Annotated in this window: 49 protein-coding genes and 1 pseudogene; 22 read left to right on the top strand and 28 right to left on the bottom strand. The window is 58.3% G+C overall.

Translation table 11 applies throughout. The features are described 5' to 3' along the window. Both NWQ23_RS05935 and NWQ23_RS05930 read right to left on the bottom strand, forming a co-directional pair. Positions 1-595, bottom strand: a pseudogene (locus NWQ23_RS05935) (ammonium transporter); the annotation flags it as partial. Between the two features lie 24 nt (positions 596-619). Further along, complete coding sequence (locus NWQ23_RS05930; RefSeq protein ID WP_306165334.1) at positions 620-958, bottom strand: P-II family nitrogen regulator; 339 nt, start codon at positions 956-958, stop codon at positions 620-622. A gap of 276 nt (positions 959-1,234) precedes the next feature. Here NWQ23_RS05930 and NWQ23_RS05925 point away from each other — a divergent pair, with 276 nt between their 5' ends. Then, entirely contained in the window at positions 1,235-3,397 is a 2,163-nt protein-coding gene (locus NWQ23_RS05925) for a transglycosylase domain-containing protein (protein ID WP_306165333.1), read from the top strand. A gap of 3 nt (positions 3,398-3,400) precedes the next feature. Here the strand turns inward: NWQ23_RS05925 and NWQ23_RS05920 are convergent, their stop codons facing one another. After that, on the bottom strand, positions 3,401-3,769 hold the full coding sequence (locus NWQ23_RS05920) for a hypothetical protein (RefSeq protein ID WP_306165332.1): 369 nt from the start codon (positions 3,767-3,769) through the stop codon (positions 3,401-3,403). A 144-nt stretch (positions 3,770-3,913) separates the two neighbouring features. Between NWQ23_RS05920 and NWQ23_RS05915 the strand changes: the two genes are divergently transcribed. From NWQ23_RS05915 to NWQ23_RS05885, 7 genes are read left to right on the top strand one after another with little or no spacing between them, the layout of a single operon-like run. Then, positions 3,914-5,653, top strand: a complete 1,740-nt coding sequence (locus NWQ23_RS05915; RefSeq protein ID WP_306165331.1) for a type I secretion system permease/ATPase — start codon at positions 3,914-3,916, stop codon at positions 5,651-5,653. Continuing rightward, positions 5,650-6,954: an HlyD family type I secretion periplasmic adaptor subunit gene (locus NWQ23_RS05910; protein WP_306165330.1), complete on the top strand. Its 1,305-nt coding sequence runs from the start codon at positions 5,650-5,652 to the stop codon at positions 6,952-6,954. The genes NWQ23_RS05915 and NWQ23_RS05910 overlap by 4 nt, the downstream gene beginning before the upstream one ends. A gap of 54 nt (positions 6,955-7,008) precedes the next feature. After that, complete coding sequence (locus NWQ23_RS05905) at positions 7,009-7,470, top strand: RidA family protein (RefSeq protein ID WP_306165329.1); 462 nt, start codon at positions 7,009-7,011, stop codon at positions 7,468-7,470. After that, on the top strand, positions 7,467-8,219 hold the full coding sequence (locus NWQ23_RS05900) for a glycerophosphodiester phosphodiesterase family protein (RefSeq protein WP_306165328.1): 753 nt from the start codon (positions 7,467-7,469) through the stop codon (positions 8,217-8,219). Before NWQ23_RS05905 ends, NWQ23_RS05900 begins: the two co-directional genes overlap by 4 nt. A gap of 31 nt (positions 8,220-8,250) precedes the next feature. Further along, positions 8,251-9,435, top strand: a complete 1,185-nt coding sequence (locus NWQ23_RS05895) for a GNAT family N-acetyltransferase (protein ID WP_306165327.1) — start codon at positions 8,251-8,253, stop codon at positions 9,433-9,435. Further along, positions 9,432-9,731 carry a 4a-hydroxytetrahydrobiopterin dehydratase gene (locus NWQ23_RS05890; RefSeq protein ID WP_306165326.1) on the top strand — a complete coding sequence of 100 codons (300 nt, stop codon included), beginning with the start codon at positions 9,432-9,434 and terminating at the stop codon, positions 9,729-9,731. Before NWQ23_RS05895 ends, NWQ23_RS05890 begins: the two co-directional genes overlap by 4 nt. Position 9,732: 1 nt before the next feature. Next, positions 9,733-10,578: a mechanosensitive ion channel family protein gene (locus NWQ23_RS05885; RefSeq protein WP_306165325.1), complete on the top strand. Its 846-nt coding sequence runs from the start codon at positions 9,733-9,735 to the stop codon at positions 10,576-10,578. A gap of 27 nt (positions 10,579-10,605) precedes the next feature. On the opposite strand, the gene NWQ23_RS05880 is transcribed toward NWQ23_RS05885, so the two are convergent. Next, positions 10,606-11,097, bottom strand: a complete 492-nt coding sequence (locus NWQ23_RS05880) for a peroxiredoxin (protein ID WP_306165324.1) — start codon at positions 11,095-11,097, stop codon at positions 10,606-10,608. Between the two features lie 90 nt (positions 11,098-11,187). Between NWQ23_RS05880 and NWQ23_RS05875 the strand changes: the two genes are divergently transcribed. The 3 genes from NWQ23_RS05875 to NWQ23_RS05865 are packed head-to-tail and all read left to right on the top strand — an operon-like array spanning position 11,188 to position 13,193. Then, the gene (locus tag NWQ23_RS05875) at positions 11,188-12,402 is read left to right on the top strand and encodes an NAD(P)/FAD-dependent oxidoreductase (protein WP_306165323.1); all 1,215 of its coding nucleotides are present in this window, start codon (positions 11,188-11,190) and stop codon (positions 12,400-12,402) included. Then, a complete protein-coding gene (gene rsmD / locus NWQ23_RS05870; protein WP_306165322.1) occupies positions 12,399-12,956 on the top strand; it encodes a 16S rRNA (guanine(966)-N(2))-methyltransferase RsmD in 558 nt (185 codons plus the stop codon). Before NWQ23_RS05875 ends, rsmD begins: the two co-directional genes overlap by 4 nt. Before the next feature lie 36 nt (positions 12,957-12,992). Next, on the top strand, positions 12,993-13,193 hold the full coding sequence (locus NWQ23_RS05865; RefSeq protein ID WP_306165321.1) for a hypothetical protein: 201 nt from the start codon (positions 12,993-12,995) through the stop codon (positions 13,191-13,193). Here NWQ23_RS05865 and NWQ23_RS05860 read toward each other — a convergent pair. From NWQ23_RS05860 to NWQ23_RS05835, 6 genes are all read right to left on the bottom strand, one after another. Beyond that, positions 13,190-14,047 carry a 4-(cytidine 5'-diphospho)-2-C-methyl-D-erythritol kinase gene (locus NWQ23_RS05860; RefSeq protein ID WP_306165320.1) on the bottom strand — a complete coding sequence of 286 codons (858 nt, stop codon included), beginning with the start codon at positions 14,045-14,047 and terminating at the stop codon, positions 13,190-13,192. The genes NWQ23_RS05865 and NWQ23_RS05860 overlap by 4 nt on opposite strands. Further along, on the bottom strand, positions 14,034-15,731 hold the full coding sequence (locus NWQ23_RS05855) for a tetratricopeptide repeat protein (RefSeq protein WP_306165319.1): 1,698 nt from the start codon (positions 15,729-15,731) through the stop codon (positions 14,034-14,036). Before NWQ23_RS05855 ends, NWQ23_RS05860 begins: the two co-directional genes overlap by 14 nt. A 297-nt stretch (positions 15,732-16,028) precedes the next feature. Further along, positions 16,029-16,535: a hypothetical protein gene (locus tag NWQ23_RS05850; protein WP_306165318.1), complete on the bottom strand. Its 507-nt coding sequence runs from the start codon at positions 16,533-16,535 to the stop codon at positions 16,029-16,031. Then, positions 16,532-17,800 carry a folylpolyglutamate synthase/dihydrofolate synthase family protein gene (locus NWQ23_RS05845; RefSeq protein WP_306165336.1) on the bottom strand — a complete coding sequence of 423 codons (1,269 nt, stop codon included), beginning with the start codon at positions 17,798-17,800 and terminating at the stop codon, positions 16,532-16,534. Before NWQ23_RS05845 ends, NWQ23_RS05850 begins: the two co-directional genes overlap by 4 nt. A gap of 2 nt (positions 17,801-17,802) precedes the next feature. After that, on the bottom strand, positions 17,803-18,735 hold the full coding sequence (accD, locus tag NWQ23_RS05840) for an acetyl-CoA carboxylase, carboxyltransferase subunit beta (RefSeq protein ID WP_306165317.1): 933 nt from the start codon (positions 18,733-18,735) through the stop codon (positions 17,803-17,805). A gap of 59 nt (positions 18,736-18,794) precedes the next feature. Then, a complete protein-coding gene (locus tag NWQ23_RS05835; protein ID WP_306165316.1) occupies positions 18,795-19,703 on the bottom strand; it encodes a CPBP family intramembrane glutamic endopeptidase in 909 nt (302 codons plus the stop codon). A 109-nt stretch (positions 19,704-19,812) separates the two neighbouring features. Between NWQ23_RS05835 and ilvD the strand changes: the two genes are divergently transcribed. From ilvD to NWQ23_RS05810, 5 genes are all read left to right on the top strand, one after another. Continuing rightward, complete coding sequence (gene ilvD / locus NWQ23_RS05830; RefSeq protein ID WP_306165315.1) at positions 19,813-21,546, top strand: dihydroxy-acid dehydratase; 1,734 nt, start codon at positions 19,813-19,815, stop codon at positions 21,544-21,546. A gap of 79 nt (positions 21,547-21,625) precedes the next feature. Continuing rightward, entirely contained in the window at positions 21,626-22,159 is a 534-nt protein-coding gene (locus NWQ23_RS05825) for a dihydroxy-acid dehydratase (RefSeq protein ID WP_306165314.1), read from the top strand. A gap of 65 nt (positions 22,160-22,224) precedes the next feature. Next, complete coding sequence (locus NWQ23_RS05820) at positions 22,225-22,998, top strand: DUF6478 family protein (protein WP_306165313.1); 774 nt, start codon at positions 22,225-22,227, stop codon at positions 22,996-22,998. Between the two features lie 11 nt (positions 22,999-23,009). Beyond that, positions 23,010-23,375 carry a hypothetical protein gene (locus tag NWQ23_RS05815; protein WP_306165312.1) on the top strand — a complete coding sequence of 122 codons (366 nt, stop codon included), beginning with the start codon at positions 23,010-23,012 and terminating at the stop codon, positions 23,373-23,375. A 130-nt stretch (positions 23,376-23,505) separates the two neighbouring features. Next, positions 23,506-23,997 carry a fasciclin domain-containing protein gene (locus NWQ23_RS05810; RefSeq protein ID WP_306165311.1) on the top strand — a complete coding sequence of 164 codons (492 nt, stop codon included), beginning with the start codon at positions 23,506-23,508 and terminating at the stop codon, positions 23,995-23,997. Positions 23,998-24,303: 306 nt separating this feature from the next. On the opposite strand, the gene NWQ23_RS05805 is transcribed toward NWQ23_RS05810, so the two are convergent. The 9 genes from NWQ23_RS05805 to NWQ23_RS05765 form a co-directional block, all read right to left on the bottom strand. Further along, positions 24,304-25,506: a PLP-dependent aminotransferase family protein gene (locus tag NWQ23_RS05805; RefSeq protein WP_306165310.1), complete on the bottom strand. Its 1,203-nt coding sequence runs from the start codon at positions 25,504-25,506 to the stop codon at positions 24,304-24,306. A 73-nt stretch (positions 25,507-25,579) separates the two neighbouring features. Further along, on the bottom strand, positions 25,580-26,923 hold the full coding sequence (locus NWQ23_RS05800; RefSeq protein WP_306165309.1) for a S41 family peptidase: 1,344 nt from the start codon (positions 26,921-26,923) through the stop codon (positions 25,580-25,582). 13 nt (positions 26,924-26,936) lie between these two features. Then, the gene (locus tag NWQ23_RS05795) at positions 26,937-28,010 is read right to left on the bottom strand and encodes a murein hydrolase activator EnvC (protein WP_306165308.1); all 1,074 of its coding nucleotides are present in this window, start codon (positions 28,008-28,010) and stop codon (positions 26,937-26,939) included. Then, positions 28,007-29,521 (bottom strand): 2,3-bisphosphoglycerate-independent phosphoglycerate mutase, encoded by a 1,515-nt coding sequence (gpmI, locus tag NWQ23_RS05790; RefSeq protein WP_306165307.1) that lies wholly within the window; start codon positions 29,519-29,521, stop codon positions 28,007-28,009. The genes NWQ23_RS05795 and gpmI overlap by 4 nt, the downstream gene beginning before the upstream one ends. 57 nt (positions 29,522-29,578) lie before the next feature. Beyond that, positions 29,579-30,049: a 23S rRNA (pseudouridine(1915)-N(3))-methyltransferase RlmH gene (rlmH, locus tag NWQ23_RS05785; protein ID WP_306165306.1), complete on the bottom strand. Its 471-nt coding sequence runs from the start codon at positions 30,047-30,049 to the stop codon at positions 29,579-29,581. Beyond that, positions 30,049-30,504 carry a ribosome silencing factor gene (gene rsfS / locus NWQ23_RS05780; protein WP_306165305.1) on the bottom strand — a complete coding sequence of 152 codons (456 nt, stop codon included), beginning with the start codon at positions 30,502-30,504 and terminating at the stop codon, positions 30,049-30,051. Before rsfS ends, rlmH begins: the two co-directional genes overlap by 1 nt. A gap of 133 nt (positions 30,505-30,637) precedes the next feature. Further along, positions 30,638-31,663 (bottom strand): zinc-binding dehydrogenase, encoded by a 1,026-nt coding sequence (locus NWQ23_RS05775; protein WP_306165304.1) that lies wholly within the window; start codon positions 31,661-31,663, stop codon positions 30,638-30,640. Continuing rightward, positions 31,660-32,448, bottom strand: coding sequence for an exodeoxyribonuclease III (xth, locus tag NWQ23_RS05770; RefSeq protein WP_306165303.1), 789 nt, complete (start codon positions 32,446-32,448; stop codon positions 31,660-31,662). The genes NWQ23_RS05775 and xth overlap by 4 nt, the downstream gene beginning before the upstream one ends. A 31-nt stretch (positions 32,449-32,479) precedes the next feature. Further along, positions 32,480-33,469, bottom strand: a complete 990-nt coding sequence (locus NWQ23_RS05765; protein ID WP_306165302.1) for an asparaginase — start codon at positions 33,467-33,469, stop codon at positions 32,480-32,482. Between the two features lie 196 nt (positions 33,470-33,665). Here NWQ23_RS05765 and NWQ23_RS05760 point away from each other — a divergent pair, with 196 nt between their 5' ends. After that, positions 33,666-34,196, top strand: a complete 531-nt coding sequence (locus NWQ23_RS05760; RefSeq protein WP_306165301.1) for an invasion associated locus B family protein — start codon at positions 33,666-33,668, stop codon at positions 34,194-34,196. Between the two features lie 131 nt (positions 34,197-34,327). Then, positions 34,328-35,503 (top strand): 23S rRNA (adenine(2503)-C(2))-methyltransferase RlmN, encoded by a 1,176-nt coding sequence (rlmN, locus tag NWQ23_RS05755; protein WP_306165300.1) that lies wholly within the window; start codon positions 34,328-34,330, stop codon positions 35,501-35,503. Here the strand turns inward: rlmN and NWQ23_RS05750 are convergent. The 7 genes from NWQ23_RS05750 to NWQ23_RS05720 form a co-directional block, all read right to left on the bottom strand. Further along, positions 35,500-36,624, bottom strand: a complete 1,125-nt coding sequence (locus tag NWQ23_RS05750) for a Gfo/Idh/MocA family protein (RefSeq protein WP_306165299.1) — start codon at positions 36,622-36,624, stop codon at positions 35,500-35,502. The two genes, rlmN and NWQ23_RS05750, sit on opposite strands and share 4 nt — an antisense overlap. Positions 36,625-36,634: 10 nt before the next feature. Next, positions 36,635-37,381 (bottom strand): sugar phosphate isomerase/epimerase, encoded by a 747-nt coding sequence (locus tag NWQ23_RS05745; RefSeq protein WP_306165298.1) that lies wholly within the window; start codon positions 37,379-37,381, stop codon positions 36,635-36,637. A gap of 12 nt (positions 37,382-37,393) precedes the next feature. Continuing rightward, positions 37,394-39,769 (bottom strand): glycoside hydrolase family 2 protein, encoded by a 2,376-nt coding sequence (locus NWQ23_RS05740; protein ID WP_306165297.1) that lies wholly within the window; start codon positions 39,767-39,769, stop codon positions 37,394-37,396. After that, the gene (locus tag NWQ23_RS05735; protein ID WP_306165296.1) at positions 39,766-40,845 is read right to left on the bottom strand and encodes an ABC transporter ATP-binding protein; all 1,080 of its coding nucleotides are present in this window, start codon (positions 40,843-40,845) and stop codon (positions 39,766-39,768) included. The genes NWQ23_RS05740 and NWQ23_RS05735 overlap by 4 nt, the downstream gene beginning before the upstream one ends. After that, positions 40,842-41,738 carry a carbohydrate ABC transporter permease gene (locus NWQ23_RS05730; protein WP_306165295.1) on the bottom strand — a complete coding sequence of 299 codons (897 nt, stop codon included), beginning with the start codon at positions 41,736-41,738 and terminating at the stop codon, positions 40,842-40,844. The genes NWQ23_RS05735 and NWQ23_RS05730 overlap by 4 nt, the downstream gene beginning before the upstream one ends. Beyond that, complete coding sequence (locus tag NWQ23_RS05725) at positions 41,731-42,657, bottom strand: carbohydrate ABC transporter permease (protein WP_306165294.1); 927 nt, start codon at positions 42,655-42,657, stop codon at positions 41,731-41,733. Before NWQ23_RS05725 ends, NWQ23_RS05730 begins: the two co-directional genes overlap by 8 nt. A 104-nt stretch (positions 42,658-42,761) precedes the next feature. Then, positions 42,762-43,988: an ABC transporter substrate-binding protein gene (locus tag NWQ23_RS05720; RefSeq protein ID WP_306165293.1), complete on the bottom strand. Its 1,227-nt coding sequence runs from the start codon at positions 43,986-43,988 to the stop codon at positions 42,762-42,764. Positions 43,989-44,193: 205 nt separating this feature from the next. Between NWQ23_RS05720 and NWQ23_RS05715 the strand changes: the two genes are divergently transcribed. Next, positions 44,194-45,237: a LacI family transcriptional regulator gene (locus tag NWQ23_RS05715; protein WP_306165292.1), complete on the top strand. Its 1,044-nt coding sequence runs from the start codon at positions 44,194-44,196 to the stop codon at positions 45,235-45,237. On the opposite strand, the gene NWQ23_RS05710 is transcribed toward NWQ23_RS05715, so the two are convergent. Then, positions 45,220-45,729: a gluconokinase gene (locus NWQ23_RS05710; protein WP_306165291.1), complete on the bottom strand. Its 510-nt coding sequence runs from the start codon at positions 45,727-45,729 to the stop codon at positions 45,220-45,222. The two genes, NWQ23_RS05715 and NWQ23_RS05710, sit on opposite strands and share 18 nt — an antisense overlap. Further along, positions 45,707-46,552 carry a TIGR00730 family Rossman fold protein gene (locus tag NWQ23_RS05705; RefSeq protein WP_306165290.1) on the bottom strand — a complete coding sequence of 282 codons (846 nt, stop codon included), beginning with the start codon at positions 46,550-46,552 and terminating at the stop codon, positions 45,707-45,709. The genes NWQ23_RS05710 and NWQ23_RS05705 overlap by 23 nt, the downstream gene beginning before the upstream one ends. A 174-nt stretch (positions 46,553-46,726) precedes the next feature. Between NWQ23_RS05705 and dapD the strand changes: the two genes are divergently transcribed. From dapD to NWQ23_RS05690, 3 genes are all read left to right on the top strand, one after another. Continuing rightward, entirely contained in the window at positions 46,727-47,554 is an 828-nt protein-coding gene (gene dapD, locus NWQ23_RS05700; RefSeq protein ID WP_306165335.1) for a 2,3,4,5-tetrahydropyridine-2,6-dicarboxylate N-succinyltransferase, read from the top strand. A 1-nt stretch (position 47,555) separates the two neighbouring features. Next, complete coding sequence (locus NWQ23_RS05695; protein WP_306165289.1) at positions 47,556-47,837, top strand: hypothetical protein; 282 nt, start codon at positions 47,556-47,558, stop codon at positions 47,835-47,837. Beyond that, positions 47,834-48,153, top strand: a 320-nt coding sequence (locus NWQ23_RS05690; protein WP_306165288.1) for a hypothetical protein, incomplete at its 3' end; no start/stop codon positions are given. The genes NWQ23_RS05695 and NWQ23_RS05690, both read left to right, overlap by 4 nt.

The raw sequence follows: 48,153 nt of genomic DNA, 5'->3' as shown, positions 1-48,153 counted from the left end.
CTGCGAAGTCATAGAAGCCCATCTCGGACAACCAGCCGCCGCCCCACTGCCAGGATGCTCCGATTGGGTAAATCAGGCCGGTCAGAACAACAACGAAGATCAGGAATGGCCACAGCTTGATACGCTCAGCAAGTGTACCAGAAACAATGGACGCTGTCGTCGCACAGAACATCAGCTGGAAGAAGAAGTCCGACGCAACCGACGCATAATCCAGCGCAGCGTCAGCAGCCGCCAAACCGACGGGCTCGAGCGATGTTGGCGCAAATGTGCCGAACCAGCCGACAACGATCCAAGCATCGCCAGGATACATGAGGTTAAAGCCAACCAGCCAGTACATGATGGCAGAAAGTGAGTAGAGCGCGATGTTTTTGGTCAGCTGTGTTGCAACGTTCTTGCTGCGCACAAGACCTGCTTCGAGCATGGCAAAGCCGGCTGCCATCCAGAACACCAGAAAGCCGCCCACAAGGAACAGCAAGGTGGTCATCAAATAAGGTCCGATTTCATCGAACGTGGGCGCGGCAGCTTCCTGCGCCAACGCAAACGTCGGCAGCAGCATCAGCGCTGATCCGACGGTAAGTAGTTTCGTAAGTTTCATAGGTCTGTCCCCTCGTTCACGCACTTAAAGCGCGTCATCATTGGTCTCGCCGGTCCGCACCCGAAGGGCGCTTTCTACGTCGAGCACGAAAATCTTGCCGTCGCCGATTTTCTCGGTCTTGGCAGTTGTAGCGATGGTGGACACGACCTGATCAGCCATGCTGTCCTGCACAACGATCTCGAGTTTCACCTTCGGCACGAAGTTGACGGCATATTCCGCACCGCGGTAGATCTCGGTGTGGCCGGATTGCGAGCCGAAGCCCTTGATTTCTGACACCATCATGCCGCGTACGCCAACGGTGGTGAGCGCTTCGCGCACCTCCTCGAGCTTGAACGGCTTGATTGTTGCAATGATGAGTTTCACGTTCTTCCCCTTGCAAATTTTTCTACAGGCTCTCGTTTCGGCAGTGCCCGCTTGCAGGGAGACAAAAAGCGCGTGAACCGCGCAACGGCAAGCTAACGGGGTGGTCATGGAGGGGTCTTAACAAAGCCTTTTGCACAATTTTTGCACAAATTGGTCACTTCGCATAATAATTAAGCAAATAAAAAAGCTGGCCGAGGCGACTCATCCACGCTCTACATTTCAAACCAATGTCGCTATAGTCACAAAAAACAGACCAAACAGTCAGTCGAGCGGATCATGAGTGGAAATGGCAACAAGCGGCCCCCTTTGGTGGCCGAGCGGCGCTATACAGCCAAACCAGCGGCCAAAAAGAAGGCTCAGGCCAAGACTGCCGCCGCGAAACCGGCGGCGCGGCGCAAGGCGGCGCCCAAGCGGTCCAAGCCCCGTGGACCGTTGGGTTGGGTGCTGGCTCCGTTTCGCTGGATATTCAGGATTCTATGGGCTTTTACTTGGCGTATCGGCCTTGTCACAGCACTGATTATTGGCGGATTCTCGTTTTACTTCGCGGCACAATTGCCTGCATTTGATGATCTGGTAGATGGGCGCACCCGCGGCTCTGTCACGATGACAGATCTGCAGGGCCAGGTCTTTGCATGGCGTGGCGACCAATTCGGCGGGATGGTGACGGCTGAGTCGGTGTCACCCCATCTGAAGAATGCGGTGGTCGCAACGGAAGACAAGCGATTCTATCGCCATTTCGGTCTTTCCCCGCGCGGGATCGCCTCTGCCGTCCGGATCAACCTGCGCGAAGGGCGTGGCCCTTTGTCGGGCAACGGCGGATCGACGATCACCCAGCAAACAGCAAAACTGTTGTGCCTTGGTGTGCCGTTTGACCCCGACCGCTGGGAAAGCGAGGCCGCTTACGAGGCCGATTGCCGCCAAGGATCGCTTTGGCGCAAGGCCCGCGAGGCCGTTTTTGCGATCGGCATGGAGATTGCCTATACCAAGGATGAAATCCTGAGCATTTATCTGAACCGCGCCTATCTGGGTGCGGGCAGTCGCGGCTTCGAGGCCGCCGCCCAGCGCTATTTCGGTATCCCTGCCGCACAGGTCAATCCTGCGCAGGCCGCCATGCTTGCCGGTCTTCTGACAGCGCCTTCGGCCAATGCCCCGACCCGTAACCTTGAACGCGCCCAGAACCGCGCCGCCGTTGTGATCGGCCTGATGGAAGAACAGGGCAAACTGACCGCCGCTCAAGCCAATGATGCCCGCGCAAACCCCGCCACCCTTTCTGATGCGGCCCGCACCAACTCTGGCGGTTTCTTTGCTGACTGGGTCATGGACAGCGGACCAGAGTTCTTTACCCGCGACACTACCGAAGACGTGATTATCCGCACAACACTCGATCAACGCATCCAGAAGGCGGCAGAAGAGGCGCTGATCTCGGTTTTTGAAAACGATGTGAAAGAAGGCTCCGAGGCGCAAGCCGCCATCGTCGTGATGTCCGCCGATGGGGCTGTCCGCGCGATGGTCGGTGGCCGCAACATCAGCGCAACAGGCGCTTTCAACCGCGCCACTCAGGCGTTGCGCCAGACCGGATCGGCTTTCAAACCCTTCATTTATGCGGCAGCCCTTGATCTTGGCATGTCGCCATACGACCTGATTGATGATGCCCCAACGTGCTGGCAGCGCCGTGGATCACCGGAATGGTGCCCCGAGAATTATGACCGTGAGTTCAAAGGGCCGGTGACAATGGTTCAGGCCTTGGCCGAAAGCCGCAACATTCCCGCCATTCTGGTATCAGAAGACGTGGGCCGCGAACTGGTGCGCAATGTCGCCGCAGGCTTTGGCCTTGATGGCGACATGGCCGCGGGTCCTGCCCTCGCCCTGGGCGTATCCGAGAGTACTTTGCTCGAGATGACGGGCGCATTTGCGGGCATTCTGAACGGCGGCTCGCAGGTAACCCCTTACGGGCTGACGGACCTACGCTTTGTTGGCGACAGCTCCTCCCTGATGGATGCGCAAAGTGCCGGGATTGGCGAAAGGATCATCCGCCAAGAGGCCGCGCGGCAATTGACGTGGATGATGACGAAAGTCGTCGAAGAAGGCACAGGGCGACGCGCGCGCATTGATGGTTGGCAGATCGCGGGCAAAACCGGGACAACCCAAGGTTCGCGGGATGCGTGGTTCATCGGCTTCACCGGGGATTATGTGACTGGAGTTTGGATGGGCTATGACGACAATAGCCGATTGAGCGGTGTCACCGGTGGCGGCCTTCCCGCCACGATCTGGCGCGAAACCATGGTGCGTGTGCTCGAGGGCAAACAACCCACGGCTTTGCCAATGATCATTCCACAGCAACCGGCCAATGCCGGGGTCCTGCAAAGCCAAGGCGGCGAGGTCTTGGATCAGGATATCCTGAACCTGCTCGATAGCATCATAACGGGGGCGACAAACTGACGGCTATGAGCCGTTGGCGTCGCAGCGCTGGTAGCGAAACGCATAGCGGTTCCAGATCATGTAGATGCCAGTGCCTTCGGCATCTGTCATCAGCATAGCTCGCTCGGTCCAGGTCTCGCCCTCGCCCGAGCATTGCATGTCATAAAGCGTGGCATCCATATTCACGATGTCGACCGGGTTGGCCATGCGGCATTCAACGTCGACACCGTAAAAGATGTTCCTTTCGATCTTGAGCGCACCACCTTCGACCCCTACCAACGCACATTCTGCATTGGCCGTCTGCTTATAGACCCCGTCAAAAGGCCCCGCCGCAAGCATCGCTGGCGTAAGAACGAGGGCGAGCAGGATCTGTGAAACGTGCAATTTCATCATGGTTTCATCATTGCCCCGAATAAAGACATGGTTCAATCACTTATCCCTCTCGGAGCGATGACCACAAATAGCATTCACTCTGTTAGGGATTGGTATACGTTAGAGATGCATGTTGCATGACGACAATGGAGCAGAGACAATTTCATGTCTGACGAATTGACCGCCAAAGGCACCGCAGAACTGCTTGAAACCCGAAAGCAAAGCCGGAGCCTTTACTGGATGGTTGCGGTCTTCAGCCTGTTTGTAAATCTGCTGATGCTGACAGGTCCGCTTTATATGCTGAATGTCTATGACCGCGTTCTGAGCTCGCGGTCGTTTGAAACGCTGCTGGCGCTCTCGGTTCTGGTTGCGTTTCTATATGGTATGATGGGCATCCTCGATTTCGTCCGCGGGCGGGTGATGGGACGGGTCGGTGCGCGGTTCCAGGCAAGTCTGGACCGGCGGGTCTTTGCGGCTGTGCTCAAGGCGACCACCCTCAGCCGTGCACCGCGAGAAGCTGCGACGGGATTGCGCGATCTGGAAGCAGTGCAACGGCTGATCACCTCGCCTGCCTTGATGGCGCTCTTCGATCTGCCTTGGGTTCCACTTTTCTTTTTGGGGATATTCATCTTTCATCCGCTGATGGGGGTTCTCGCTGTGACCGGCGCGCTGGTCCTGCTGGTCGTTGCACTGCTCAATCAACTTGTGACCCGCAAGCCGCTTGAAGCCGCCAATGCGGCAAGCTTTTCCTCCGAGCAGCTTGGCACCCAGATCCGTGGCGAAAGCGAGATGGTTCATTCGCTGGGCATGCGAGGGGCGGCCTTTGACCGATGGCAACTGGCGCGGGGCAAGTCACTTGATACCTCGATCGAGGCTGCTGATGCCTCGGGAACTTTCACCGCTGTCACGAAATCATTCCGCTTGTTTCTGCAATCGGCGATGTTAGGGCTTGGGGCCTATCTTGTGTTGATCAACCAGTTGTCGCCCGGTGCGATGATTGCAGGCTCAATTCTTCTGGGCCGCGCCCTTGCGCCAATTGAAATGCTGGTCGGGCAATGGGCCCTGTTCCAGCGAGGCCGCGAGGGGTGGCGTAACCTTGCCGTGCTTCTGGGGCAGGTTCCACCGGATATGCCGCATACAGCCCTGCCAAGGCCCAAAGCCCGCCTGCTGGCGGATCAAGTCACCGTCGTGCCACCGGGGGAAAAACTGGCCGCCCTGCGGATGATCAGTTTCGAGGTAACCCCTGGACAGGCCGTAGGCGTCATCGGCACTTCGGGGGCAGGCAAGTCGACACTCGCGCGCGTACTCACCGGCGTCTGGCAACCGGTAGGTGGCAAAATCCGGCTGGATGGTGCCGCGCTTGATCAATATGACCCCGATGTACTCGGCCAATATGTGGGTTACTTGCCGCAACGGGTGCAGCTTTTCGAAGGCACGATCAAAGAAAACATTGCACGCATGTCGATGAAGCCTGATGACGCCAAGGTCGTCGCGGCAGCCAAAACCGCCGCCGCCCATGACATGATCCTCAAACTGCCCGATGGCTATGACACCCGCGTATCAGCGATCGGGGGGCGGCTATCGGGTGGGCAGCTCCAGCGGATCGGTCTGGCGCGCGCGCTTTATGGCGATCCGGTTGTAGTGGTGCTAGATGAGCCGAACTCCAACCTCGACAACGAAGGCTCTCTGGCCCTGAACCAAGCGATCAAATCACTGAAATCCGAGGATAAAATTGTGTTCATCATGGCCCACCGCCCATCCGCGATACAAGAATGCGACGTGTTGCTGGTGATTGAAAACGGCGCACGCCGTGCATTTGGCCCAAAGGATGAAGTAATGGCCGAAATGGTCAAGAACCATGGTGAAATCAAACGCAACGCAGGCAAGGCCGGAGGTGTAACATGAGCGATCCCACCGCAAAGCGATGGTCAGCCAGCAAACACCTGACGATTGGTGGCGCAGCGCTGGTGATCCTTGTTGGCGGCTTTGGCACGTGGTCGGTCATGGCCCAGATCACCGGCGCTGTCATCACATCCGGCCAGATCGAGGTGGAACGGAACCGGCAGGTCGTGCAGCACCCCGACGGCGGTGTGGTCGAAGAGATTCTTGTGAACGAGGGCGATGCTGTTGCGGCGGGTGATCTGCTGTTGCGGCTGGACCCAAGCGCTCTGCTGTCCGAACTTGCCGTCGTTGAGGGACAGCTCTTCGAGATACTCGCCCGGCGCGCCCGACTCGAAGCGGAACGGGATGGTGAGTCAGACCTGACTTTCAGTCCGGTGCTTTGGGAAGCCATGAACCCGGAGATCGAAAAACTGATGGAAGGGCAGGAACGCTTGTTTGAAGCAAGGCTCGAAACCAGCCGGAGCGCTGTTGAGCAACTGACCCAGCAGCGCGCGCAAATTGCCAGCCAGATGGATGGAATCCAAGCCCAACAAGCCGCACTGACCACCCAACGCGCCTTGATCGCGCAGGAATTGACCGACCAGCAAACACTTCTCGAGCGTGGTCTGGCGCAGGCCAGCCGCGTGCTGGCCTTGCAGCGCGAAGAGGCCAATCTGCTTGGCGCTGTGGGCGAACTGACCGCACAATCTGCACAAGCCGCAGAGCGGATGACAGAGATCGAGATCCAGATCCTCGGGGTTTCCTCCACCCGCCGCGAAGACGCAATTACACGCCTGCGGGATTTGCAGTTCAACGAGTTGGAGCTCTCTGAACGGCGGCGTACCCTGACGCGGCAACGCGACCGGTTGGACATTCGTGCACCTGTGTCAGGTATTGTTTACGGGATGCAGGTTTTTGCCCCGCAATCGGTCATCCGTGCGGCTGACCCTTTGTTGTTCCTGATCCCGCAAGACCGCCCGCTTGTCATCGCGACCCAAGTGCAGATCGTCGATATTGACCAGATTTTTGTCGGCCAGGATGTCACGCTGCGGTTCTCGGCGTTTGACCAAAGACGCACGCCGGAACTGAACGGCAAGGTCACGCTTCTGTCTGCTGATGCCTTCCAGAACGAAGCGTCGGGTCAATCTTTCTACCGTGCCGAAGTGCAATTGAACCCGGGCGAAATAGAGCGCCTGCCCGCTGATGTCACCCTGATCCCCGGCATGCCTGTCGAGGCTTTTGTGCGCACGGCGGATCGCAGCCCGATAAGCTATCTGATCAAACCGCTTGCCGATTATTTCACCAAGGCCTTCCGCGAGTCCTGATTGCACCCTGCCGCTTTGGCCGCTAGCGTCCGCGCAAATGACAGGAGATTTTCCATGAGCGTGATAGAAACCAAACTGGCCGAGCTGGGCGTGACTTTACCCGATGCCCCTGCACCGGCGGCGAACTATGTTCCCTATGTCATCGCGGGCGATCTGGTTTATGTTTCGGGCCAGCTTCCGGCCACTGCGGACGGAATGATCAAGGGCAAGCTGGGCGACGATCTGACCGCCGAAGAAGGTGCGGTCGCTGCCAAAGCCTGTGCAATCAGCCTGCTGGCGCAACTCAAAGCGGCCTGTGGCGGTGACATCGACCGGTTGGAGCGGGTCGTGAAACTGGTGGGTTTTGTGAATTCGACAGCCGATTTCCCCGATCAGCCCAAAGTCATCAATGGCGCGTCGGACTTTATGGTCGCCGCATTGGGCGACAAGGGCCGCCATGCGCGCTCGGCTGTCAGTGCAGCCAGCCTGCCTTTTGGCGTTGCTGTCGAAATCGAAGCGATCTTTCAGATCAAATGACCCTGCCTGCGTCTTTTTTCGCGCGACCGATCACGCACCGCGCCTTGCATGACCGCAAGGCGGGGCGGGTCGAGAACAGCCTCAAATCGATCGAAGCGGCCTTGGGCGAAGGCTATGGCATCGAAATGGATGTGCAGCTGACTTCTGACGGCCATGCGATGGTGTTTCATGATGACCTTCTGGATCGCCTGACTGCTGAAACCGGACCCGTCAGGGACCGGACGCGCGCAGAGCTTGAAACCATCCCGCTGACCGATGATGGTGGCACTATTCCCGCATTGGAAACCGTCCTAGCCCTTGTGGCAGGCCGTGTCCCGCTGCTGATCGAGATCAAGGATCAAGACGGCGAGATGGGTCCGAATGTGGGACCTTTGGAAAAGGCCGTCTGCACGGCCCTCGCCGACTATACCGGCGATGTGGCCTTGATGTCGTTCAATCCCCATTCTGTCGCTGCTTGCGCCGCACTTGCCCCCGATATTGCACGCGGCCTGACCACCTCAAGCTACGAGGCGCAGTTCTGGCCAGAGGTACCAGCGCCGGTGCGCGACAGACTGCGCGATATCCCGGACTATGACCGCGTCGGCGCGTGTTTCATCAGCCATGAGGCGAACGATCTTGACCGCCCCCGCGTGGCAGAACTCAAATCTCAAGGCGCGCGCATCCTGTGCTGGACCATCCGTTCGGCCAAAGCCGAGGCAGAGGCCCGCCGCATCGTCGATAATGTGACCTTTGAAGGGTATCTGGCTTGACGCCGCAGACAATGCGCACAAGTTGCATCCCATGACCGACACACCCATCGAGATCACGGCACATCCGACGATCAGCGCTATCGCCCCCGAAGACTGGGATGCTTGTGCATGTCCGGAAGCCCGCGATGGGCGGCCCTTTGACCCTTTCACGACGCACCGCTTTCTCAAGGCACTTGAGGATAGCAGGTCTGTGGGCACAGGCACCGGATGGCAGCCGCGCTACCTGACTGCCGTGCAAGACGGGCAGATCATTGCCGTCGCCCCGCTTTATGCCAAAGGCCATTCGCAGGGCGAGTATATCTTTGATCACAACTGGGCCCATGCCTATGAAAGCGCGGGCGGGCGCTATTATCCCAAGCTGCAGATCGCGGTGCCCTTTACGCCCGCGACTGGCCGCAGGTTTCTGACAAGGCCAGGGCATGAAGCCACCGGCATGTCTGCGCTGATCCAAGGTGCGGTGCAGATCGCGGCGGACAACAATCTTTCGTCGCTCCATGCGACCTTCTGCACCGAAGCCGAAGCTATTGCTGGGGCGGAAATGGGGTTGCTGGGGCGGATTGGACAGCAGTTTCACTGGGTCAATGACGCTTACACGGATTTCGAAGCCTTCCTCGGTTCACTGTCCAGCCGCAAACGCAAGAACATGCGCAAGGAGCGTGCCCAAGCCAATGCATTCGGCGGCGAGATCGTGAGCCTGACCGGGGACCAGATCAAACCGGAACACTGGGATGCGTTCTGGCTTTTCTACACCGATACCGGAAACCGGAAATGGGGGACGCCTTACCTCACAAGAAGCTTCTTTCGGTGCGCCCACGAGACATTGCGCGATGATATGTTGATGGTCTTGGCGATACGCGACGGGCAACCCATTGCCGGCGCGCTGAACTTTATCGGGCGTGACACGCTTTACGGGCGCTACTGGGGCTGTCTGGAACATCACGCCTGCCTGCATTTCGAGGTCTGCTATTATCGCGCCATCGACTATGCTATCCAGCACGGGCTTGCCAAAGTTGAGGCAGGCGCACAGGGCGAGCACAAACTGGCGCGCGGCTATCTGCCGGTCGCCACTCATTCGCTGCACTGGTTTGGCGACGCGGGCTTTCGCGACGCGGTAGAGCGCTATCTGGTGGCAGAGCGCGATGCGGTAGACCACGAAATCGAGGTGCTGACCAGCTATGGCCCTTTCCGCAAATCACATAGAGAGGAACAGCAATGACCGAGAAATTGACCGAGGCCGAACGGCGCGAAACGATTGAACCGCTGCTGGGTAATGGGTGGGCGATGGTCGAAGGACGTGACGCGATCCACAAGACTTTCGTGTTCAAGAACTTCGTCGAGGCTTTCGGGTTCATGACACGTGCCGCACTTTGGGCTGAAAAGTGGAACCACCATCCTGAATGGTCGAATGTCTACAAAACTGTGGACGTGACCTTGACCACACATGACGCAGATGGCCTCAGCGCGCTCGACGCCAAACTGGGCGCAAAACTGGACGCACTTGCCGGAGGCTGATTTGGAAACGCTATTGAACACCGTCATCTGGGACGGAAAGACGATTCAGGAACTTTTGTCACTTGAACTGCTGTTGTCGTTTTTTGGCAGCATCCTTGGTGCGATGTTCATCCTGTTTGTTGGCTTTGTCGTCGGGGGCTGGGTCCGTCGTCGTTTGGTTGGGATCGGCGGCCGGAACAAACACCTTGATGAAACGCTGTTCAGCTTTTTGGGCAATGTGGCGCGCTATATCGTCATCGCTTTTGCAGTTCTGTTTGTTCTGAACACTTTTGGCATTCAAACGACATCTGTGGTCGCTGTCATCGGTGCGGCGGGTCTGGCCATTGGTCTGGCGCTGCAAGGCACCCTGTCCAACGTGGCCGCTGGTGTGATGATCGTCTTTTTCCGCCCGATCAAACTGGGTGATTTCGTCGAAGTGAACGGGCAGATGGGGACCGTCAAGGACATCACGCTGAACTTTATTGAACTCGCGGCGGTCAGCAATGTGCAGATCATCATCCCGAATTCGCAGGTCTGGGGCAATACGATCGTCAATTATTCCAGCTACAAGACGCGGCGGGCGGAATGGACCTTTGGAGTGGGCTATAGTGCCAACCTCAAGCGGGCCGAGCAGACGATCCGCGATACGATCATGGCCGATCCGCGTGCAAAGACCGACCCCGAACCGTTCATTCAGGTGAATAATCTTGGCGATTTCTCGGTGGATTTTCTGGTGCGTGTCTGGTGCGACAGCGGTGACTATTTTGCGTTTCAGGCCGATATGAAGCGGCAGGTGAAAGAGGCGTTGGATGCCGCCGGGATCGATATTCCGTTCCCGACGCGCAAAGTTTTGCAAGTGCATGCATAGGGCGGCATCGCCGCCGCCCTAAACATATTAGCCAAGTTCAGCAAGCAGGGTCTCGCCTGCGGAAATCTCGCAGACACCCGGGCTTTCTTCAGCGTTTAGGATGGACACGACGCCGTCTTCCACCAGCATAGAATAGCGCTTGGAGCGGTTCACAAAACCGACCGCAGCCGCGCTGAAGTTCATGCCGATCGATGTCGTGAATTCGCTTTCCGCGTCGGCCAGCATTGTGATGCCAGTGTCTGTCGCGCCAGTGTTTGCGCCCCAAGCCTGCATGACAAACGGATCATTCACAGAGATGCAGATGATCTCATCGACCCCTTTGGCTTTGAAGTCGTCATAGGTCACCATGAAGCTGGGAACATGCGCGGTAGAGCATGTGCCGGTATAGGCGCCTGGCAAGCCAAAGATCACGACCTTGCGGCCTGCAAGCTTTTCGGCCAAAGCCACCTGCATCGGCCCGTCGTCCCCCATCATCAAAAGTGTCGCATTTGGCAAAGTGTCGCCGGTTTTGATTGTCATATCTGTAGCCCCTGTTCGCAATTGTCCTTGTCGTCGCTTCACATATAGAGTTGCGCAGATCAAGAGCCAGAAAAGCAAAGGTGATTTCTTATGCCCCATGTCGTCGTTGTCGGAGCAGGCCAAGCGGGTGCATCTCTTGTGGCCAAATTGCGCTCCGAAGGATTTGAGGGAGAGATCACCCTGATCGGGGCAGAGAAAGTCCCGCCCTATCAGCGCCCTCCCTTGTCCAAAGCCTATCTGCTGGGCGAGATGGCTGAAGAACGGCTATACCTGCGTCCTGCCGAATTCTATGCAGACCATGATATCACCTTGCGGCTTGATACGCGGGTAACAGGCATTGATGCGGCTGGCCGGACCGTGACCCTCAGCGATGGGGAGGTGATCGGCTATGACGAACTGGCGCTGACTGTTGGCGCACATCCCCGCACCCTGCCTGCCGCCATCGGAGGCAATCTGGAGGGTGTCTTTGCTGTCAGGGACCTAGCCGATGCCGATGCGATGGCCCCTGCATTCACTCCCGGTAAACGGGTCTTGATCATCGGGGGCGGCTATATCGGGCTTGAGGCTGCGGCGGTGGCGTCAAAGCTTGGCTTACAGGTCACCTTGATCGAAATGGCAGAGCGGATCTTGCAGCGTGTGGCGGCGCCGCAGACCTCTGATTATTTCCGCGCGCTGCACCAAAGCCACGGCGTTGACATTCGCGAAGGCATTGGCCTTGACCGCCTGCTAGGCGATACGCATGTGACCGGCGCAATATTGACCGATGGCACTGAAATCGCGATTGATTTCGCCGTCGTGGGCGTGGGCATCAACCCTGCGACCATCCTTGCTGACAGCGCCGGTCTGCACGTCGGCAACGGGATCACGACCGACAGCTACGGCCGCACCTCTGATCCGCATATCTGGGCGGCGGGAGACTGTGCCTCTTGTATGTTCAAGGGGCAGACCATCCGGCTCGAAAGTGTCGGCAATGCAATTGACCAGGCCGAGGCCGTCGCCAAGAACATCATGGGGGCGGATGCGCCATACACACCGAACCCTTGGTTCTGGTCGGATCAATACGACTGCAAATTGCAGATCGCGGGGCTGAATATCGGCTATACGGATGTCTACGTGCGCAAGGGCGATGCGCAAGGCGCGCAGTCGAACTGGTACTATAACGGCGCGACATTACTTGCCGTTGATGCCATGAACGATGCCCGCAACTACATGATCGGCAAGCGGTTGATCGAAGCGGGGCGCAGCCCTGACCCTGCCTTGATCACCGATCCTGCCACGGACATGAAAGCCCTGCTCAAGCCGTGAGGATCATCGGCGGCACCCATCGCGGCACCACCCTTGCAGCGGTCGGCGAAGGTGACTTGGCCGCGCATCTGCGCCCCACAAGCGACCGTGTGCGCGAAAGTCTTTTCAATGTTCTGCAAGGCGGGCGCTTTGGTGATCCGGTCAGCGGCGCGCGGGTGTTGGACCTTTTTGCCGGGACTGGCGCGCTGGGGTTAGAGGCCCTATCGCGCGGTGCCTCCCATGTCACATTTGTCGACAGCGGACGCGTTGCGCAAAAGCTGATCCGCGAGAATGTGGCCAAGCTGCGCCGTGCGCAAGACACGACTTTGATCGCAGCCGAGGCCAGCAAACTGCCACAAGGTACACCCTGTGGTTTGGTATTTCTTGATCCGCCTTATGGCCAAGATCTGGGCGGCAAGGCACTGACGGCGGCGCGCGAAGCTGGGTGGATTGCGCCCGGCGCCCTTGTCGTCTGGGAAGAGGCCCGTGCCCAGATCGCACCCCGGGGCTTTACAGGTCTGGACCAGCGCCGCTATGGCGATACTTGGATCACCTTCCTGCGCGCCCAAGAGTGATTTGCGCGAAAGGCTCCTTGGCGCTAGACTTGTTCCATGACGGACGCGACCGACTTCTCGAGCATCCCCTATGTACGCCAAAGCAAAGAGGCGCGTATGGTGTTGCCTGCGCCCGTTCACTTTGGGGCACCGGTTCTGATTTCCGACTGCGCCAGCCCGCTTGCCGGAGAAACGCTGTTGAGTTTGCTGTGGAAACGGCTGGATCAGTCGACCGACCCAGAAGACCGGAATTTCTAAAGCAACTCTGCCGGTGCCACCCACCAGCTCATTTCCGCCACCTGCACGATCCGCGCCACATGGCGGGCTGTCGCCATATCCTTGACCAAGGCAAAACAAGTGGCCCCTGACCCTGACATGCCCGCTGCTGCAACGGCAGGCAGGGCCTTCAACTTTGCAAGAGCCTGGGTGATCTGTGGTGCAATAGCTTCGGCAGGGGCCTGCAGGTCGTTGCGTTGCCGGGCAAGCCAGCGCACAAATCCGTCAAAATCAAGCCCCTCGGGGAGTTGGCCCATCGGAGAACCTTCTTTCGATGCCAATCCCTGAAAGACAGCGCCGGTCGGCACATCGACAGGGGGGCGCACCAGTACCAAGGCGCAATCGGGTAGTTTGGCGATCGGCGACAGGACATCGCCGATCCCTGACATACGCACCGGTTTGGGCGCGCGCATGCACACCGGAACATCCGCACCCAAGGCCACAACTTCGGGTGCCATTTCAGAAAGCGGGGCAACCTCCCAGAGCTCGGCGAGCAGTGCCAGCGTTGCGGCGGCATCGGACGAGCCGCTGCCGATCCCTGCGGCATGCGGCAAGTGCTTTTCAAGGGTGAGCCATGCGCCCTTGCTGACGCCGCGCGACTGACGCAAAGCCTCGGCGGCCCGCATCATCAGATTGTTTTGATCGGTCGGAACACCCGGCGAAAACGGACCATTGACGCTGATCCGCAGATCGGGCGCTGTCGTCGCGGCCAATTGATCCGCCACACCTGCAAAGACCACAAGACTGTCTAGTAGGTGATAGCCATCTTCACGCTGTCCGGTCACGTGCAAGGTCAGGTTAACCTTGGCGGGGGCGCTGGCCTTAATCGTCGCCATGGGCGACACGGATGGGAGCACGCCCCTCATCTAGCAGAACCATGTCCAAACCACGCGCCAACTTGTCACGAATACGTATAGCTTCTGTTTCTTCCGGCCCGAAAGACAGGGCGCGGTGCCACTGGAAACGCGCCTCTATCTCGCGGCCAACAGCCCAAAAGGCATCGCCCAAATGGTCATTGATCACCGGATCGACAGGCTCGAGCGAGGCCGCCCGTTCAAGGTGCACGACAGCCTCGTCGTAGTGGCCAAGCTGGAAATAAACCCAACCCAGACTATCAACGATTGCGCCATTGTCTGGGCGCGCAGCGGCGGCAATCTCGATCATTTGAAGCGCTTCATCCAGCTTTTCACCGCGCTCGACCAGCGAGTATCCAAGATAGTTCAAGACCTGTGGCTGGTCAGGGCGCAAGGCAAGCGCTGCCCTGAAATCCGCCTCCGCAGGGGCCCAGTCATCCAGCTTATGATAAGCAATCGCACGGGTATAATAGACGAACCACTTTGCAGCACTTTCATCATCATAGAGTGCCAAAGCTCGGGTATAGGATGTGATCGCATCGTCATAGCGCTCGGCCTGCCGCAGCGTGTCGCCTTTGGTAGCGTAGACTTCGGGCAAGTTGGGATGCGTGCGGCTCAGAGCCTCCAAGACTTCGATCGCGGCGTCGTACCGCTCTGCTGACCGCAGCACAGCGGCGCGCCCCAGTTCAGCTGCGTGAAATGACGGATCATCAGGCGAGACCGAGGCATAGGCTGCGTTGGCCAAATCATGCTGCGCCATGTCTTCAAGAATGCCCGCGACCATCAGGACGGCAGGGGTGTTCTCTGGCCGCAGGTACGTCGCAGCCCGCGCATACATCAGCGTAAACTGGTCTGGCGCGTCGCCCTGAACAAGACCAGCGATCACAAGCATCAGTTCTGACATGCCTTGCGCAGGGGTCCGCACAGCATCATAGGCAACGGCTGCACCTGCCGCCAATTCGGCGCGCAAGACCGACACCCTCGAATCAGGCTGGCTTCCAAACACGGAATCAAGAACCGCCAAGGCGTCGTCATTGCGGCCCAACTGGCTGAGTATCTGGGCGCGGGCAATCGCACTTTGCCGGCTGTAGCGCATACCAATCGGGGCGCCCGCGACAAAAATCGCCTCTGCGCCTTCGAAGTCACCAACAGACGCCAGAGCATAGGCTTTGTGGGTCATCCCATAGGCACCCATGCCCTCGGTCTCGATCACTTGGTCGAAACTGGCCAGCGACCGGTTGATATTGCCCTGCCCAAGGTGCGCCCAGCCCTGTGATAGCCCGTCAACAAGCGGGCCAACATTGCGCCCCTGTTCGAGTGCTTTGAAGATATCTTCCCAGCGTTCTGCCTTGAAATCTGCAATCTTGAGTGTGAGATGCGCAATCTGCGAGTCATAGCCCCGATCCACCATTGCCTGCGCAACAGGGATCGCGCGGTCCATCTGATCAAGCGCGATGAAAGAGGTCATCGCATTTTCAAGCAGATATGCGTTGCCCGGATCTGCTAGCAAGCTTTTCGTGAAATACCGCGAGGCCACAGCGAAATCATTGAGCAAGCCCGCTTGACGAGCCGCAAGGTAAGACCCCGCATCAGGGTCAGCCACCGCAGGGCTGGTGCCGGTGACAACAAAAGCAAGGAAAGCCGCTGAAATTGATCTCTTGAACACTGTTGGTCTGATCCCCTGCCTTCATTAACCCGCACCCTAGTAATACTGAGACTGGTATGCAAATCCGTCAAAGTCATGGCGGCAAAATGTTGCGTGTCAGACAAAGATGGAAAGGATCGGCAGCAGAATGCTCTACACAGAACAAGGTTGCTCAAAACACAAGCAGACAGACCATCCGGCCCGTCCGCTCGCCCTGCCAATACTGCCCGCCCGCACCTATTAAATATGGCACTTTACGTTAGAAACGACACTAAGCGATGAACTGATTCGGCGTCAAGTGACTGATTCGCTGATCTGTCAACTTGTTGGTGCGTAAACGCGGCAAAGCGGGTCCACAGGCACCGGACTGACCAGAAATGGTGTTTCGGGTGGCATCCCGCTTTCTTCGACCCAGCGCCCATTCAGGCAAAAATCCTGTGCAAAGTTACCCAGATTGAATCCAAATCCGGGGTTTCCACAGTCGTCAGCATTGCCATTGGCATTCCAGGCTTGGCTTACACCCAAGCCCATCTCACCCGGTGTCATGAACACACTGCGTGCCGGGTCATAGTTCAGGAACCAAGAGGCGTTCTCTGCGCGGGCAGCCATATCCCATTTGCCCAGCAGCAGCCCGTCTTGGTAGCCTGCGATCCGGAAGAGTGTCACGTCGTCCTGGGTCACAACGGGTTTGTTCAAGGCGCTCGGATTGATGCTCATCTGGCCCGTCATGGTATAGCCATTTGATCCTTCCCAGCAGAAATAGAAATCAGCCGCATGGGCATTGCTCGCCAGCAAAGATGCTGCAAGGGCCAGACCGCGCATCATGTGTTGTTTTCCCGGATGACGTGGCCCGCCAGATAGAGTGATCCACAAATCAGTATCCGCGCGTTGGGTGCCTTTGCTTTGATCGCACTGATGGCCGCTTGCACCGACCCTGCGATCTCCGCGTCCAGCCCGACCTTGGCTGCCTCGGCTGCTGTTTGCGCGGCGGGGATTGTCGCCGCCTCACCGGGAATCGAGACTGCGGTGAGGCTATCCGCCACGCCAGCCAGATGCCGCAGGTATCCACCGATGTCTTTGGTGTTCAGCATCCCGCAGATCAAATGCGTCGGGCGCGGGGGCATTTGCTGCAAGGTCTGGGCCAAGGCCAGACCGGCGGCGGGGTTATGCCCGCCATCCAGCCAAAGCTCTGCCGGTTGCGCCAAATCGACCAATGCGCCCTTGGTCAACCGCTCCATTCGTGCGGGCCAATAGGCACGGGTGATGGCCGCCTCGCAGGCGGCCTCGTCCTTGCCCAGCGCCCGCAGTGCGGCGATCGCCGCACCCGCATTCATCACCTGATGCGGCCCTGGCAGATTGGGCAGCGGCAGATCCAAAAGACCGCGTTCGTCCTGATAGATCAGCCGGCCGCGCTCGGTGCTCACATGCCAATGTTGCCCATAGGCAAGCAGCGGCGCACCCAGTCTGGCGGCGACCCTTTCGATCACATCCATCCCTTCGTCATGCTGCGGACCAACGACGCAGGTCACACCGCGTTTGATGATCCCTGCCTTTTCGCCCGCGATTGCGCCAAGCGTGTCACCCAGAAAGGCCTGATGATCCATGTCCACCGGCGTGATGATCGTGAGGGAGGGTTGTGCGATCACGTTCGTTGCATCCAAACGACCACCTAGCCCTACTTCAAGCAGGGTGTAATCGGCAGGTGTTTCCGTAAAGGCCAGCAATGCAGCCACTGTTGTAATCTCGAAATAGGTGATCGCCTCGGGGCCGTTGGCGGCATAGCAGCGATCCAGCACGTCTGTCAGGGCAGGCTCTGAAATCAATTCACCCGCCAGTCTGATACGCTCGTGAAATCGGGCCAGATGTGGGGATGTATAGGCGTGAACAGCGCTCCCGCCTGCCTCCAGTCCCGCACGGATCATCGCCTGCGTTGACCCTTTGCCATTGGTTCCCGCCACATGGATGACGGGCGGGAGGCGATCCTGCGGATTGCCAACAGCCTCCAACAGTCGCCACACACGATCCAAGGTCAGATCAATGACCTTGGGGTGCAAGGCCATCATCCGCGCAAGGATCACATCCGAAGACATGGTCACTTTGGGTCTTCTGTTACTTCGGTGTCCTGTGCAGCGACAGGTTTGATGTCTGGAGCAGGCAGATCGCCCTTAACGGGAGGCTCTTGCTTCATCAAGAGCCGCACAATCGTGACCAGTTCATCCTTGAGGTCGTTGCGCTTGGTCACACGGTCAAGCATGCCGTGATCCAGCAGGTATTCGGCGCGCTGGAACCCTTCGGGCAGCTTTTCCCCGATGGTCTGTTCGATCACACGCGCACCAGCAAAGCCGATCAATGCGTTCGGTTCTGCGATCTGAACGTCGCCCAGCATCGCATAAGAGGCTGTTACACCACCCGTTGTCGGATGGGTCAGGACGACGATATAGGGCAGCCCTGCCTCTTTGAGCATTTGTACCGCAATCGTTGTACGCGGCATTTGCATCAGGCCAAGGATACCTTCTTGCATGCGCGCACCGCCAGCAGCGGAAAACAGGATCAGCGGACGCTTAAGCGCAATAGCCCGTTGTGCCGCCGCAACAATCGCATTGCCGACATACATCGACATCGAACCGCCCATGAACGAGAAATCCTGCACCGCAACAACAACGCCAGTCCGGCCCATGTCGCCTTCGGCCACCAGCATCGCGTCTTTCTCGCCGGTTTTCTTGCGCGCTTCCTTGATCCGGTCGGTGTACCGCTTTTGATCGCGGAAATGCAAAGGATCGGCCACAGGCTCGGGCACCGCGACCTCAACAAAAATGCCGCCATCAAAGATCGACCGCAACCGATCGCGCGCACCAATTGCCATGTGATGATCACAATTCGTGCAGACATTGAGGTTGTCCGACAACTCGCGGTGAAACAGCATCGTGCCGCAGCTATCGCACTTGGTCCACAGGTTGTCTGGCATCTCGCGACGCGAAAACAGCGAGTTGATCGTGGGGCGGACGTAGTTGGTAATCCAGTTCATAAGCGGGCCTTTGCGGGGTTTGCGCCTGATGAGATATGATGGAGCGGCACAGAATGCAATCAGCGCTGAATAGCAATGCGCGCTGCAAGCCACATGATTGCGACGGAAAGTATCATCGTCAAAAGCTGAAAAACCACCCACGGGCTCCACAAGGCCGCGATGCCTAAGCTGTAAAGTTCCGGATCCTCATAGGGGTAAAGAAACAACGCCACACCCGAAGACGGCCAACCCTGCACACCAACGACAAGCAGTGCAAAGGCGTTATTGGCCAGATGCAAACCAATCGCGGCGCCCAGATTTCCCGACCGCGCTGTCAGATCCGCGCAGGCGATCCCCAACGCTGTGGCCCAGAGTGCCCAAATTGTCCCGTCCGCTGCGCCGTTCCCGTTCCAGAAGTGCAATGCGCCAAACATCGCAGACGGCACAAACATCCACGCCCACCGGCTGCGCGAGATACAGGCAAACTGCTGTTGCAAGTAGCCGCGAAAGATAATCTCCTCGGTGCCCACCTGGATCAGCAGCGCAAGGATCGCAATCGGCACCAAGACGACCCAAGCCGCAAAATCGCGCACTTCGGCCAGATCGGCCGTGTTGATCCAGGGTGGAAGAAACTCCAGTATTAGGAGCCAGACTGCAACAGCCCAAGCGACCCGAATGAGATCGCGCTTTGCCTCGGATGCAGGGCCAACCAGCGACCAAAACCCGCGCCGGTGCAGCAACCGCAGCAAGACCAGAAAACCTATCGCAGAGACACCAAAGGAAAAGAACTGCGCCAAAGTCCCGAAAGCGGACGTGCCTTCATAGAAAGCGTCGACAGCAGTCTCGGTGGGCAAAAAGGCTGCGAAGACGAAGGGCGAAAGAGCAAATACCACTTCGAATGACACAACCATGACCAAAACGCGCCAAATCTCGGGCGTTTGCCAAGCGGGCCGAATAAACTCTGCGTGCGGAGCGTAAGGGTCTGTCATGCGCGACACTAATCTGGCTGATATCTTGGCTGCAACCGCATGTTCCGGGCTTGCGCAGGGCCAGTGCAGTATTTAGACCGATTTCAACCATTTCCGGAGGAGAATGAAGATGCCAAGAGACCAGGTCGACAAGACACACCTGCCCAGCCGCCATGTCACCGAAGGGCCCGCACGCGCGCCACACCGGTCCTACTTTTACGCCATGGGTCTGGATGAGGAAGCGATCAAGCAGCCTTGGGTCGGTGTCGCAACATGCTGGAACGAAGCGGCCCCTTGCAACATCTCTTTGAATCGTCAGGCACAAGCTGTGAAGCTGGGCGTCAAAAAGGGCTATGGCACACCGCGTGAATTCACGACAATCACGGTCACGGACGGGATTGCCATGGGCCACGAAGGCATGCGGTCTTCACTGGCATCGCGTGACGCGATCGCCGACACTGTTGAGCTTACGATGCGCGGCCACTGCTATGACGCGCTCGTCGGTCTTGCTGGCTGCGATAAATCTCTGCCGGGCATGATGATGGCGATGGTGCGGCTGAACGTGCCGTCTGTATTTATCTATGGTGGTTCGATCCTGCCCGGTCGCCTGAATGGCAAAGACGTGACCGTTCAGGACGTCTTTGAGGCTGTCGGCAAACACCAGGCAGGCAATATGACCGACGCGGAACTCGAAATCCTTGAGCGCGTCGCCTGTCCTTCGGCTGGTGCCTGTGGTGGCCAGTTTACCGCCAACACGATGGCCTGTGTATCAGAGGCGATCGGCCTTGCCCTGATGAACTCTTCCGGTGCCCCTGCGCCCTACGAGAGCCGCGACCACTACGGCGTCGCCTCTGGCGAGGCTGTGATGGAATTGATCGAAAAGAACATCCGTGCCCGCGATATCGTGACACGCAAGTCGCTGGAAAACGCAGCCCGCGTTGTGGCCTGTACAGGCGGGTCCACCAATGCCGGTCTGCACCTGCCAGCAATTGCGCATGAGGCGGGAATTGATTTTGACCTGATGGATGTCTGCGAAATTTTCCGCGACACACCTTACTTTGTGAACCTCAAGCCCGGTGGCGACTATGTGGCCAAAGACCTCTATGAGGCGGGCGGCGTGCCGGTCGTGCTCAAGGAACTGCGCAAGGCAGGCCTGATCCACGAAGACTGCATGACTGCCTCGGGTCGCAGCATCGGTGAAGAGCTCGACATGATCAAAGGCGAGGCGGATGGCAAAGTGATCTATCCTGTCGAAACGCCCATCACCCCAACAGGTGGCGTGGTCGGTCTGCAAGGCAACCTTGCCCCCGAGGGTGCGATCGTAAAGGTCGCAGGCATGGCCGCAGATGAGCAGGTCTTTACCGGCCCTGCGCGTGTTTTCGAAAGCGAAGAAGATGCCTTTGAAGCCGTCAAGGCGCGCCAGTACCAAGAGGGCGAAGTGCTTGTAATCCGCAACGAAGGCCCTTCCGGTGGCCCGGGAATGCGCGAGATGTTGGCAACGACCGCCGCACTCTCCGGTCAGGGTATGGGCAAAAAGGTCGCGCTGATCACGGACGGCCGCTTTTCGGGTGCAACTCGCGGTTTCTGCGTCGGTCACGTTGGGCCAGAGGCGGCACATGGTGGACCCATTGGATTGCTCGAAAACGGGGACATGATCACGATCAACGCGATCACAGGCGCGTTGACGGTCGATCTGACTGATGCGGAACTTGCAACGCGCAAGGCCAACTGGAAAGGCCCCAAGGACACGATTTATGCCTCTGGCGCCTTGTGGAAATACGCACAGTTGGTCGGTGGCGCACGGCTGGGCGCAGTCACGCATCCCGGTGCGAAGCATGAGAAACACATCTACATGGACCTCTGACCGGATGCTCAGTCCACGCCTCGGTGTGTTGGGGCTGCTGGCGATAAGTGCTTGCAGCCCTGGAACACCGGCAAAGTCCGTGTCTCTTGCAGATGGGCAGATCATCGCGACAGCGCCCAGCGGTTATTGTATCGACGACATTGCGAGCCAGTTGAACAGCGATTTCGCGGTTCTCGCGCCTTGCGCATCTTTGGGTGAAGGCACGCCAGCGCCTGACGTGCTGGGCCTTGTCACATTGCAGGTTGGACCGGCAGAAAGTGGCGCGGTCGCCCAAGATGAACTGGCGCTTCGGGATTTTCTGATCACGGATGCAGGCGCAAGTTTGCTAAGCAGCGAAGGTGATGCGGCAAAGGTGACAATTCTCTCGACACAAGCTTTCAACAATCAAGTCATGGTACATTTCGAAGATCAGGGCACGCCGCCGATCGCAGGCTTGCAGGACGAAGAGTGGCGCGCCTTTGCGGATATCAACGGACGGTTGGTGACAATCGCGGTCCGCGGTCTTGCAACAGCACCGCTGCGGGACGGGCCAGGGGCGGGTTTGTTGAAATTGATGCTTGCGGGGGTCAAATCCGTGACCCCGGACACACCGCAAACAGCATCAGACGCCTGATCGGTTTTCATTTCGCGTCGGCTTTGGCACAGTTGCAGTGGCCAGACCAAGGATATAGAGCGCCTATGCTGTTTTCGCCGAACACCCGTCTTGGACGGTTTTTTCATCGCCGCAACATCTTGCGATGGCGCAAGGCTGCGCGGGCGGCGTCAAAAACCGATCTTGCGACCCTGTCTCGATACAATGAGATTGCGAAAAAACTGATCCGTCAGGTCGACAGTTTCCACCTTGAAGCTGAAGGCAGGCTTGCCCTGCCGCCTCTTGGTGCGACGACGTTCCCCCGCCCTCCCGGTTCAGACTGGCACTGGCGTCCGAAAGCTTGGCGTGGCCCGGTCGCTATACGCGGCATCGCACCTGCCCTTGCGAAAATGGAATTGAGCAATGAACTGGTGATCTTTCATGATTGCAAAGAGGCAGAGATCATCTTGCGTCAAGAGCGTAATATGCGCGAGATTGATCTTTCTCCATATAGAGTTGACCTCGAAGTATTCCATTTTGATGGAAGCTATCTGTCTTTGGTCGTCGAAGTCCCGCCTGAATCATGCGAGAATCTCAAGAAGAACCATCTTATCCGACTTGCGGCCATCATCGAACGCGAGCGGCCAACCACAATTTACGCCCGCCTGAACGTCAAGAACGGGCCGAACACAGAGCAGGTACTGCTGACCCTGCCCGATGCGACGACCGAAACCATGGTGGAGTTCGATCTGGCCTATAGCGGTTTGAACCAGCAGCGGGTCGAGCGCATGTGGGTTGACCTCATGATCGAGCAGCCGGCCATGAACAAGATCAGTTTCCGGGACCTGACCCTGTGCCGCTATCCGCGGGCAGAGATTTGAGGACGAACCAGATGAGCAGCAATCTACTCGTGAATGCGCAATTGAAAGCCGGAGTCTGGGAAGGCGAGCTTGCGGGGCCGCAGGACGCGCAGCCTAGTGTTCAGGTCACGCACCGTGATGCGCCTCTGGAGGGGCTCACAACAACCTTTGACGCTGCGCGCAGCCTCTGGCGCATCCGTGTGCCGATCCCCGCAGATTTGATCAGCGATGGTGTGCAGACATTCGTGATGCATGACGGCAGCCGTGCAACGATCGGCACGCTTTCACTGATTGCGGGCGAACCGCTTGCCGACGACTTGCGCGCCGAAATTGCGCTCTTGCGGCATGAACTCGACCTCCTCAAGAAGGCTTTTCGCAGGCACTGCGACGAAAAGTAGACGCGGCAGTACGTCACATGCGGCATGTTGGATCACAATAATACAGCCCATAAACTCATTGTCAGAACGACAACCAACCCGCCTTTTGACCCGTAACAGAAGCGTTAACAGGGACATGAAAGGACACCCAATGAACCGTCGCTTTGTATTGAAATCCACACTTCTCGCCGCTGGCCTTGCTGCTATGGCCGCTTGCGCCCCCATGATGGAGAGCGAGCCAGATATCGTCGATATCGCCGCATCCAACGGCAGCTTCAACACGCTCGTTGCCGCTGTTACGGCTGCAGGCCTCGTTGACACACTCAAAGGCCCCGGCCCGTTCACCGTCTTCGCGCCGACAGATGCAGCCTTCGCAGCTCTGCCCGCAGGGACCGTCGACAGCCTGCTGTTGCCAGAGAACAAGGACCAGCTTGTCGCGATCCTGACCTACCATGTGGTGCCCGGTGCGGTGACCTCTGACCAACTCGCCGGTCAGCGTCTGAGTGTGGCCACCGTCAACGGTGCAAACGTCCACATCGACGGTCGCAACGGCGTGAAAGTCGAAGATGCAAACGTGACGACAGCGGACATCATCGCATCAAACGGCGTGATCCACGTGATCGACAGCGTCTTGCTGCCATAAAAGAAACCTAACCATCCCTACCGCACATTCGCCCCCGAAAGTGGTAGGTTTTGCTCCAAGAGGGCAAGCAAGGCCCTGTCGCTGAAAAGCGGCAGGGTTTTTGTACAGTGCACGTCCGGTTTTGCCTTGGCGAGAGGTCAGGTACCCGCCTAGCCCGAATGTTTCGTTTTGTTGCGACGCGCACTTGTCGAGAAGTTATCGCGGCGTCAACAACTGCATCACAAAGCAAACCGGCACCAAATCAAAGGTTTCCCTTGCTGGGCCTCTGTTTCGAAGAGCAACTTTCCGACACCTCCGCAAAACCACTTACCGCAGCAGCGCGCCCAACCTCGCGATCCCCGCCTCAATTGTCGCTTCATCGGCCAGAGAAAAACTCAGCCGGATCGTGTTACCGCCTGAGCTGTCCGCATGAAAGGCGCGCCCCGGCACAAAGGCCACTCGCTGGGTTTTCAGCGATTTCGCCAGCAAGTCGGCTCCGTCCATACCGCGCGGCAGGGTGATCCAGATGAACATCCCACCCTCCGGCTTTGTCCATGTGACACCTTCAGGCATGTGCAGGGCGAGTTGCGCCAGCATATGATCGCGGCGCGACCGATAGACAGTCCGCAGTTTGGCCACGTGATCGTCAAAGATCGTTTCGGCCACCCGCGCAATCGCCATCTGGTTGATGGTCGACGAATGCAGATCGGCGGCCTGTTTCATCAAGACAAGCTGGCTGATGACAGGTTTTGCGGCGACAACCCAGCCGACCCGCAAGCCCGGTGCCAGCGTCTTGGAAAAACTGCCGCAATAGATTGTCCGGCAGGCTTCAATGCTGCCCTTCTGCGCGATCTCAAGCGCCAGAATCGGCGGGATCGCCTCGCCATCGTAGCGAAGTGACTGATAGGCGGCATCTTCAATCACGGCGATATTCATCTCGTCTGCAAGGGCCAAGACAGCATCGCGCCCCGCCCGATCAATCGTCTCGCCCGTTGGGTTGGCAAAATCGACCGACATATAGGCGAATTTCACGGCGCCGCCCTTGGCCGCAGCGGTTTCAGCATAATCCGCCGCACTGCGGTTCCCACCCGGTTGGAGACGGTCATACTGAGGCTCATAGGCGTTGAAGGCGCCCAATGCGCCCAGATAGGTAGGCCATCCGACAAGGGCGGTGTCACCGGGCGACAGGAAGAGTTTGCCCAGATAATCCAGACCTTGCTGCGAACCCGAGGTGATCAGGATATTGTCGATGTCGCAGGGAATACCCAGTTTACCCATCTCGCCCGCGATCCAGCGGCGCAGGGGCGCATAACCTTCGCTGACGGAATACTGCAAGGCTTCGTTCTGGCTGCTGCCACTGAAAATGCCGGCAAACGCATCCTGAAACGCGGCTGCAGGAAAAAGCTTGGGATCAGGGATGCCACCCGCAAAGGAAATAATATCCGGCTGATCCAGCAGTTTCAGCAACTCGCGGATTTCGGATGCTTTCATGCGCGCGATCCGTGTCGCGAAAACCTGCGTCCAGTCCATGATTCTCTCCCCCCGACCACATCTCGGTCAGGGGCAGATTGGCGGAAATTCCACTTAAGTCAATATTGCTGACTTAGTTGTCCGTCAGACGGGTAGGCCCAAGCGCATTCAGCCCCTTGAGGATATCAATGGCATAGGCCAGCTGATAGTCATCCTCGCGCAAGGCCGCTGCTGCCTCGGCGCGCGCGCGATCTTCCTCGATCTGGCGGATTTCATCCTCGGTCAGGCTGTCGTTCGACAGGGCACCGCGCAGACCTGCTTCGGTGCGCTGCTGTGTCTCTTCGCTATCGACTGTGTCATCCACACGCGGGCGCGGCTGTTCGACGATAATGTCAGGTGAGATGCCCAGTGACTGGATCGAACGACCCGATGGCGTGTAGTACCGTGCCGTTGTCAGGCGCATGGCCCCGTCTTGGCTGAGCGGCACAACCGTCTGAACAGACCCTTTCCCAAAGGAGTTCGTACCGATCACAATCGCGCGGCGGTGGTCCTGCAACGCCCCTGCCACGATTTCAGATGCAGATGCAGAGCCGCCATTGATCAAGACAACAACAGGCTTACCTTCGGCCAGATCACCGGGTGTTGCGTTAAAGCGATCACCGTCAGAGGGTTCGCGGCCCCGCGTCGAAACAATCTCGCCCGCATCAAGGAAGGCATCCGACACATAGACGGCCTGATTCAACAGCCCGCCCGGATTATTGCGAAGGTCCAGAACGACCCCGTCGATATTTTCGATGCCACCAGCTGCTTCGATCTGCTCGGCCAGACCGTCACGCAGGTTCGGGAAGGTCTGTTCGTTAAATGTGGTCACCCGCAGGACGACAGCATTGCCCTCGGTCCGACTGCGCACGGCTGTCAGCTTGATCGTGTCGCGGATAATCGAGACATCAAAGGGTTCCGGCTCGCCCTCGCGCACGATGGTAACGATGATTTCAGCACCCACGGGGCCGCGCATCATCTGCACGGCCTCGTCCAAAGTCAGGCCAAGGACGCTGTCACCATCAACGGCAGTGATAAAGTCACCCGATAGGATTCCGGCTGCATCTGCGGGGGTGCCATCCATCGGCGAGACAACTTTGACCCAGCCCTCTTCCTGAGTCACCTCGATACCGAGACCGCCAAATTCACCCGATGTGCTGACGCGCATCCGTTGCGCAGCCTCTGGCGACAAATAGCTGGAGTGCGGATCAAGCGATGTGAGCATGCCGTTAATGGCGGCCTCGATCAACTCGCGGTCATCCACCTCTTCGACATAGTTCGAGCGGATCCGCTCGAATATATCTCCAAAAAGGTCCAGTTGCTCGTAAACGCTGGTGCTGGATCTTGATTCTTGCGCCAGAAGAGGGCCGGCCAATTGCGTCGTCGCCACCAATCCAAGAACGGCACCACCTGCTGCAGCCAACATTATCTTTTTCATCGCGTTTCCTTACCTACTCGAGCGCAAACCACGCATCGGGGTTGACAGAACTCTGCCCCTGTCTGACCTCAAGATAAAGGGCCTGCACGGGTTGTCCCGTCTCAAACCCTGCATTTTCAGTCAAAATACCGTCATCATATCCTTGTACCGCTCCCAAAAGCCCGATCGGAGCCCCTGCAGGCAAGACTTGCCCAGCCGTCCCGAACACTTCTGCAAAGCCTGCCATAACAAATAGAACGTCCGCGGCAGGTTCAAGGATCACCACGGTTCCATAATCCAAAAGCGGCCCTTCAAAGAGAATCGTTGCGGGCACTGGCGTCGTCACCAGGGCGCGCGGTGCCGCACCAATACGCACGCCCTCGCGGCCACTGCCGTCATCCGGCAACACCACCCCTTCGACCGGCAAGGGCAGATTGCCTTGGGGGGTGAGGACCGTTGTTTCCTCGGGGCGGGTCGCAGCAACCTGCGCCGCAAAAGTGTCCAGCGTTTGCGCGCTTGCCACGAGCAAAGCGGTCTGCACCGGATCATCCTCGAAGCGGGCCGGCAGATCGGTCCGTTCGGAAACCGCTTGCCCCAAGGCGGCGCGCGCCGTCTGTGCGCCCTGCAAACCATCGGCGAGCGTTTGCGCCGCAGCTTCTTGTGCCGCCCTTAACGCGCGGGTTTCATCCAAGAGCTTTGTCACTTCGGCCACCTCTGCCCTGAGCCCGGGCGTCACATCCGCCACCAACATCCCGGCACGTGCGCTGTTCAACGGGCCTTGCGGCCCAGCGCGCAGGACCGGTTGCGGTGTCGTGCTGATCGCGGACAGAACGCCAAGCAGTTGTGACAGCGCCTCGCGCCGCAACAGCAATTCGTCAGTCAGGATCGCTTCTTGCAATGCGATATCGCGCTGCCCTTCACGCATGGCAGCAAGTCCTGCTTCATAGGCTTGCACCGTCTGCGTCAGGGCTGCGATCCGGTCGCGCGCGCTTTCGGCGGCGATCAGTTGCTCCTGTGCGGCTTGTATTTGCAATGCCGCGTCTTGCGCAGCCTCTTGCGCCACTGCAGGCAGGCCAAGGAAAACAAGAAGGGCCGCCAATCGGATCATGTGACGATCAAGCTCCGGCCTGTCATTTCGGGTGGCAAATCCAAGCCCATCAGGTCCAGCACCGTCGGCGCCAGATCAGCTAGCCGTCCGTCACGCAGTTGCGCCCCCGCAGGTCCACCGACCAAGGCAACGGGCACAGGGTTCAACGTATGTGCCGTATGCGGCCCACCGGTTTCCGGATCAATCATCGTTTCACAGTTGCCATGGTCAGCCGTAACAATCATCGCACCACCCGCTTTCTTGAGGGCCGCCAGCACTGCGCCCAACCCTTGATCGACGGACTCGCAGGCTTTGATCCCTGCGGCCAGATCGCCGGTGTGGCCTACCATATCAGGGTTAGCGTAATTGGTGACGATCAGGTCATATCCGTCTTCAATCGCCTTCACGAAATGCTCTGTCACTTCACCCGCCGACATTTCGGGCTGCATGTCATAGGTCGCAACCTTCGGCGACGGAGCCATGTAGCGGTCTTCGCCCTTTTCCGGCACCTCGATTCCCCCGTTCAGGAAGAATGTCACATGGGGATATTTCTCGGTTTCAGCCAGCCGGAACTGGCGCAGCCCGTGCTTTGCGACCCATGCGCCCAGCGTGTTCTGGATATCGCGCTTGGGGAAAACCGTATCGAACCAAGCGTCATGTCTGTCAGAATAGGTGACCATGCCCAAGAGAGCTGCAAGGTCGGGCTGCTGCCGCGCGAACCCGTCGAATTCAGGATCAGCGATGGCAGCAAGGATTTCGCGGGCGCGATCAGAACGGAAGTTGAGGCAAAACAGTCCGTCGCCTTTCACCACACCGGCAAAGTCACCAATCACGGTGGCGGGGATGAATTCGTCAGTCTTGCCATCCGCATAAGAGGCTTCAATCGCCGCCTCCGGCGTGTCGGCATGAGCACCCTCGCCATTGATCATGGCGTCATAGGCCGTCTCGACCCTTTCCCAGCGATTGTCGCGGTCCATCGCATAGTAGCGCCCGATCACCGTAACGATCCTAGCACCTGTTGGCAGACCTGCCTCAAGCGTTGCCAAAAATGCCAATGCGGAAGATGGGGCCACATCACGGCCATCGGTGATCGCATGGATCGCCACTGGCACCCCTGCATCGGTGATGGCCTTGGCGGCAGCAATCATGTGGTCAAGATGCCCGTGCACACCACCGTCGGACACGACACCCAGCAAATGCGCCGTACCGCCGCTGGTTTTCATCTTGTCGATAAACCCGACCAAAGCAGCGGCGGTAAAAAACGACCCGTCCTCGATGGACAGTTCGATCTGACCGAGGTCCATCGCGACAACACGGCCTGCGCCGATATTGGTATGCCCGACTTCGGAATTGCCCATCTGCCCACCCGGCAGTCCCGCATCACGGCCATGGGTCAGAAGCTGCGCATGGGGTCCTTGCATGATGGCGTCAAAATTGGGGGTATGGGCCTGTTTGGGTGCGTTCCCTGCGACCTCATCACGTAGCCCCCAGCCATCTAGGATACACAGAACGACGGGTTTTGGGGTTGGCATCGCAAACTCCTGTTATTTTGGGGCAGGTGTAGCGCATCCTCGCGCGGGCCGGAATAGCTAAGCGCGATGATAGGGGCCACCGGCAAGAATTGACGCGGCGCGGTACAACTGTTCGGCCAGCATGACGCGCACCAGCATATGGGGCCAGACCATCTTGCCGAAACTCAGCGCGGCATCGGCGGAGGCCAGCAGATCGGGATCAATCCCATCCGCGCCACCGATCACGAAACTGACGTCCTGCCGCCCCTGATCGCGCCATGTGGCCAAAAGCTGGGCAAAGTCAGGCGAGCTCATCACCTTGCCGCGTTCGTCCATTGTGCAGATCAATGCGCCATCCGGGACCGCACGGCGCAGCAAAACAGCCTCGGCTGCCATGCCGCCGTTTTTCTTGTCTTCGACTTCGATAAGTTGTGCAGGTCCAAGGGCCAAGGCCCGCCCTGTCCGGTCGAACCGGGTAAGGTAGTCGTCGTATAGGTCACGCTCCGGGCCTTGGCGCAAGCGGCCCACAGCGCAAATCTGGACGCGCATCAGCTGGCGGTCGCAACCCCGGGCTGCCACATCTTTTCAAGCTGATAGAATTCGCGCACTTCGGGGCGGAAGATATGCACGATGACATCGCCCGTATCGATCAAAACCCAATCGCCGGTCTCTTTGCCTTCGGTCTTGCAGATGACCCCGAATTCCTGCTTGATTTTGTCAGCCAGCTTTTCAGCCATGGCGGTGACCTGACGGGTCGAGCGCCCGGATGCGATGACCATATAGTCGCCCATCTCGGATTTGCCGCGCAGATTGATCTGCACGATGTCTTCGCCTTTGTCGTCATCAAGAGATTTGAGAACAGCCGCCAAAAGGGTTTCGCTGGTCGCAGTTTGCAGAGCATTCATAGCGATTGCTCCGGTTTTGGCTGATGTTTCAGCCGCGGTAAAAAAAGACAGTTCATTGTCCTCCTTGAATAGCGCCGTCATGACCCCGGCGCGGGGCATACCCTGAAACTAGCAACGCTTGCTGTGTTTTTCAACAATTCGCTTGAAGGCAAGCGCCCGTCTCGCGGATTCGCGCGGGGTCTGCAACCACTGAAAGCGGGCCATTGCACCGCCGTGGCAAGAATACACCGCCCTATCGTCGTGGATCAATGAAGGCCTTGCCATCAGGCACCGACAGCGCCGCGGGCAGTTTTTCCATCGCCTCGGAAAGGGGAACTATGCCAGCAACATCCGTTTTCCAAGCGCCACTGACGAACCTCTCTTGGATTTCCACAAAGCCTTCGCGCACGCGATCAGGGCCCACCTGCTTGATCCAGCGCGTCAACCAAAAACCCTCGATCCGCTTATTTTGAAAGATCAGTTGTCCCAGTTGCGTCAGCTTCGGCGCTTGGGTCGAGAGTTTGCCATAGTTCACCCACTGCGCGTGATTGGGCATAACAAAGAACAGATCAGCCGTGAACTGGTCTCCGACTGCATCAAGAATGACCCGCGGTTCCAGAAGTTTGAAGATCGCACGCGCTGCCTCCATAGCATCCGGAGCAGAACTCACGATTACCTCCGCCGCACCCAGTTTCCGAAGCGCCGCCGCTTGCTCGGCCCGTCTGACAACGGCAATCGGGGCCACGCCGTGGTCTTTGCCAAGTCCAATCAGGAGCTTGCCCAGTTGCGAGCCCGCCGCGTTCAGAACAAAGCTGTCAGCGCGGCTTTGCTTGACCAGATCGAACATCGCGATGGCGGTGAGCGGGTTTACCAACTGGCCTGCCGCATCCACCTCGTTTAACTCAGGGCGGCAGGGCACCAACCCGCTAACATCGGTCATCGCATATTCCGCCCAAGCGCCTGACGCACTGGCAAAAAAGCTGACGCGCTGTCCCAAAAGGGGCGTATCGCCCGCGACAACTTCGCCTACCGCCTCGAAACCGGCGGGGCTGCCTTTGATCCGGGGTTGGCCATACTCGCCCTTGATAAAGTGGATATCGGACGGGTTCACAGCCGCCAGATGAACCTTGATCAGAGCTTGGCCTTTGCCGGGGGTTGGCACGGGGACTGTCTGATCGGCCAGAAAAGGCGTCAGATCATCAATCTCTGGCCCCGTTTGCGTACCGGAATAGCCGTCGTGCAGTTGCACCAAGGCGCGCATTGTCTCTGGAATGCTCATAGATCGAAGGTCGCAAAAACTGGCGCGTGGTCGCTGGGTTGTTCCCAGCCACGGGCCGCGCGCAAGATACGGCTGGAATGGGCCGCGTTCTTGATGTCAGGCGTGGCCCAGATGTGATCGAGCCTGCGGCCTTTGTCGGCCTCATCCCATTCTTTGGCGCGATAGGACCACCAACTATAAAGCCGCCCGTCGGGAATATCGTTACGGGTGACATCGGACCAAGCACCCGCATCCATAACTTCGGCGAAATGCTCCACTTCAATCGGTGTGTGGCTGACGACCTTGAGCAGTTTCTTGTGGTCCCAGACGTCATCTTCGCGCGGCGCGATATTCAGATCACCAACGAGGATGGATTTCTCGGGCTTCATCGCGTGATAGGCGTCGCGCATGTCAGTCAGATAATCGAGCTTATTGCCGAATTTGTCGTTCACCGTCCGGTCCGCCACATCACCGCCCGCAGGGATATAGTGGTTGTGGATCGTTACACCGTTTTCGAGCTTGGCTGCGATGTGGCGGGCATGGCCAAGCTGCGCGTAATCTTCGGCCCCTGCCTCGACCATCGGGATCTTGGAAAAGATCGCAACGCCGTTATAGCCCTTTTGGCCGCGCGCAACCATATGGGTGTAGCCAAGGGCCTGAAACTGCTCCAACGGGATTTTGTCGACTGGGCTTTTGCATTCTTGCAGGCACAGCACATCGGGGGCTTCTTCCTGCATCAGCTTTGCGACGATGCCTTCGCGCAGGCGGATCGAGTTGATGTTCCATGTGGCAAGGGTGAAGGGCATAAGGCTGGTACTTTCTGAAAGGCTTGAGGGGCTATAGCAAAGCGGCGGACGGCTGTATCCGACCTGTTACGATGTCGCGCCGGTTGGTCACTGGTGGCCGCATCCGCGCGATAGCGGCAGGATGATTGGGGTCCAAGACACCAAGCTTGACGAGAATGGCGCTGATTGCGGCCTCGCTGGCGCGGGTCGCCCCGTCTACAATCTTGAGGGCAACACCAAGCCGCTTTTCGGGGATGATCGCGATAAAGACCCCCTCGGCGCCGGTCTTGATCGCGACCTTATGGTTCATCGCGCGCATCAGATCGGTACAGGCGCCGGTCTCGCCAGCGACAAGTTCGGGGAAGGTGGCCATGGCCGCGACAAGCTTGGCAGCCGCCGTGCTGCGGGTATCAGACCGATCCTGTGCGCTGGCAAAGAAAGCCATGGCGCGGGCAAGGCCGTGCAGGGTGCAGGCGTGGTTGGGCGCGGAACAGCCATCAATGCCGTACATCGGGCTGGTTTCCTGCGTCACCTCTTCAAATGCCGCTTTGCAGGCCTGCTGCACCGGATGATCGATCAATTCATAATCCGGCCCGGCCTTCAGATGTTTGGTCAGCGTTAAAAAACCTGCGTGCTTGCCCGAACAATTGTTGTGAATCTGGCAGGGTTCCTGAAAGGCACGGATCACTTTATAGCGCGCGTCTTGATCTCTTGGCATCTCTGGGCCACAGCGAAAGTCATCATCGCTCAGGCCCAGATCCTTGAGCCAAGCACCGATGCGATCGGTGTGAATGGCCGCCCCCTTGTGCGAGGCGCAGCACAGGGCAAGCTGTTCACCAACCAGATGCGCCCCCGCCCCGCTTTCAAGCAATGGCAGTGCCTGAATCATTTTGCATGATGATCGAGGATAGATCAGAGCCGTCGGATCGCCCCATGCGTGGATGATTTGGCCTGTGTCATCACACACAACTGCGTGACCTTGGTGGACGCATTCCAGAAGGTCTCCGCGCCAAACTTCAACAAGATCTACCGGTTTCGCCATTTTTTTGCCTCTTTGGATTGTATATCTCGGCCTTGCAGCCGCCCCTTTGTCGTTTGGGGGCTTTCCCCGAAGGGCGGTTTTTTGCTAGGCTGCAAGCTATCGAGTTGAAACAAGTCTCGCCAGTCGAAAAGGTGCCGTGAGATGCACCAAGGCTGTAGGGGGCATCCAGAGGCAAGGACAGCTTGGAGGCTGTAAGATGATTTTAAAAATTTCACGTATGATTGGTGTGGCAGCGGCTGTGGTCTTTGCGGGTACGGCAATGGCGCAAGAGGTCAGCGACAACCGTGTGTCGGCGGAAACGGACTGGAGTGTGTTTGTTGAGTCCAACCCGGCTGAGTGCTGGGCTGTGTCGGCCCCGAAAGAGACGCTGAATACGCGCGACGGGAATACAGTGGACGTGCGGCGCGGCGATATCCGGCTGATCGTGTTCTATCGCCCTTCAGAGAACGTGAATGGTCAGGTGATGTTTACCGGCGGGTATCCTTTTGCGGATGGTTCGACTGTCAGTTTCCAGGTTGGAGACACCACTTTCCAGATGTTCACCCAAGGTGAAACCGCTTGGCCCGCGACCGCAGAGGACGACGCCAAATTCGTTGCGGCTATGAAGCGCGGCGCGAATGCTGTGCTAACGGCGCGTTCGGGACGTGGCACACAAACGCAAGATACCTTCAGCCTGCTGGGCTTTACCGCCGCAGTTGACGAGGCGGCCAACCGCTGCGCGGGATGACCAAATTTCAAGAAATTTGATCAGGCCTCCGGCGGGGATATTTGGGCTCGAAAGAAGTTGGACGCGGTTTTCTTGTGAAGGCCGCGTCTTTCTCTTATATGCAGGGCTAATCCCGTTTTGAGAGTAATCCCATGGACACCAAGGCCCCGATCACGCAGGACGTGCTGACTATTCCGCGCAAGCTGCCCGATGGTCCGACAAACCTTGTCGGCCTGACCCGTGACGCCATGCGCGACGCCTTGATTGCCGCGGGCACGCCGGAAAAGCAGGCCAAGATGCGGGTGGGCCAGATCTGGCAGTGGATTTATCACTGGGGCGTGCGTGATTTTGCGCAGATGACCAATCTGGCCAAAGACTATCGCGTGATGCTGGCTGAAAACTTTGTTGTGGCGATCCCCGAGGTTGTGACCCGTCAGGTATCCGAGGATGGCACCCGCAAATATCTGGTCCGTATTGCTGGCGGGCATGAGGTCGAGGTGGTCTATATCCCCGAAACCGACCGCGGCACGCTGTGCATTTCAAGCCAGGTCGGCTGTACGCTCACCTGTTCGTTCTGCCATACCGGCACGCAGAAGCTGGTGCGCAATCTGACCGCCGGTGAAATCATCGGGCAAGTCATGGTCGCCCGCGATGATCTGGGTGAATGGCCTGTTCCCGGTGCGCCCAAGGATGAAACGCGGCTGCTGTCCAATATCGTGCTGATGGGTATGGGCGAGCCGCTTTATAATTTCGAAAATGTCCGTGACGCGATGAAGATCGCCATGGACCCTGATGGTATCCAACTGTCCCGCCGCCGCATCACTCTGTCCACCAGCGGTGTGGTCCCTGAAATTGCCCGCACCGCCCAAGAGATCGGTTGCCAGTTGGCGATTTCATTCCACGCGACGACCGATGAGGTCCGCGATACGCTGGTACCGATCAACAAACGCTGGCCCATCGCAGAACTGCTTGATGCGCTGCGCACCTATCCCAAGGTCAGCAATTCTGAGCGGATCACCTTTGAATATGTCATGCTGGACGGCGTGAACGACAGCGATGCCGATGCCCGCCGCCTGATCAAACTGATTGACGGTATCCCGGCGAAGATCAACCTGATCCCGTTTAACGAATGGCCCGGCGCACCCTACAGGCGGTCCTCTAACAACCGCATCCGCGCGTTTGCCGATATCATCTACAAGGCAGGCTATGCCTCGCCCATCCGCACACCGCGCGGAGAGGATATCATGGCGGCCTGTGGCCAGCTCAAGTCAGCGACCGAACGCGCCCGCAAGAGCAAGGCGCAGATCGCGCAAGAAACTGGCCTTTAGACAGGGGCCAGCAATGCGCGCGCTTCATCCGGCGAGAGCGGCGCAGGGCGATCACAGCTTGTGGTCAAGTCTACAAACCGTCGTTCTTCGCCTGCCTTAAGGATACTGGTCATCACGTCGACAGCATGCACCGCAAGGTCGATGCTGCACCGGTGCGCACGGCCTTCGGCGATCGCTGCCGCCATATCTGCAAGCCCCGCGCAACGATAGTTGGCCCGATCTTCCTGGTTGGGCACGCCAAAGGGGTGATCCCATGCGGGAAGTGCGGTGATCTCCTTGTCTTGCCCGCCAATCTCGACCGCGCCTCCGAAAAAGTTCGGGTCCGGCACGAAAAGCGATCCGGTCTCGCCGTAAAGTTCCATATTGGCATGACGATGCGCCCAAACGTCCCAACTGGCCCCCAAGGTCACAGTGGCGCCATTGGCGAATTCCAGCAGCGCGTGGATGTTGGTGGGCGTGTCCACCGGCACGGTTTCACCCAAACGCGCGCCATTGCCGATTGTGCGCGTGGCAAAGGTCGCTGTGGCCAAAGCCGCAACCGATCTCACGGGGCCAAGCAACTGGATCAGGTTGGTCACGTAATAGGGGCCGATATCAAGGATCGGTCCGGCCCCCGGTTGATAGAAAAAGTCCGGATTGGGGTGCCAGGCTTCCATACCGTGGCCCATCACGTGGCAGGTCCCCCCGATGATCTTGCCCACATCGCCCGCATCTATCGCAGCGCGCGCTTGCTGATGCGCGCCACCCAGAAATGTATCGGGTGCGGATCCGATCGCAAGGCCCTTGGCCGCTGCCAGTTCACGCAGTTCTTCGCCTTCGGCCAATGTCAGCACAAGCGGCTTTTCGGAATAGGCGTGTTTGCCCGCCTCAAGAATGCGTTTGGTGACTGCGAAATGCACTTCGGGGATGGTCAGGTTCACGATCACATCAATGTCGGGCGCTTTGAGCAGGTCTTCGACCGTATCGGCCCGCAAGCCAAACGCGGCCGCACGCGCGCGGGCGGCGTCCATGTTGATGTCCGCGACCGCCCGTAGCGCGAGCGATTTGAACATCGGGGCCAGCGTGCAATAGGCCGTTGAGATGTTGCCGCATCCGATGATGCCGACGCCAAGCTGTGTCATGTTGCGTTCCTTAGAAATTCTGGATGGCGGCAAGGCTGCGGGTCGCAAACCGTCTGTCATCTTTGGGGTTGTCGTGTTCGACCACGTAGTGATCAACGCCTGCCGCTTGCAGCGCGGCATGGATGGCTGGCCACTCCATGATACCGTGGCCCACGTCGGCCCAGCCGTCTTCGTCGGTGCATTGCCCGTCTGGGGCGATGTCCTTGACATGGACCGTGCTGATCCGGCCCGCGTATTTCTTGATCCAAGCGACCGGATCATGACCCGCGACACGGACCCAGCCCAGATCAAGTTCGAGCAGCAGATCGTCCGAGGCGGCGGCGATCAGATCAAGCGGCATCTCGCCCGTTTCGGTCGCGTCGAACTCGAACGCATGGTTGTGCCAGCCAAAGGGAATGCCTGCATCGCGCAGCGGCTTGCCCGCCTCGGCCAACCGCTTGCCAAAGGCGATCCAGCCTGTCGTATCGGTCGGGCGCATCTCTGGCATGATATAGGGCACGAAGGCTTTTTCGATCCCGAGCGCCTTGATGATGGCAATTGCAGCCGCCGGATCATCCTCGACCATATCAAGGGCAAAATGGCTGCTGGTCATCCGCAGCCCTGTGGCGTCAAGACCCGCCTTAAGCGCATCCAGATCACCGAAGAGACCGCCATATCCTTCGACTTCCTGATAGCCTGCCTCGGCAAGCATTTTTAGCGTGCCAGCCAGCGGCGGGTGATTGCGTGAACAATAAAGCTGATAAGAAATATGGGTCATCTTGCGGTCCTTCTAGGCGTAAGTGGCGCTGTGCAAATCGCGCAGCACAAAGGTTGGCGTGGCATCGGCGGTTGCTGGCGTGAAGGTCACGGTCACGTCTTGGCCCGGCAATAAGGTGAGGGCGTTTTGATCAAAGCGGCCAGGCACATCGGCCTCGACGGCTACGAAAAGGGCGAGCGATTTGGCGGTGATTGTGATCCGGTTGCCGTTGATCGAGTGGGTCAGTCGCGGTGGCAGCAGGTTGTAGTTCTTGTAGGGCCTTGGCGCGAATGTATCCTGGCCTGCATGTCCGCCTGATGTGGTCCAGGTATAGTGGAGCATTTCGTCCGCGTTCACCGCATCGGCCGGGATGGTCAAAAGCATTTCGGCATCTGCCCCGATCTGTTGGGTCGCCTCACCCAGTGGTCTGATCGTGCCGTCCATACGCAGAGCGACGGCGCAGACCGTGACATCATGGACGCCGGGGGTGTCGTTGATCGCACGCAGTTGGATTTGTGTGTCCTTTGGTACCGCTGTCACCAGCACAGGCGCAAAGAAGTCTTTGGCCATGTGGTGCAGCAGCTTCCAGTCGCCTCCGTGGTTCAGTGACGCCCAAGAACACACCGGCCAAGTATCATTCAGCTGCCAGATCAACGTGCCCATGCAATGCGGCTTGAGACTGCGCCAGTGGGTGACCGCCGTCTTGATTGCCAGCCCCTGCTGGACCTGAGACAGGTAAACAAAGTCGTCAAAGTGCTTCGGCCAGCGGAAATAGCGGAACATGGTTTCGGCAATCCGTGCATTGCCACCTGCGTTCTTCTGATGGCTTTCCAGCACGGGGGCCGCGATGTTCTGGTCCTCGGGTGCCGCAAAGCGCCGGATTGCGTTCATCGACGGATAGCTTTGAAAGCCGAACTCTGAACAGAAACGGGGTGACACATCGCGGTAATGATCAAAGTCGCGCCCTTCGTGCCAGACCGACCAGAAATGCATATCGCCCGATCCATCATCGTGCCATGCATCGCCAAAACTCATCGGCCCCGGTGAGGGGGATGAGGGCCACCAGATGGCCTTGGGGTCAGCCTCTTTCAGAGCAGCCTCGATGCAGCGGTTCAGGCGATCGTAGTTCACAAGATAGCGGTCGCGGTCGGCGCGGGTTTCTTCGAACCACGACAGCGAGCCGATCAATTCATTGTCGCCACACCACAGCACCAGACAGGCGTGATGCTGCAAACGATCCACGTTTTCAATGACTTCTGCGCGCACTTCGGCCAGATAGGCATCGTCAGAGGGGTAGATGTTGCAGGCGAACATAAAGTCCTGCCAGACCATCAGCCCAAGTTCATCGCAGAGGTCGTAGAACCAGTCATCCTCGTACCGGCCCCCGCCCCAGACGCGGATCATGTTCATGTTGGCATCTACGGCGGACTGCAACAAATCGCGGGTCTTGGCGGGTGTGATCTGTCCGGCTAGCGCATCAGCAGGGATCCAGTTGGCGCCCTTGGCAAAGATATCGCGGTCGTTGATGCGGAATTTGAACCCAAGGCCAGCGGCGTCTTTTTCGGTCACCAGCTCCGCCTTGCGCAAACCGATGCGGCGCGTGGCCTTTGCCGATGCGACGGATACCTCGAGCGCGTAAAGCGGCTGATCGCCTTGTCCTGCGGGCCACCAGAGTTTGGGGGCCTTTATCTGAAAAGAAGCCGTACAGGAACCGTACAGAACCTGTCCATACACCGTCTGCCCATCAATCGTGACAGCCGCCTCGCCCTCGTAATTGCTGACGGCGACAGTGATCGCCAGTTCGACACGATCCTTATGGTGGGTCTGGTTGACTGTGATCCGGTCGATGCGCGGCGCGGCACTGGGTTCGATCTGCATCACGCCGTAGATACCGAAAGGCGCAAGCGCGATATTCCAGTCCCAGCCGTAATCGCACTGGGGTTTGCGCAGCATATTCACATTGGGGATCGGATTGTTGGTTTTCTGATAGGGCAGATAGAACGGGTGCGCTGCCTGTTTTTCGGCGGCGACAGTGATGGAGGAACGGAAAATCACCGTAATCTCGTTGGTACCGACCCTGGCCACTTTTGACAGGTCCACGCGGTAGCTTCGAAACGCGTTTTCACAGGTCAGCACCACCTGCCCGTTCACCATGACCGTCACAACCGTGTCGACACCTGACAAGACCAGATCGACTGCGGTCTGGGTCAGATCAAACTGGCGGGTCGCCCGCCATTCCCGCTCTGCGATCCAGCGCAAATCATATTCGTTTCGGCCCCAATACGGGTCAGGGATCAGGCCGGCATCATACAGGGCACTTATCCCGTCTGTGGGTAGATGCATCGCGCAGGCATAGTCCCCGCTGGCGTCGGACAGAGACCATTCACCTGCCAGACCTATGGGTGTCACAGACGGTCCTCGGTTGCTTTGTCGAAAAGCGATGCGCGGGACGGATCGATCCCGATCTCAATGGTTTGCCCGGCCTTAACTGTGGCCTGCCCATCCATCCGGATGCGGAAAAGATGATCGCCCAGTTTGGCGTAGACAAGCGTGTCCGACCCCATCGGTTCCACCAGATCGACATCGACGTGGTATTGCAGCGGCGCATTGCGCACCAATTCCCCCGTGACGATATGTTCGGGACGGATACCGATCACCGCAGGCCGGTCAGCGGTTTGCGGTGCGGCAAATTCATAGCCCGTCATCGGCATGGCCATGTCATCGACCTTGAAAACCCCCGCTTCCAGATGCCCTTCAAGGAAGTTCATCGAGGGGCTGCCGATGAAGTCAGCCACATAGAGGTTGCGCGGTTTGTTATAGATTTCGTCAGGGCTGCCCAACTGCATGATCGCCCCGCCTTTCATCACCGCGATCCGGTCAGCCAATGTCATCGCCTCGACCTGATCGTGGGTCACATAGATCATCGTGTTCTTAAGCTGGTTGTGCAGGCGCTTGAGTTCGACACGCAGATCAACGCGCAGTTTGGCATCAAGGTTGGACAATGGTTCGTCGAACAAAAAGACGTCCACATCCCGCACCAAGGCCCGCCCGATGGCGACGCGCTGCCGCTGACCACCCGACAAGGCACCCGGTTTGCGATCCAGCAGTGGCCCGATTTGCAGGATTTCAGCCGCGCGTGCCACCCGCGCTTCAATCTCGTCTTTGGGCAGTCTGGCGTTCTTGAGGCCGAAAGACAGGTTCCCCTTCACCGTCATCTGCGGGTAAAGCGCATAGGACTGGAACACCATGCCGATCCCCCGCTCGGACGGTTCGGCCCATGTCACGTTCTTGCCCTTGATGAAAATCTGACCGTCGGTGACTTCAAGCAATCCGGCAATGCAATTCAACAAGGTAGACTTGCCGCAGCCTGACGAGCCAAGCAGCACAAGGAATTCGCCTTCGTTGATGTTCAGATCAAGGTTTCGCAGGACTTTGACCGCCCCGAATGAGAGATCGAGTTGTTTGATTTCGACGGAATAGCTCATCCTTTAACGGCTCCTGCTGCGATGCCACGGACGAAGAGTTTCCCGGAAGCGAAGTAGATGACAAGTGGCACAAGGCCGGTGAGAAGTGTGGCCGCCATATTGACGTTGTATTCCTTGATCCCCTGAACCGAGTTGACGATGTTATTCAGCTGCACCGTCATCGGATAGGTGGCCGGTTTGGTGTAGATCACCCCGAACAGAAAATCGTTCCAGATGCCCGTCACCTGTAGAATGATCGCCACCACAAAGATCGGCAGTGCCATAGGCAACATGATCTGGAAATAGATCCGCCAGAACCCTGCCCCGTCGACCCGTGCCGCCTTGAACAATTCTTCTGGCACAGAGGCAAAATAATTCCGGAACAGCAGCGTCAGGATCGGCATCCCAAAGATCGTATGGACCAGAACCAGCCCCCCCAGATCACCCATCAGGCCAATCTCGCGCAGCAGGATCACGATGGGATAGATCATCGTCTGGTAGGGAATGAAGGCCCCAAGGATCAGGATGGTAAAGAAGACCTCGGACCCTTTGAATTTCCAGTTGGACAGCGCGTAGCCATTCACCGATGCAATGGCGATGGACAGCACGACCGAAGGAATCAGAATTTGCACAGAGTTCCAAAAACCCCGCGACAGCCCATCACAGTTCACGCCTGTGCAGGCCTCTGACCAGGCTTTCACCCAAGGCTCGAACGTGATTTCCAAGGGCGGGCCAAAAACATTGCCCATGCGGATTTCCGGCATCCCCTTGAGCGAGGTCACGACCATCACATAAAGCGGCAGCAGATAGTACATGCTGACAACGATCAGCGTGCCATAAAGAAAGATATTGGCGCGGCTGAACCGCTTTTTTGGTTTGGGGCCGCGTGGGCCAGTCATTGTCAGATCAGCCATTCTTTTTGCCTCCGAATTCAAGGTAGGCCCAAGGGATCAGGATGATGATCACAGAGACAAGCATCATGGTGGAGGCCGCGAAACCTTGGCCAAGGTTCTGGGCGCGGAACATATATTCGATGACGTATTTGGCAGGCACTTCGGAACTGATGCCCGGCCCGCCGTTTGTTTGAGCCACGACAAGATCGTAAAGCTTGATGATCCCGGACGCGATCAGCACCAGCGCCGTGATGAAAACGGGGCGCATCATCGGGATGATGATCCGGATATAGGTCTTGACTGTGCCGATCCCATCAACGCGGGCAGCTTTCCAGATGTCTTCGTCAATGCCGCGCAAACCTGCAAGCATGATGCACATGATCAGGCCCGATCCTTGCCATATCCCCGCGATCAGCAGGCCGAACATGACAGTGTCGGGGTCATTAAGCGGGTCAAAGGCAAAGCTTTCCCAGCCCCAGCCCTGCACCAAGGATTGCAACCCGAAATCAGGGTTCAGGATCCATTGCCACGCGATGCCTGTCACGACGAAGGACAGCGCAAAGGGATAAAGGAAAATCGTGCGAAAGGCACTCTCGAACCTGATCTTGCGATCAAGGAGTGCGGCAAGCACGAAACCGATCGTCAGGGTCAGAACCAGCGAACAGACCCCATAAAGCGCGAGGTTGGAGATCGAGATCAACCAGCGCGGTGTGTCCCAAAGCCGCTCGTACTGATCCAGCCCAACCCAGTTCAAGCGGGGCAAAAGCCGCGAGTCGGTAAATGAGTGGACTACGGTCCAGAGTGTTCCGCCGACAAAGACAACCATCGCCGTCAGGATCATCGGGATCGACGCGATTTTCGCCATAGGATTGCGGAAAAGGCGCATCGGCTTGCGCGCTTTGGCGGCTCTTTGGCCGCCTGTTTGTTCAACCACTGACATGGTGGTTTCCCCCTGTTTGGCTAATTGGCCTGACGTGACGCAGACCTTAATCCGAATCCAAACGGCCCACCTGACGCATCAGGCAGGCCATCTGGGAGGTAACCTTAGTCAGCCGCTGCGATCAGGTCGGCATAGCGCGCTTGCGCTTCTGCGGCAGGCATGTCGCCGGACCAGAACTCGGCCATCAGGTCCTCGATCTGGGTCTGCGTGTCAGCCGAAAGCGACTGGTCGCCCGATGGCAGGATGCCACCGTCAGCCAGAATGCCGAGGCCCTTTTGCATGCAGCCGTTGGCCGCTGCCATGTCGATGTCTCCGCGCACAGGCAGTGAACCTTTTGCAAGGTTGAAAGAGACCTGCACTTCCGGAGAGATCAGCAGCGCGGCCAGTTCTTTCTGGGCGGCCGTGATTTCAGGATCGTCATTGACGGGGAAGTAGAAGGCGTCGCCACCGGTATCAAGGATCGCATTCAGACCCAGACCTGGCAGGCAAGAGTAATCCTGACCTTCGACCTGTTGCGCGACAGAGAATTCACCCTGCGCCCAGTCACCCATCAGCTGTGCGCCAGCCATGCCGGTGATGACCATATTGGTCGCCTGGTTCCAATCCTGCACGTTAGAGCCGCGCGCCAGTTCGCGCGCATCAGCAACAGCTTGGAACACGGCTGTGTATTCCGGACCCCGTGCCGTATCGGCGTTCTTGTTCACGGTCACATCGCGCCATGCATCCAGACCGGCCACGGCGATCGTGATCGCGCCAAAGGCAAGGTTCTGCTGCCAGCCCTGCTGACCCATCGCGAGAGGGACAAGACCTGCGGCTTCAAGCGCGGGGGCAGAAGCCACGAATTCGTTCCAGTTTGTCGGAACCGGAACGCCTGCTTTCTCATAGGCGTCATGGCTCAGCCACAACCACTGGGCAGAGTGGATATTGACCGGCACGCAGTAAATGCGGCCATCAAGTGTGCAACTGTCCAACAAAGAAGAAGGGTTGACGATATCTTTCCAGCCGCCCGCTTCGGCGACATCGGTCAGGTCAAGCATCAGGCCCGCCTCGATCAGCTCTTCGGCTTGGCGACCATGGTTCAACTGGGTTGCGGCCATCGGATCACCGCCCAGAATACGGCTGATGATGATCGGGCGCGCCGTGCCACCTGAGCCTGCAATCGCGCCATCAATCCAAGTGTTGCCTGTGGCGTTCCAGGCTTCGGCAAATTTGGACACGGCAGCGGCTTCACCGCCCGATGTCCACCAGTGCGTCACTTCAAGTTCAACGGCCGATACGGCCGAAGCGCTCATGATGGCTGTCGCCGCGAGTAGCTTTGTTGTCAGTTTCACGATTCTCTCCTCCCTGGTTCTAAATCGTTGTAGTAGAGCCTATATCGATTTAGATTGACCTCGCAAGACAAATTCAGCCAGTATTTGGGTAACCCGCGAAGCGACGCGCTAAGGCTTTGTTGTGATGCTGTTTTTGCAAGACTGCCTGTCTGGTCTTGGGATGAAATCCGGCCTAACCTAGCCATGCAAAAGGAGACCTTTGAAAATGCCGCAAAGCGAAAGTCAGCCAAAGACTGCGGCGGCAGGTCTGTCTTCCGGTGGCAAGCCGACGTTGAAAACAATTGCACGCATCAGCGGCTTGGCGGTCCCCACCGTGTCACGCGCGCTGAACGATGCGCCCGACATCGGCAACGAAACGAAAAAGCTGATCCGCAAGATCGCAAATGAAATCGGCTATGTGCCAAACCGTGCCGGTGTCCGGCTGCGGACAGGGCGGACCAATGTGATCAGTCTGGTGATGTCCACCGAACATGACCTGATGAGCCATACAGCCCGCCTGATTGCATCTGTCGCCGGTGGCTTGCGCGATACCCCGTTCCATTTGATCGTGACCCCCTTCTTTCCCGACCAAGACCCGATGGAACCTGTCCGTTATATCGTCGAAACCGGATCGGCGGATGCCATCATCATGAACCAGATCAAGCCAGAGGACCCGCGTGTGGCCTATCTGATGGAACGCAATTTTCCCTTTGCGACGCATGGGCGAACAAACTGGTCGGACCGTCACCCCTATTATGATTATGACAACAAGGCCTTTGGCAGTCTGGCCATCAAGCAGCTTGCAGCGCGTGGCCGGAAGAATATTTTCGTCATCGCCCCGCCGCAGACCCAGAGTTACGCCCTGCATATGATTGCGGGTGTGACCGAAACCGGTGCCGAAAAGGGTGTCAACATCACGATTGCGGACGGCATCACGAGCGATGCAGCGAGTGCCGAGGTGGTCGGTTTCGTGCGCGAAACGCTCCGTGCCCACCCCGAGATTGATGCGATTGTCACCGCCTCGACATCCTCTGCGATGGCCGCAGTCGCTGGATTAGAGCAGCATGGCGCGCAAGTCGGCCAGCAGATTGACGTCTTCGCCAAAGAAGCGATGCCGTTTCTCAAATTTTTCCGCGCCGATATTCTGACGCTGGCAGAGCAGGTGAACACAGCGGGCGATTTTCTGGCCAGAGCCGCCATTCAAGCGATCCGCAAACCCGAAGAAGCCCCGATGCAGGGACTTGAAGTGCCGTCAGACGACACCCCTTAGCTGTTCCACGATCTCCGTCACCTTTTGGTTGATCGAGACAGTCGCCGTTGGGTTGGCAGGCACCTCCAATATAGCGAACTGGCTGTCGAGCAAGGACGCCGGCATGTAGTGCCCCCTGCGTTTGGCAAGCCGTGCCGCAACAATGTCGCGGGGCGCGTCCAAATACACGACCTGAAGGTCCGGAATCGCCGCCCGCAGATGGTCTCGGTAGCTTTTGCGCAAGGCAGAGCAGGCAAAGACCGTGATCGCTGTGACCCGTTCTTCATTCACAGCGGCGGCTAGCGTATCCAGCCAAGGCCAGCGCATGGCGTCCGTCAGGGGCCTACCCGCTGCCATGTGGTCTACGTTGCTTTGGGGGTGATAGTCGTCCCCGTCCAGAAATACCCCGCCCAGCGCGTTTGCCAGTGCTGCGCCAATCGTCGATTTGCCGCAGCCCGACACGCCCATCACCATGATCGCAGGGTGCATGTTATCTGCCCGGAATTGCGCCACGCTTGACGCCTTTGCCTTCCCAGTCTTCCATCGCGCCCATCGCTTCTTCGGCAGTTTCGACAAATCGGAACAGTCGCAGATCATCGGCCGAAATTGTGCCCGCTTCGGCCAGAGCATCCCAGTTGATGATCTTTTCCCAAAACGCCCGCCCGAACAGCAGGAACGGGACCTGCTCCATCCGTCCGGTCTGGATCAGGGTCAGCGCCTCGAACATTTCATCCAACGTGCCAAAACCACCTGGAAAGATGCAGACCGCCGAAGCGCGCATCAGGAAATGCATCTTGCGGATCGCGAAGTAGTGGAAGTTGAAGCACAGCTCTGGCGTGACATAAGCGTTCGGCGCCTGTTCATGCGGCAGCACGATATTAAGCCCGATTGACCGCCCGCCCGCTTCCGCGGCACCGCGATTGCCCGCTTCCATCACGCCGGGTCCGCCGCCTGTGACGATCACATTTTCGGTCCCTCCCGTGGCAAGAGATTGTGCGGTGATCATCTGCGCGAACCGGCGGGCTTCTTCATAGTATTGCGACAGATCGGCGAGGGTTTGCGTGCGCGCGCTGTCTTTCTTGGCAGGCTCCGGGATACGCGCACCGCCAAACAGCACGATCGTCGATTTGACCCCTGCTTCCTTCATCAGCATGTCGGGCTTGAGCAACTCCAACTGCAACCGCACGGGCCGCAATTCTTCGCGGCACATGAAGTCATCATCCGCAAAAGCCAGCGCATAAGACGGGGCCCGCGTCTGCGGTGTGTCGGGGATGCGTTTGACCTCTTCGATATCCTGATGGCTGTCGCGAAGCGGATGGGTGCGGTCGTCTTTCATGTCTCGGGCCCTGCGTTGTTGAACTTGCAACCTGCCTGATGTGGGCGCGGATGCAAAGGAAATACACGCATTTGATCCTGTTGCGCAGCGGACCAGGAACCCATGTCTGCATTGCCAATTGACCTGATGTTTCTTATGGGATGGCGCAGACAGCGAAAGGATCCTTGCATGACCATCAACACTGCCGCCCTCGAGACCGCGATTGAAGCCGCGTGGGACGCCCGCGACACGATCACCCCCGCCACCAAAGGTGAGGTACGCGAGGCGATTGAAGACACGCTGAACGCGCTGGATAGTGGCAGTTTGCGCGTGGCGCAGAAACTGGATGACGGGTCATGGCATGTGAACCAATGGGCCAAGAAAGCGGTCCTGTTGTCCTTCCGCCTGAACGACATGGAGCCGATTTCCGGTGGCAATGGCGGATCGACCTGGTGGGACAAGGTGCCCTCGAAATTCGACGGTTGGGGCGAAAACCAATGGCGCGAGGCAGGCTTTCGCGCCGTGCCCGGCTCCATCGTGCGCCGCTCGGCCTTTATCGGCAAAGGCGTGGTCCTGATGCCGTCTTTCGTGAACTTGGGCGCTTATGTTGATGAGGGTTCCATGGTCGATGGCTGGGCCACTGTCGGGTCCTGCGCCCAGATCGGCAAGAACGTACACTTGTCCGGCGGCGTCGGTATCGGCGGCGTGCTGGAACCCATGCAGGCCGGACCCACCATTATCGAGGACAACTGCTTTATCGGTGCCCGCTCCGAGGTTGTCGAAGGCTGCATCATCCGCGAAGGCTCTGTTCTTGGCATGGGTGTGTTCATCGGCCAATCGACCAAGATTGTGGATCGCGAAACCGGCGAAGTCATGTATGGCGAAGTGCCGCCCTATTCCGTCGTTGTCGCAGGCTCGATGCCCTCCAAGAACAACATCAGCCTGTACTGCGCGGTCATCGTCAAGCGGGTGGATGAACGCACCCGTTCCAAGACCGGCATCAACGAACTGCTGCGCGACTAAAGTGATCATCAGCCGCATCCTTGCACGCAAACGGATCAAGGCGGGCATACGCCCGTCTTTCAAGGCTGCATGGCTGCCGGTGGCCGTTGATGTGGTGATGATCTCGCTTTTGCTGGCAATGCTGTTCCTGCCTGCTGTCTCGCTTAGCATCGTCATGGGGCTGACGTTATTCTGGCGGATCTTGCTGCTGATGGTCCTGATTTACGCGCCTTTGCAGATCGTCATCATCGTTTCGACAATCTGGGCGGTGCGGTCGCGCTGGGAAGAGAAAGACACCAAATGACCAAGAAAGAAAGTCGCCAGAAGGTGTTTACACTATTGGTCGAAGTCGGCCGGAACCCCGGCGACGGTCTGCCAGAGGGTGCGACCGGAGCGGCGCTGATGTGCTATTCCAGCGGCATCGACGAGGCCGAAGCGGTCCGCGAAACGGTCGCGATCCTCAAACAGGCCGATCTCGCCCCGCTGGATGTGTCAGGCTACGGCACGCTGGAAGAACGGCTGGCCGAAGGACATGATATCTCGGATGAAGAAAAGGCACTGATGGCCCGCGCCCTGGAAGAAAACAGCGTCATCGTGGCGCAGATGACACCGTTCTTCGA

It is taken from the genome of Yoonia sp., from assembly GCF_030731595.1.
Lineage (GTDB): Bacteria > Pseudomonadota > Alphaproteobacteria > Rhodobacterales > Rhodobacteraceae > Yoonia.
The sequence above is the reverse complement of the archived record's forward strand: the minus strand, read 5'-3'. Positions and strand labels throughout refer to the sequence as shown.

Excerpts from the sequence above, each read along its gene's own strand:
- NWQ23_RS05715 (WP_306165292.1), top strand. The coding sequence starts at position 44,194 with ATGCCGCAAAGCGAAAGTCAGCCAAAGACTGCGGCGGCAGGTCTGTCT.
- NWQ23_RS05865 (WP_306165321.1), top strand. The coding sequence starts at position 12,993 with ATGACGGACGCGACCGACTTCTCGAGCATCCCCTATGTACGCCAAAGC.
- NWQ23_RS05875 (WP_306165323.1), top strand. The coding sequence starts at position 11,188 with ATGCCCCATGTCGTCGTTGTCGGAGCAGGCCAAGCGGGTGCATCTCTT.
- NWQ23_RS05835 (WP_306165316.1), bottom strand. The coding sequence starts at position 19,703 with ATGACAGACCCTTACGCTCCGCACGCAGAGTTTATTCGGCCCGCTTGG.
- NWQ23_RS05860 (WP_306165320.1), bottom strand. The coding sequence starts at position 14,047 with ATGGCGACGATTAAGGCCAGCGCCCCCGCCAAGGTTAACCTGACCTTG.
- NWQ23_RS05895 (WP_306165327.1), top strand. The coding sequence starts at position 8,251 with ATGACCGACACACCCATCGAGATCACGGCACATCCGACGATCAGCGCT.
- NWQ23_RS05820 (WP_306165313.1), top strand. The coding sequence starts at position 22,225 with ATGCTGTTTTCGCCGAACACCCGTCTTGGACGGTTTTTTCATCGCCGC.
- NWQ23_RS05745 (WP_306165298.1), bottom strand. The coding sequence starts at position 37,381 with ATGACCCATATTTCTTATCAGCTTTATTGTTCACGCAATCACCCGCCG.
- NWQ23_RS05845 (WP_306165336.1), bottom strand. The coding sequence starts at position 17,800 with ATGTCTTCGGATGTGATCCTTGCGCGGATGATGGCCTTGCACCCCAAG.
- gpmI (WP_306165307.1), bottom strand. The coding sequence starts at position 29,521 with ATGCCAACCCCAAAACCCGTCGTTCTGTGTATCCTAGATGGCTGGGGG.
- NWQ23_RS05795 (WP_306165308.1), bottom strand. The coding sequence starts at position 28,010 with ATGATCCGATTGGCGGCCCTTCTTGTTTTCCTTGGCCTGCCTGCAGTG.
- NWQ23_RS05900 (WP_306165328.1), top strand. The coding sequence starts at position 7,467 with ATGACCCTGCCTGCGTCTTTTTTCGCGCGACCGATCACGCACCGCGCC.
- NWQ23_RS05905 (WP_306165329.1), top strand. The coding sequence starts at position 7,009 with ATGAGCGTGATAGAAACCAAACTGGCCGAGCTGGGCGTGACTTTACCC.
- NWQ23_RS05800 (WP_306165309.1), bottom strand. The coding sequence starts at position 26,923 with ATGAAAAAGATAATGTTGGCTGCAGCAGGTGGTGCCGTTCTTGGATTG.
- NWQ23_RS05725 (WP_306165294.1), bottom strand. The coding sequence starts at position 42,657 with ATGTCAGTGGTTGAACAAACAGGCGGCCAAAGAGCCGCCAAAGCGCGC.
- NWQ23_RS05815 (WP_306165312.1), top strand. The coding sequence starts at position 23,010 with ATGAGCAGCAATCTACTCGTGAATGCGCAATTGAAAGCCGGAGTCTGG.
- rlmH (WP_306165306.1), bottom strand. The coding sequence starts at position 30,049 with ATGCGCGTCCAGATTTGCGCTGTGGGCCGCTTGCGCCAAGGCCCGGAG.
- NWQ23_RS05735 (WP_306165296.1), bottom strand. The coding sequence starts at position 40,845 with ATGAGCTATTCCGTCGAAATCAAACAACTCGATCTCTCATTCGGGGCG.
- NWQ23_RS05915 (WP_306165331.1), top strand. The coding sequence starts at position 3,914 with ATGTCTGACGAATTGACCGCCAAAGGCACCGCAGAACTGCTTGAAACC.
- NWQ23_RS05910 (WP_306165330.1), top strand. The coding sequence starts at position 5,650 with ATGAGCGATCCCACCGCAAAGCGATGGTCAGCCAGCAAACACCTGACG.
- xth (WP_306165303.1), bottom strand. The coding sequence starts at position 32,448 with ATGCCCTTCACCCTTGCCACATGGAACATCAACTCGATCCGCCTGCGC.
- ilvD (WP_306165315.1), top strand. The coding sequence starts at position 19,813 with ATGCCAAGAGACCAGGTCGACAAGACACACCTGCCCAGCCGCCATGTC.
- rlmN (WP_306165300.1), top strand. The coding sequence starts at position 34,328 with ATGGACACCAAGGCCCCGATCACGCAGGACGTGCTGACTATTCCGCGC.
- NWQ23_RS05880 (WP_306165324.1), bottom strand. The coding sequence starts at position 11,097 with ATGACAATCAAAACCGGCGACACTTTGCCAAATGCGACACTTTTGATG.
- NWQ23_RS05920 (WP_306165332.1), bottom strand. The coding sequence starts at position 3,769 with ATGATGAAATTGCACGTTTCACAGATCCTGCTCGCCCTCGTTCTTACG.
- NWQ23_RS05775 (WP_306165304.1), bottom strand. The coding sequence starts at position 31,663 with ATGAGCATTCCAGAGACAATGCGCGCCTTGGTGCAACTGCACGACGGC.
- NWQ23_RS05765 (WP_306165302.1), bottom strand. The coding sequence starts at position 33,469 with ATGGCGAAACCGGTAGATCTTGTTGAAGTTTGGCGCGGAGACCTTCTG.
- NWQ23_RS05705 (WP_306165290.1), bottom strand. The coding sequence starts at position 46,552 with ATGAAAGACGACCGCACCCATCCGCTTCGCGACAGCCATCAGGATATC.
- NWQ23_RS05810 (WP_306165311.1), top strand. The coding sequence starts at position 23,506 with ATGAACCGTCGCTTTGTATTGAAATCCACACTTCTCGCCGCTGGCCTT.
- accD (WP_306165317.1), bottom strand. The coding sequence starts at position 18,735 with ATGAACTGGATTACCAACTACGTCCGCCCCACGATCAACTCGCTGTTT.
- NWQ23_RS05925 (WP_306165333.1), top strand. The coding sequence starts at position 1,235 with ATGAGTGGAAATGGCAACAAGCGGCCCCCTTTGGTGGCCGAGCGGCGC.
- rsfS (WP_306165305.1), bottom strand. The coding sequence starts at position 30,504 with ATGCCCCGCGCCGGGGTCATGACGGCGCTATTCAAGGAGGACAATGAA.
- NWQ23_RS05750 (WP_306165299.1), bottom strand. The coding sequence starts at position 36,624 with ATGACACAGCTTGGCGTCGGCATCATCGGATGCGGCAACATCTCAACG.
- NWQ23_RS05890 (WP_306165326.1), top strand. The coding sequence starts at position 9,432 with ATGACCGAGAAATTGACCGAGGCCGAACGGCGCGAAACGATTGAACCG.
- NWQ23_RS05850 (WP_306165318.1), bottom strand. The coding sequence starts at position 16,535 with ATGATGCGCGGTCTGGCCCTTGCAGCATCTTTGCTGGCGAGCAATGCC.
- NWQ23_RS05730 (WP_306165295.1), bottom strand. The coding sequence starts at position 41,738 with ATGGCTGATCTGACAATGACTGGCCCACGCGGCCCCAAACCAAAAAAG.
- NWQ23_RS05805 (WP_306165310.1), bottom strand. The coding sequence starts at position 25,506 with ATGGACTGGACGCAGGTTTTCGCGACACGGATCGCGCGCATGAAAGCA.
- NWQ23_RS05760 (WP_306165301.1), top strand. The coding sequence starts at position 33,666 with ATGATTTTAAAAATTTCACGTATGATTGGTGTGGCAGCGGCTGTGGTC.